Origin of the sequence: Calothrix anomala FACHB-343 (genome assembly GCF_014696435.1) — a bacterium.
Lineage (GTDB): Bacteria > Cyanobacteriota > Cyanobacteriia > Cyanobacteriales > Nostocaceae > Aulosira > Aulosira anomala_A.
Genome location: NZ_JACJQG010000044.1, coordinates 1 through 57,671, shown reverse-complemented (window position 1 = coordinate 57,671; position 57,671 = coordinate 1). Strand labels below are relative to the sequence as shown.

37 protein-coding genes (1 of these 37 running past the window's edge) are annotated in these 57,671 nt (G+C 40.6%); 13 read left to right on the top strand and 24 right to left on the bottom strand.

Going from position 1 to position 57,671, the window contains the following annotated elements; genetic code table 11:
- Positions 1-22, top strand: partial view of an ABC transporter permease gene (locus tag H6G08_RS23075; RefSeq protein ID WP_190547140.1) — the 3' end only. The gene continues 896 nt to the left of window position 1, outside the view; the window shows 22 of its 918 coding nt (coding positions 897-918); its start codon lies off the left edge, out of view; the stop codon is at positions 20-22.
- A 203-nt stretch (positions 23-225) separates the two neighbouring features.
- Here the strand turns inward: H6G08_RS23075 and H6G08_RS23070 are convergent, their stop codons facing one another.
- The 7 genes from H6G08_RS23070 to H6G08_RS23040 all read right to left on the bottom strand — a co-directional run bounded on the left by H6G08_RS23070 (position 226) and on the right by H6G08_RS23040 (position 13,186).
- Entirely contained in the window at positions 226-3,828 is a 3,603-nt protein-coding gene (locus H6G08_RS23070) for a hybrid sensor histidine kinase/response regulator (protein ID WP_190547138.1), read from the bottom strand.
- Between the two features lie 321 nt (positions 3,829-4,149).
- Complete coding sequence (locus tag H6G08_RS23065) at positions 4,150-8,052, bottom strand: GAF domain-containing protein (RefSeq protein WP_190547137.1); 3,903 nt, start codon at positions 8,050-8,052, stop codon at positions 4,150-4,152.
- A 103-nt stretch (positions 8,053-8,155) separates the two neighbouring features.
- On the bottom strand, positions 8,156-8,629 hold the full coding sequence (locus tag H6G08_RS23060) for a chemotaxis protein CheW (RefSeq protein ID WP_190547135.1): 474 nt from the start codon (positions 8,627-8,629) through the stop codon (positions 8,156-8,158).
- A gap of 97 nt (positions 8,630-8,726) precedes the next feature.
- Entirely contained in the window at positions 8,727-9,098 is a 372-nt protein-coding gene (locus H6G08_RS23055; RefSeq protein WP_190547133.1) for a response regulator transcription factor, read from the bottom strand.
- 324 nt (positions 9,099-9,422) lie between these two features.
- Entirely contained in the window at positions 9,423-10,619 is a 1,197-nt protein-coding gene (locus H6G08_RS23050) for a response regulator (RefSeq protein ID WP_190547131.1), read from the bottom strand.
- Positions 10,620-11,527: 908 nt separating this feature from the next.
- Positions 11,528-12,454: an N-acetylmuramic acid 6-phosphate etherase gene (gene murQ / locus H6G08_RS23045; RefSeq protein ID WP_190547177.1), complete on the bottom strand. Its 927-nt coding sequence runs from the start codon at positions 12,452-12,454 to the stop codon at positions 11,528-11,530.
- A gap of 321 nt (positions 12,455-12,775) precedes the next feature.
- On the bottom strand, positions 12,776-13,186 hold the full coding sequence (locus H6G08_RS23040) for a DUF3110 domain-containing protein (protein WP_190547129.1): 411 nt from the start codon (positions 13,184-13,186) through the stop codon (positions 12,776-12,778).
- 467 nt (positions 13,187-13,653) lie between these two features.
- Between H6G08_RS23040 and H6G08_RS23035 the strand changes: the two genes are divergently transcribed.
- Entirely contained in the window at positions 13,654-19,134 is a 5,481-nt protein-coding gene (locus H6G08_RS23035) for a translocation/assembly module TamB domain-containing protein (protein ID WP_190547127.1), read from the top strand.
- A gap of 166 nt (positions 19,135-19,300) precedes the next feature.
- Here the strand turns inward: H6G08_RS23035 and H6G08_RS37655 are convergent, their stop codons facing one another.
- From H6G08_RS37655 to H6G08_RS23010, 5 genes are all read right to left on the bottom strand, one after another.
- Positions 19,301-22,369 (bottom strand): bifunctional diguanylate cyclase/phosphodiesterase, encoded by a 3,069-nt coding sequence (locus H6G08_RS37655; RefSeq protein ID WP_190547125.1) that lies wholly within the window; start codon positions 22,367-22,369, stop codon positions 19,301-19,303.
- Positions 22,370-22,880: 511 nt separating this feature from the next.
- A complete protein-coding gene (locus H6G08_RS23025; RefSeq protein ID WP_190547122.1) occupies positions 22,881-23,531 on the bottom strand; it encodes a response regulator in 651 nt (216 codons plus the stop codon).
- A gap of 28 nt (positions 23,532-23,559) precedes the next feature.
- Positions 23,560-23,877, bottom strand: coding sequence for a histidine kinase dimerization/phosphoacceptor domain-containing protein (locus H6G08_RS23020; RefSeq protein WP_190547121.1), 318 nt, complete (start codon positions 23,875-23,877; stop codon positions 23,560-23,562).
- Positions 23,878-24,305: 428 nt separating this feature from the next.
- Positions 24,306-25,172, bottom strand: coding sequence for a sensor histidine kinase (locus H6G08_RS23015; RefSeq protein ID WP_190547119.1), 867 nt, complete (start codon positions 25,170-25,172; stop codon positions 24,306-24,308).
- A gap of 205 nt (positions 25,173-25,377) precedes the next feature.
- A complete protein-coding gene (locus tag H6G08_RS23010) occupies positions 25,378-28,014 on the bottom strand; it encodes a CHAT domain-containing protein (protein WP_242046242.1) in 2,637 nt (878 codons plus the stop codon).
- Between the two features lie 137 nt (positions 28,015-28,151).
- Here H6G08_RS23010 and H6G08_RS23005 point away from each other — a divergent pair, with 137 nt between their 5' ends.
- Both H6G08_RS23005 and H6G08_RS36990 read left to right on the top strand, forming a co-directional pair.
- A complete protein-coding gene (locus H6G08_RS23005; RefSeq protein WP_190547117.1) occupies positions 28,152-28,403 on the top strand; it encodes a type II toxin-antitoxin system ParD family antitoxin in 252 nt (83 codons plus the stop codon).
- Between the two features lie 2 nt (positions 28,404-28,405).
- A complete protein-coding gene (locus tag H6G08_RS36990) occupies positions 28,406-28,585 on the top strand; it encodes a type II toxin-antitoxin system RelE/ParE family toxin (protein ID WP_199322703.1) in 180 nt (59 codons plus the stop codon).
- A gap of 185 nt (positions 28,586-28,770) precedes the next feature.
- On the opposite strand, the gene H6G08_RS22995 is transcribed toward H6G08_RS36990, so the two are convergent.
- The 5 genes from H6G08_RS22995 to H6G08_RS22975 form a co-directional block, all read right to left on the bottom strand.
- Positions 28,771-33,324, bottom strand: a complete 4,554-nt coding sequence (locus tag H6G08_RS22995) for a two-partner secretion domain-containing protein (protein ID WP_242046241.1) — start codon at positions 33,322-33,324, stop codon at positions 28,771-28,773.
- 113 nt (positions 33,325-33,437) lie between these two features.
- The gene (locus H6G08_RS22990) at positions 33,438-34,163 is read right to left on the bottom strand and encodes a DUF928 domain-containing protein (protein WP_190547115.1); all 726 of its coding nucleotides are present in this window, start codon (positions 34,161-34,163) and stop codon (positions 33,438-33,440) included.
- A complete protein-coding gene (locus H6G08_RS22985) occupies positions 34,156-36,570 on the bottom strand; it encodes a CHASE2 domain-containing protein (protein ID WP_190547113.1) in 2,415 nt (804 codons plus the stop codon). The genes H6G08_RS22990 and H6G08_RS22985 overlap by 8 nt, the downstream gene beginning before the upstream one ends.
- 125 nt (positions 36,571-36,695) lie before the next feature.
- Positions 36,696-37,997: a DUF1822 family protein gene (locus H6G08_RS22980; protein WP_190547111.1), complete on the bottom strand. Its 1,302-nt coding sequence runs from the start codon at positions 37,995-37,997 to the stop codon at positions 36,696-36,698.
- A 114-nt stretch (positions 37,998-38,111) separates the two neighbouring features.
- A complete protein-coding gene (locus H6G08_RS22975; RefSeq protein WP_190547109.1) occupies positions 38,112-39,527 on the bottom strand; it encodes a hypothetical protein in 1,416 nt (471 codons plus the stop codon).
- Between the two features lie 512 nt (positions 39,528-40,039).
- Here H6G08_RS22975 and H6G08_RS22970 point away from each other — a divergent pair.
- Together H6G08_RS22970 and H6G08_RS22965 are read left to right on the top strand one after the other, a co-directional pair.
- Positions 40,040-41,743: a peptidoglycan-binding domain-containing protein gene (locus H6G08_RS22970; protein ID WP_190547107.1), complete on the top strand. Its 1,704-nt coding sequence runs from the start codon at positions 40,040-40,042 to the stop codon at positions 41,741-41,743.
- A gap of 2 nt (positions 41,744-41,745) precedes the next feature.
- A complete protein-coding gene (locus tag H6G08_RS22965; protein WP_190547105.1) occupies positions 41,746-42,414 on the top strand; it encodes a hypothetical protein in 669 nt (222 codons plus the stop codon).
- A 1,122-nt stretch (positions 42,415-43,536) separates the two neighbouring features.
- Here H6G08_RS22965 and H6G08_RS22960 read toward each other — a convergent pair.
- Positions 43,537-44,190: a hypothetical protein gene (locus H6G08_RS22960; RefSeq protein WP_190547103.1), complete on the bottom strand. Its 654-nt coding sequence runs from the start codon at positions 44,188-44,190 to the stop codon at positions 43,537-43,539.
- Positions 44,191-44,830: 640 nt separating this feature from the next.
- Between H6G08_RS22960 and H6G08_RS22955 the strand changes: the two genes are divergently transcribed.
- The 4 genes from H6G08_RS22955 to H6G08_RS22940 all read left to right on the top strand — a co-directional run bounded on the left by H6G08_RS22955 (position 44,831) and on the right by H6G08_RS22940 (position 48,823).
- Positions 44,831-46,285, top strand: a complete 1,455-nt coding sequence (locus tag H6G08_RS22955; RefSeq protein ID WP_190547101.1) for an APC family permease — start codon at positions 44,831-44,833, stop codon at positions 46,283-46,285.
- A gap of 79 nt (positions 46,286-46,364) precedes the next feature.
- Positions 46,365-47,006, top strand: coding sequence for a cadmium resistance transporter (locus H6G08_RS22950; protein WP_190547099.1), 642 nt, complete (start codon positions 46,365-46,367; stop codon positions 47,004-47,006).
- Between the two features lie 424 nt (positions 47,007-47,430).
- Positions 47,431-48,267, top strand: coding sequence for a sulfite exporter TauE/SafE family protein (locus H6G08_RS22945; RefSeq protein ID WP_190547097.1), 837 nt, complete (start codon positions 47,431-47,433; stop codon positions 48,265-48,267).
- A 1-nt stretch (position 48,268) separates the two neighbouring features.
- On the top strand, positions 48,269-48,823 hold the full coding sequence (locus tag H6G08_RS22940; protein ID WP_190547095.1) for a DUF1634 domain-containing protein: 555 nt from the start codon (positions 48,269-48,271) through the stop codon (positions 48,821-48,823).
- 294 nt (positions 48,824-49,117) lie between these two features.
- Here H6G08_RS22940 and H6G08_RS22935 read toward each other — a convergent pair whose 3' ends face one another.
- From H6G08_RS22935 to folK, 4 genes are all read right to left on the bottom strand, one after another.
- Positions 49,118-49,375 carry a hypothetical protein gene (locus H6G08_RS22935; RefSeq protein ID WP_190547093.1) on the bottom strand — a complete coding sequence of 86 codons (258 nt, stop codon included), beginning with the start codon at positions 49,373-49,375 and terminating at the stop codon, positions 49,118-49,120.
- Between the two features lie 240 nt (positions 49,376-49,615).
- Complete coding sequence (locus H6G08_RS22930) at positions 49,616-50,458, bottom strand: ADP-ribosylglycohydrolase family protein (RefSeq protein ID WP_190547091.1); 843 nt, start codon at positions 50,456-50,458, stop codon at positions 49,616-49,618.
- A 9-nt stretch (positions 50,459-50,467) separates the two neighbouring features.
- Positions 50,468-51,016 carry an NUDIX hydrolase gene (locus H6G08_RS22925; RefSeq protein ID WP_190547089.1) on the bottom strand — a complete coding sequence of 183 codons (549 nt, stop codon included), beginning with the start codon at positions 51,014-51,016 and terminating at the stop codon, positions 50,468-50,470.
- A gap of 82 nt (positions 51,017-51,098) precedes the next feature.
- Positions 51,099-51,611, bottom strand: coding sequence for a 2-amino-4-hydroxy-6-hydroxymethyldihydropteridine diphosphokinase (gene folK, locus H6G08_RS22920; protein ID WP_190547088.1), 513 nt, complete (start codon positions 51,609-51,611; stop codon positions 51,099-51,101).
- 248 nt (positions 51,612-51,859) lie between these two features.
- On the opposite strand from folK, the gene H6G08_RS22915 reads away from it, so the two are divergent.
- Both H6G08_RS22915 and psb35 read left to right on the top strand, forming a co-directional pair.
- Complete coding sequence (locus H6G08_RS22915; protein WP_190547086.1) at positions 51,860-54,355, top strand: transglycosylase domain-containing protein; 2,496 nt, start codon at positions 51,860-51,862, stop codon at positions 54,353-54,355.
- 260 nt (positions 54,356-54,615) lie between these two features.
- Positions 54,616-54,840 (top strand): photosystem II assembly protein Psb35, encoded by a 225-nt coding sequence (gene psb35, locus H6G08_RS22910; protein WP_190547084.1) that lies wholly within the window; start codon positions 54,616-54,618, stop codon positions 54,838-54,840.
- 93 nt (positions 54,841-54,933) lie between these two features.
- On the opposite strand, the gene H6G08_RS22905 is transcribed toward psb35, so the two are convergent.
- Entirely contained in the window at positions 54,934-55,356 is a 423-nt protein-coding gene (locus H6G08_RS22905) for a tellurite resistance TerB family protein (protein ID WP_190547082.1), read from the bottom strand.
- 57 nt (positions 55,357-55,413) lie between these two features.
- Complete coding sequence (locus H6G08_RS22900) at positions 55,414-56,766, bottom strand: 16S rRNA (cytosine(967)-C(5))-methyltransferase (protein ID WP_190547080.1); 1,353 nt, start codon at positions 56,764-56,766, stop codon at positions 55,414-55,416.
- Between the two features lie 105 nt (positions 56,767-56,871).
- On the opposite strand from H6G08_RS22900, the gene H6G08_RS22895 reads away from it, so the two are divergent.
- Entirely contained in the window at positions 56,872-57,513 is a 642-nt protein-coding gene (locus tag H6G08_RS22895) for a type I restriction endonuclease subunit R (protein WP_190547078.1), read from the top strand.
- The last annotated feature ends 158 nt before the right edge of the window (positions 57,514-57,671 follow it).

The following is a 57,671-nucleotide window of genomic DNA, read 5'->3' as shown; positions in this document are numbered from 1 at the left end:
TGAAGGCGCACCTCAACGTTAATTTAAAGCAGATTGCCAGTTGGTGAGGTAGAAACGATCGTTGATTGTAGGGGCACTGGCACTGCCATGCCCCCAAGCGCGTACTCATTTACGTAAAATAGGGCGGGTATTGATTACCCACCCTACAGTTCATCATTAAAGAGGGAACAGTTTTCCCTGTTCCCTGTTCCCTATTCCCTATTCCCTTTCTCGATGATTTATAGATTAATGAATCATCACCAAATTAGTAGATTCCTGACTTTCTTCTTGAACCAAATCCCCAATTGTCGTGACTAATTTATCTTCTAAATATGGCTTAGTTAAATAAGCTGTTGCGCCTAAAGATTCAGCCAGTTGGCGATGTTTGTCCGCACTCCGAGAAGTCAGGATTACTACAGGCTTATCTGCCAAATTTGAGCTTTTACGTACATGAGATAACAGTTCAAAACCGTTCATCCTGGGCATTTCTAAGTCAGAAACTACTACTTTAATTTCTGGATAAGCCTGCAATTTTTCTAGGGCTTCTACACCATTTTGTGCTTGTAATACTTGATAGCCATGCTTCTGTAATGTTAGCGACAAAGTTTGACGCAAACTCAGAGCATCATCTACAACTAACAGCACTTTAGATGAATTTTGATTTGCGGATGAAGAGTGACTTTGCTGGCTGGAAGTTTTATTTGTAGAATTAGCCGGAGCCAGTAGTGGTGTAGAGTTAGATATTACGCCTGAAGCATTTAAAGCTGGTTGATTTGTGGCATAATCTGCTGATATTACAGATGTTTCAAGTGTGGCTTGCATCTCCTCATAATATAGCAACAGCATAGGATCGATAACTAAGATGAGATTACCACTAGCTAAATTACTACAACCATAAATATATCTTGGAGGAGCGATCGCACTTCCTAAAGGCCTAATTACTAATTCTTGTTCGCCAATAATTTGATCGACTTCTAAACCAAAAATTTCTTGATTGCGCCGTAGTAATAACACAGGATTTTTCATAATTCCTGTTTCATGGGCAGAGAGTTGATTATTATAACTAATGCAATTGAAAGATGAACCGTTATAATCCATTAACTCAGAAATATGGCGAAGGCTGACTATCCGTTCATCTTCATCAATTTGATAGTATAATACTTTCTTGCCCTTAAATTGTTTAATTTGCTGTTCTGAGGGCACTAATATTTTTTCCAAATTATCCAATAACAAGGCGTAAACAAAACCACCTGCTTGGACTAGCATTAATTTGTCAGTAGTCATAGAAAAAGGAATCTTGAGTATAAATGTTGTACCTTGATTAGGCAAGGATTTTACAGATAAAGAACCATTGAGCGCTTGGATTTGCGAACGGACAATATCTAAGCCCATACCGCGTCCAGAAATTTCACTGACTTTATCGGTAGTGGTAAATCCTGGGGAAAACATTAACTCTAAAAGTTTCGCTTCTGTGGCTTGATAATTATTACCTCTAACTGATTCTTCTGCTGAAATCAGATTTTGTTCAATGGCTTTTTTGCGAATTTTTTCTAAATTCAAACCTTGTCCATCATCGCGCACTTCAATAATAGTTTGGCTACCTTGGTTATAAGCACGAATTTCAATTACAGCTTGTTCTGGCTTCCCTAGCGATTGACGAACTTGCGGCGTTTCAATTCCATGATCGAAAGCATTCCGGACTAAATGTAGCAGAGGTTCATAGACTTTTTCGGCGATCGCTTTATCTACCAGTACATCAGTACCGAAAAGTTGCAATTCCACAAGTTTGGCATGAACGCTCGCCATTTTTTTCAGCATCGGCGGAAAACGATTGAGGATGTTTCCTAAAGGAGTCATCCTAGCTGCGACTAAATTATCAATAATATTCAGGGTTAATCGCTGTTTTTTATCACTTAGCTGAATCGCTTGTGTTAAGGATAAATCTAGGGATTCAATGATTTCTTGGATTTGCAAACTTTCAGCTACAGCTTCATGTAACTTTGTTTGAAATTCTGTATATCCATCCATTTCTAAAGAGTCAAATTTTACAGATGCAAAATTTTGGTTCTGCTGTAAAGCATGACTCTGGGTTTGCAGGGGTAAATCATTTAACTGATTTAAAATCGTTTGTTGTTTATTGAGTCTGTCGTTTAATTGCTCAATGATGCCTTTAAGTTGTTCATCATATAACATGCGCTGTTTTTGCTTAATCAGTAGTTCACCTGCTAGGTAGTTCAGACGGTGTAATCCTTCTGTTTCTACACGCACAAATGAAGCAGTCCGAGCATTTTTTCCCGAAGAAGATGATAACTGTTCTGTAATTTGCTCGTTGTTTTGAATAGCTGATTCAGCAATTGCGATATTAGGTGTACTAGCAATATCTGTTAACGTCGGCTCGCTAATAGTTAATGATTCTGTATTTTCTGCGATCGCTTGAGGTTCTGCAATCTGATGGATATGATCATCGTTAGTTTCTCCTCCCCAAATTGACTCTAATAGATAATTAGCATCATCTAAAACATGTTCTTGGAAAACTAATAATTGTTGTAATTGAGGATGCTCTGTCCAATTTTTTTCTGCTTCTGTAATTGGCGGAAAGTTTTTATATTCTTGAGCTAGTTCTTTAATTTTTTGTTGCAGTACTTGAACGACAAAGACATCTTGATTAGTCGGCTCATTTGTATAATAAAATTTGACAACAGCTACAATGATTGTCAAAATGACGCCTTGGCGATATAAACGCAAGCTTGGGCTATCTGCTGCTACTTGGACAAATTCTAAAAATTCCTTAAACCAAGTTTCAATATAACTAACAGTATCTTCACCGTTAGCTGCTACCATGAGCGCCAAATTGAGGTTTTCTTTGTTAATTTGACGATGGTGATTAAACCAGCCAAGAATAAACCGAACTATCTTGAGATAAAACTCCGCTTTAGCCGGATTAAGTACCTGTGGTTGGCTATCACTAGATGTAGTTAAAAATTTATATAATGCCTGAAGTTCATTGTCTAAAACCAGAGGAATCTCAGAATCTTTTGGTTCTGGGGATAATTCATCTGTAACTATTTGTGTGAAACGCAGCAATTCTGGTGAAGGTTCGCCGCCAGAAGTGCGATCGCCTGCGAATACAGAAGCTTGAGCTTGTTGCAAATTACTCAGAGCAACTTCCGCAATTTCATGTACTTGATTAGGTTGAGCTTGAATGGCTGCAAGAATTGTGTGCGCGATCGCTCCAAAGCCAGGTAAATTTAAAGACTCACTTAAACCAATAAAGACTTCCGCTTCGGAAGTTAATAACTCAGCCAATTGAGTTGGCTCTATTATATTCTTCAGTCCATCAGCAATACTTTCTATTCTTTGCTGTACTCCAACTTCAAAAATAGATTGGACAATATCAAAACCCAATTCTTCCGAAGTTGGGATATAAGCTTCACCACCAAAAGCATCACCCAGTTTTTCTTGCACCTGAGCAAAAACCGCAGCCGCTCTTTGCAGGATCTCTTCACCATTCACCGTACTACCTGTTAGTTCTGCGGTGAGTGCTAACCGCAAGCATTCATAAGCTTGTAGTATCAGTGATTGTAGGCGATCGTCAACAACAACACTAGGGTTATGTAAAGCATTAAATACATCTTCTAAAGAATGAGCAATAGAGCTAATTATCTCTAGCCCAACATTAGCGGCTCCACCTTTAATTGTATGGGTAGAGCGCATTAAATTATGCACTTTAGCTGTACTAAAATCCTCTGACAAACTAAACAATTCTTCTTCAATAGTTTGCAGTAATTCTGGAGCTTCAGCTAAAAAATAGATGTAACCCTGTTCGCGAATATCATTATCTGAAGTCATATTTTTTAGTTATTAGTCATTAGTCATTTGTCATTGGTCATTGGTCATTTGTTAGTAGGGGCGGGTTTATTTAGATTGTTATTTATTGGTGAGGATATCTGTTAACCCGCCCATACAGGTTTAATTGGTCAGTAGGGGCGGGTTTATTGAGATCGTTATTTATCCGTGAGGATATTTGTGAACCCGCCCCTACAGGTTGAATTGATTATTATTCATGTTTTAAAGGGAATAGGGAATCAGGAATTATGAGAAGTAATACTGAGTATTATCATCCTCATTCCCTCATCCCTTTATTAGCAACTATTACTAGTTATCTGGGTATTAATTCACTTTGAACTTACTCGCCGTTGCTAATAGTTCTTTTGCCATTGCTGATAGCTTTTGGAACACAACAGCAATTTCATTAGATTCATCGACAGTTTGGTGAGAAATTTGCGCCACATCTTTCATGCTCGTAGTTACCTTCACAGACTGATCCATTTGTTTTTGGGTAGCTGCGGTAATGCGCTCAATTAACTGACTAATTTCTGCAGTGGCGCTGACAATGGCGTTCAAATTTTGTCGCGCATCATTGACTAGATTTGTCCCTTCCACTACCTGTTGGATACCTATGTCCATAGCTACTGCTACTTCTCCAGTATCTGCTTGAATTTCTTGGACTAATTTTTCAATTTCGATAGTTGCGGCGGCTGACTGGCGAGATAAAGATCTCACTTCATCTGCTACCACAGCAAAACCTTTACCATATTCACCAGCACGAGTGGCTTCAATCGCTGCGTTCAGCGCCAGGACGTTTGTTTGAGTGGCAAAATTACTAATTAAGTTCACCACTTTAGAGATTTTTTGCGAAGATTCACTCAGGCGTTTAATCTTCTTACTGGTTTGGGCTACAGTTTCACGGATTCCTTGGATAGCATGTACTGTTAAGTTCATGGCGCTATCCCCAGACTCAACGGTTTGGTTGGCTTGTTTAACTGCTAGTTGCACCAATTCAGCGTTAGATACCACAGCTTTAGTAGAGTCAACCATTTGTTGAATATCATTTAAAGCTATAGCCATTTCTTGGGTTTGTTTACTGGCTAAGTTGGTGAGTCCAGCTAATGAAGCTTCGCTAGTATCGGAAGTGTGAGCAACTTGTTGAGCGGCTGTTTGTACTTGGATGACGATTTGTCGCAACGCTTGCAGAGTATTATTGTAAGCATCCGCGATTGTACCGAGTTCATCTTCTGTAATCGGTGCCCTTACTGTCAAGTTACCATTAAGTGCGGGTCTGAGGGCTGTTAGCAGTTGAATAGAACGCTGTTGTAATAATTCTTTAGCGGCTTTTTCTCTGGCGGCGACTTCGGCTAATTGTGTTGACTGGGTTTGGGCTTGTTGCAAATAATCAGTTTGTTTGAGTGCTAACCCTAACTGATCGGTAATACGCTTTAACAAGCTAATTTCCGAGTCTTCCCATACACGAGGCCCGGAGTTTTGATAAACTGCCAGCAATCCCCAAAGTTTGTCGCCAAAGAATATTGGTAATGTGGCGTAAGCGCGGACATTATATTTCTCTAGGGTTTCAATATGGCAGGGAGAATGTCCGGAGGTGTAAATATCACTAGTGTAAAAAATGTCACCTTTTTGATATTTACCAATGTAAGCACATTCTTGAACTCTGGTATCTTTCCAGACAGTTTTTTTATCGGGGCCTACTAAAGTCACCCAACCACGATCTACAGACTCAGCGATAAATTCGCCACTCCAATCGGGCTTGAAGCGATAGATTACCGTGCGATCGCATTTGAGTAATTGTCGTAGATCTAGAGTTGAGGTTTCAAAGATTTCCCTCATATCTAAAGATTGACGAATACGATCTACTATCCTTGAAAAAGCTTTTTCTTGCTCGGTTATCCGGGCTAGTGTTTCTGATTTAACTTTTACTTGGTCGAAGTATTCTATTTGTGATTTAGTTATACTTAATTGCAAGCCAACTTGGGTTAAAAAGTTAATTTCCCAGCTGTGCCATTCCCGAGGCGCTGACTGTTGATAAGCTGCTAATAAACCCCAGAGTTTGTCTCTAAAGAAGATGGGAACGATGATGAAGGCTTTAATGTCTAGCTCTTCATACATCTCCACGTGACAAGCACTAAACCCAGCTTTGGATACATCATTAACTACTGAGTGTTCGCCTTTCTGATATCTACCACCCTGGGTTTCTTGCAAACAGGTATCGTACCAAGTTAATTTCATTTCTGGGGTGACAAACTTAGTCAAACCAAAAACTACAGATTCAGCAATAAACTCACCACCCCAGTGCGAATTGAATTCATAGACAACCACGCGATCGCATTGTAGAGCTTGACGCACTTCTTGAGTTGTGATTCTCAAGATATTTTCTGCATCTAAGGATTGGTAAATGCGGTTGGCTATTTTAGTTACGGTTTTTTCCTTTTCAACTATTTGCGTGAGTTGCTGATTTTGTACTTGCGCTTGGACTAGAGAATCGGCTTTAGAAATAGCATAGCCAATTTGCCAGCCAAGTTCTCGCAAAAAATTTCCTTCCCAAGGCTGCCATTCCCGAACTGCTGAATGTTGATATGCTGCTAATAAGCCCCAGAGTTTTTCTCTAACAAAGATGGGAACGATGATGAAGCCTTTAATTTCTAACTGGTGATACATTTCCAGATGACAAGGAGCAAACAGACTCTGGGAAATATCGTTCTGGACTAAAATGCTCACTTGCTCGACATCATTAATGATCGAGTTTTCGCCTGCAGCATATCTCCCGCCTTTGGTTTCTTGCAAATAGGTATCGTGCCAAGCTAATTTCATTTCTGGACTAACAAACCTATTTAAACCAGAAATTACAGATTCAGCAATAAATTCACCGCCCCAGTCAGCATTAAATTGATAAATAGCGACGCGATCGCATTGTAGAGCTTGGCGAACTTCTTGAGTAGTGATTCTAAACAGGCTGTCGGTATCTTCTTTAGCTGAGAAATTACGAATGCGGGTAGCTATTTTCGATACAGTTTTTTCTTGTTCTAGTATTTGCGCTAGTTGCTTATTTTTGATTGCTGCCTGCTGCAAATTATCTGCATGGGAGATAGCAACACCAAATTGTGCGCCAATATCTTTGAGAAAGTTAATTTCCCAAGGTTGCCACTCACGGGTTCCTGAATGTTGATAAGCTGCTAGTAAACCCCATAATTTTTGCCCGGATAATACAGGCACGACAATATAAGCTTTGATGCCAAACTGGTCTAAAATATCAACGTGGCATTGAGAATGACCTGCCCGATTGACATCATTAATAGCTAAAGTTTCACCTTTGGCATAACGTCCTCCTTGGGTGTCTTGTAGATGTGTATCTTCCCAGACAGTTTTGACATTAGCGTCTACTAATTTTCCCCAAGTATTACCCACTGATTCGGCAATAAATTCTCCACTCCAATCAGGAAGGAAGCGGTATAAAGAGACGCGATCGCAGCGAATAAATTGCCTAACTTCCTGAGTTGTAATTTGAAATACTTTATCAATAGATGAAAGGTGAAGAATTCTATCGATAACTTTGGTAATTGTTTTCTGGGCTATGAGTTCTTGTTGGTTTTGTGTTTGGGAAACAACGTTCTGTATTCTGTAGGCTATTTCTGTAGTAATTTGAGATATTAAAGTAATTTCTAATTCTTGCCACTGTCTAGGAGCAGCACAATTATTGACTACCAACAAGCCCCAAATTTGTTCTTCAACGATAATCGGTAAACTTAAACTAGCTTTAACTTGAAACTTGTCTAGTAATTGTTGTTGATAAGGTGTGACTTTTATTTCCGTAATATCGTTAATAACTAAGGGTTCTAAATAATCTTGGCTGCTATAGGCACCAAAGGTGAGAATTGGCAGATTTTCTTCAATAGTAGGTGTCCAGCCTAGAGCAATAGATTCTGCTAAAACAGTACCACTATCAGCATTTTTAAATTGATAAATTAAGACGCGATCGCTAGAAACTTTTTCTCTAATTTGTACCACAGCTAATTTCAGCAGTGCTTCCATATCTGGGGCTTGACGTAGCGCTGTATTAATACTTTGCAACTGCTGTCGCCAGTTTCTAAATTCTTCTTCTATAGCATTTAATGTAGATAATCCATCTGTGACAATATTGGCTACATTAGCACTGCCATTTTCATTTTCTATATTGCCAATTACTTGCGTGGCTTTCGGAGACTTATTATAGGAAATGGTCATTTTACACCCCTGATAAATTGTTTGGTTAAAGGAAAAGTTGAGGTTGATATCTTAGAAAGATGGTAAATACCGCAAATAGCTGTTTTTGCTAGCGGTTGCATCTTTAATTATTGTGTCCCCACATCGGAGATTGGAGAATTGACAGTGCATTTAAATTAAACACCATTGCTTCTTCAGCATTGATAAAATACCCTTCTACAAACGGAGAAATCGCTGAATAAAATATTTCCGCAGTTGGAGATTTCATTTTTGTAGTATCTAGGGACTCAATATCTGTGAGATGGCGTACCAATAATCCTAAATATTTACCATCATGTTCTAGGATAATTGCCATCATCTTTGCCGCTATATTATTACCTTGTAATAATGGAGGATAACCTAGCATTTCTTCTAAATCAACTAACCACAGCATTTCGCCACGCCAATTGTAAATACCTAAGACACAATTTGGCATCTGTGGTACACCACAAATTTCTGTTAATGAAATTTGTAATACTTCTGCAATGTGCTGTAAATTAATTACTGCTAAGTCATTGCTGCCTAAATTAAAGCTTAAAAATTTATGCTTAGTCTCCAAAGTATTTATCCTTTATCAATTAATTGTTTCGCTAGTTACTCTCTTTAGTTGCATATTGAAATACCAAATTTTAACTATATTTATCCACCTATAAATACTAGTTTGAATGTTTCGCTATTTGTTGTAAAGTTACTGCCAATTCATCTTTATCAATTGGTTTGGAAATATAAGCTTCCGCACCTAGCATATTTCCCCAAATTTTATCTACATCGCTATTCTTTGTGGAACAAAAAACTACAGGAATTTTACTAGTAGTCGGATCGCTCTTTAATTCTCGACAAATTTCATAGCCACTTTTACCTGGTAAAATTACATCCAAAAAAATCAAATCTGGCCTAGAATTGACGATTTTATCCTGAGCTTCTTCACTACTTTTAGCGCAGATTACAGAGTATCCAGCCTGTTGCAAGTATCTGGTAAGAATTTCTAGATCGGTCAAACCATCTTCAACAACTAAAACAGTAGTCATAATAATTTCCCAGTAAATTTAAGCAAAGTTTACTATTATCATCCTGATGGATCGATTGTGTTTTAACATCAGGAAAAGCACTTAGAAAAGTGTCTTTTTGAAAATTTAATACATTTTTAAGAAAGTTTGACTTAGGTAAGACTGATGTCAGAACTTTCTGCAACTCTGATTCTGATGTATCTTCTGTGGTTCTATTGCCTGTATTTTCTACCTAGTTCCTGGGAGACAATAGTTGAGTGAAACTATGAAATTAATCGAGGAATCTATGAGTTTAATTTTATGTAAGATGCTGAATTACATAGTTAAGCAGTGAAGTTTAAAATATCATTTCTCCACTGCAGAAGCACTCAATTTAACTGATGAGTTTGGTGTCTGTAAATATTTCCGGATCATACTCATAACTTTATCACTGGCTACTGGTTTAGTGAGAAAATCTGTAGAACCAGCTACTTTAGCACGAACTCTATCTAAAAGGCTATCATTACCTGTTAAAATAATCACAGGCGTCTGAACAAAACTAGAAATTCTGCGTACTTGAGTACAAATTTCATAACCGCTAGCAACAGGCATAATCAAATCTAAAAAGATTAAATCTGGCTGATTTTGAATGAGAATTGGTAAGGCTTGAACTGCATCTTGAATTTTGATAAATCTCAAGCCATTGGAAGTAATAATTTCCTCCATGATTTTACAAACTTGGGGGCTATCATCTATACAAGCTATCAAGGGGATAGAGGCAGATTTTGATTTTGCTACTGTGTGATTTTGAGTGGTATCAAGAACTGCTAAAGGTAAATCGGGAACTTCTACTAATTCAATAATGCCTTTGAGGATATATGGTAGTAATGAACGCCCAACAGGTAGGACATTTTGCTTCATTTTTATGGCTAAATCTCGCAGGGTATAATTGCCATTAATGAAATTCACAAAATTATTGTAGACAGATGGATTGACTAACTGCTTGAGTTGTTCTGGTTTGCGCAGAATTGGTGCTAGATCGGGATATATATTCGCCAACCCTGCATCTGACCAAAGTCTCCAAGATTCTTGCATTTGTGTTAAAAAAATATCTGCACTTGTAAAGCTCATTGGCATTTCTAAAATTACTTGTTGGCTGCGATGACAAGTGACAGAAGTAAAATGTGCTTCTTGCGCGAGATCGAAAAATAATTCTGCTATTGTGTTCTCTACAACTGTATTGATTTGCTCGCGTTGAATTTTTTGCTTTTTATATAAGATTTCTAGGAGTCGGTAATCCCAGTAATCAAGCTCTAATTCTTTAGCACTTAATCGAATCTTATCTACATCAATTTGTGGACAATTTTGTGCCATTTGTCTGCGCCAACGGCGAAAGGGGTGAATTCCTCCTGTTGCCCAAACTATTCTGCCAAGTCGATAATAAAAATTCCATTGATTGCCTTTGGAACTTTTAATATTTAAGTTGCCACTGTATTGTAATTGAGTACAAGTTTTAAACTCATTGAGTAAATTATTTGATAACATCAGTTCTTCCTGAGTCATACATTATGTTGTTACTAACAAGTTTGCCCTTGGCAAAGCTATCCTCATTCTTTAGTAGCGTAGCCAGCAAAAATTCTACCTTGCCCATATATTTGGCAAAATTGTCCGGGTGTTTGCTATTTCTTCTGTATAACTTAGATATAAAGATGCTAAGTCAAATCTGATTATCACAAATAGCAAATAATGGCAAAAGTAGTATCTCTGTCAGAGTAATCTAGAAAATAATTACTCTGCTGTTAACTCTACCTTTACCAACAAAAACTAATCATTTGGAAATTAGTACTGCTTGGCGAGAAAGTCAAAGGTCAATAGTCAATAGTCAATAGTCAATAGTCAATAGTCAATAGTCAATAGTCAATAGACTTATGTTCTAGGCTTTTGCGCTATTGGGCATGGTATGTTTATTGACGCCAACCTGTACTACATATTCCAAAAGGCTAGTGTATGTAGTTGTGATTAGACGATTTTATTCATTTTTTGTTTGATAACGATCAGGATTTATACTGATTTATCTCGAAAAAAAATATTGTAATCAAAAAAATATGATTCAGTTCTTCACGGTTGCTTGAGTATTTGCGGTGAAAATACTTTTTGTCTAAGATTTTAACTAGCTTTGTATAAAATCAAACTTTGAATAAATAGAGTGGCGCAATTAAAGATAGCTGGTAAAGGCTGTCATTGGTCATTTGTCATTGGTCATTTGTCATTTGTCATTTGTCATTTGTCATTTGTTATTGGTCATTTGTCATTTGTCATTGGTAAGAGTTTCAAGTCTATTTACGTTTCGTAATATAGTTTGGGTTATTTATACCCACTTACTTATTCTGTTCAAGTCGTTGACTGTTGAGGGTTCACAGTCAACAGTCAACGGTCAACAGTCAACAGCGAACAATCGCTGCGGAAACGGTTTAAGAGGAATGCTGATTGTTGTAGCTAGCAATAGCGGCTTTCAAATTACCTTGATGTTCTGATAAAAGTTGGTTACCGGGTTGTTTTTCTAAGCCAGTCCAGTGCATTAATAGGGCTAATTTCACCCAATTACCGCTACGATCGAGTAATATACCAGCATCTTCTCGGCTTAAGTCTGTGAGGTCTTGCAAAATCCGCAAAGCGCGATCGCGTAATTTTTGATTAGTTACAGCTACATCTACCATGCGATTGCCGTAAACTTTACCTAGTTTAACCATTACGCCGGTAGAAAGAATATTTAAAGCTAGCTTTGTAGCTGTCCCGGCTTTTAGGCGCGTAGAACCAGCGAGGATTTCCGGCCCTGTTAATAGGCGAATATCAATGTCGGCATCAAATTTTACTTGTTCTTCTGGTACGCAAGCTATAAAAATTGTGATGGCTCCCCGTTGGCGGGCGGCATTCAGCGCTCCGTGGACAAAAGGCGTAGTGCCGCCAGCAGTAATGCCGACTACCACATCTAACTGCGTAATGTGCCGTTGAGCGATCGCGGCTTCTCCATCTTCCGATCGGTCTTCTAAATCTTCGGAACTGCGGACTAATGCGCCAGCACCACCAGCGATAATCCCCTGTACCAATTCTGGTGGTGTGCAAAAAGTCGGGGGACATTCCGCCGCATCTAATACTCCTAATCTCCCACTTGTCCCTGCACCCACATAAAATAAGCGTCCCCCTTGGCGCAAACGTTCGGCTGTACAATCAATGGCCTCAGCTAGCTGCGTTTTCGCTCCAGCTACTGCAGCAACTGCGTTATGGTCTTCGCTATTAAACAACTCTACCAACTCTAGAGAACTTATCTGATCTAAATTCAGACTATTAGAGTTCACTTGCTCGGTGAGAAGATAGCCGCGTTCCTGCAAATTTGTCATTGATTTTTGTCCTTTGTTAGTTGTCATTGGTCATTTGTCATTTGTCATTTGTCAGAGACGCGATGAATCGCGTCTGTACAAGTGTCATTGGTAAGGAGTTCAAGTTTATTTACGTTTCGTAATATAGTTTGGTGCAATTACTGGCTTACTTAGTTGTTAGCTGTTATTGAACAATCTCCTAATGGTACTAAACTGCAATCTAAAACGTAACATTGAAACCTTCTCCAGGGCGGGGAAACCCCGCCCCTACGACAATCTTAATTACGTATTAGAACGCGGATTGGTATAACTAATGACTAATGACTAATGACTAATGACCAATTACAATAGCCCTTCTAATTTGCGCCGAATCTTTTCTAATTCGCTATCAGAAAAATCTGGTTCTGCGTCGTCTGTTGTATTAGAACGGGAAGGTTCGCTAATTTCTGGCTCGCCATCTGGTTTCCAGTCGGTTTCTTCGACATTTAACTCTGGGGGAGTCACTAGTTCGTTACTGTTGGCGGTGAGTATTTCCCATTCATAATTGGCGCTGGCACAAAATTCTTTGATTTCTTCGGCCTCGATCGCTTCTACAGAAGGTACTGGGAAATCTTGAGCTTCTAACATTAAAGCATAGCGGGTGGCATCGTCTTCGGACTCAAACATGAGAATTTTATTGCGATCGCCTAGCCGCACGGTGTGAATTCCCTCATTTTCAGTTCCAGCATTGAAAATCAATACAAAAACGCGCATGGGTGTGATCGTCTATTTTTAATGGTGGTTCTCTGGTCTATCTTAATTAAAGTTCTAGGTTGTACCTATCGACTAGCCTTTGATTGATTTTCTTTCACAGTAAATATTTCTGGAACCTGGCCGAGATACTGGCGTCTTGAATAATTGTCTGTTGGGCATTCTCACTGGGGTAGAAGTTGTTGCTATTGGGCTAGCCTCAACCAGTCAAGGGTGCCATCTCTAGTTTGCATATTCAACTACGCGCACAGAAACAGTGCTAGTAAAGCAATTTTTGATCGCACAGTTTGCGTAGTTTACTTGATTACGGTATTCCTGACAATGCCAATATTATTGAATAGAACAAGTTCCTTGGCTCTGGCTTCAAGCCTGAGGTTGAGTTGACGTATTCTAAGAATGGCAGAGCAATCTATTACTAATTGATGCCGACAGTAAGTCAGCTAAAGTCGCCAAATCAAGAGTGAAAGCCAATGACTAAACGTCCCGATTCAGTTAATCACTCCAATTCCGCCAATCGTCAGCGTTTCTGGTTGCTGGTGTTGACTCGTGGTGGTATTGCTTTAGGCGGACTATTGCTGCTATTAATCGGCGGGGGTATTTGGCGATTACAGAGTTTTATCCAAAAAGAGTTAGCACCCTTAGCCGAAAAAAATCTCACAACCACCATCAACCGCCCAGTCAAACTTGGGGGTGTGAAAGAATTTTCGTTGATGGGAGTCAAGTTTGGCGCTTCAGAGATTCCCGCTACCGCCACCGATCCCGATAAAGTGACAGTGGAGGCGGTAGAAGTCGGTTTTGACCCGCTAAAGTTAATTTTTAGCCGCAATCTTAAGCTAGATGTCACTCTCGTCAATCCAGATGTTTATATTGAAAAGGATGAGCAAGGACGCTGGTTAACTACTCGCATTACTCTTGGTGCTAAAGGCGGGCCGATTAAAACGGATTTGGAGAAAGTGCGGTTACGCAATGGCAAACTAGTTTTACTAGACTTGTCCCGCAAAGCACAGCAACAATCGCCCACGCCTCAGCCTGCTACCGTACCTGTGGGATTTTCTCACCTGAATGGGACTGCCCAATTGTTAGATAATAACCAGGTGATGTGGTTTGATATTGCAGGTCAAGGAAATAATGGCGGTAATTTAACGCTGAAGGGCGAAACACGTTTAAAGACACAAGCTGCTAATTTACAGATTCGCACACAAGATTTACTGGCTGCTGATATTACACAAATTATTCAGCTACCCCTGACTTTACAAGCAGGGCGAGTTAATGGCGATTTGCAAGTGCAACTGATACCACAGCAGCAGACTTTATTGTATGGTAGCGCTTTGTTGCAAGGGGTAGCACTGCAAGTACCTCGTCTCCCACAATTGTTGAATAATACCCAAGGAAATCTCAGCTTTAAAGGCACGGAAATTAAGTTAGAGAAAATAGCGACTAATTACGGCAAAATTCCCGTAGTAGCTACAGGTATTATTGACAGACAAACTGGCTATAAGGTAACTGGACAAATCAATCGGGTAGATGTGAATACCGCCTTGGAGACTCTCAAGGTGAAACTACCTTTACCGGCTGCGGGAGAAGTGAAAGCTGACATTGAGCTTGGCGGCGCACCAAATAAACCCATTCTTTCAGGTACAGTAGCAACTTTAAAGCCTGCGCGAGTTGATAAGGTTGATTTTCAGAATGTTAGCAGTAAGTTTGAGTTTTCTACGAGCAATTCCCTGATTAGTCTCAAAGATATTCAAGGTACGCCGACGGTTGGCGGTAAGGTGACGGGTGCAGGGAAGATTCAACTGGGGAAACAGCCGCAACTGGATTTTAATTTTACGGCGGAGAATGTACCTGGGGATGCGATCGCTCAAGTTTATAATTCTCAACCAGCATTTACAATCGGTAATGTTTCTGGTACAGGGCAGTTAACTGGTATTGCTGGTAAGGTTCAAACTGTCGTCCAATGGCAAGCACCTAGCGCCACCTACCCGGCAACTGGTACAGTTACCATTGCCCCAGATAGAACTGTCTTCTTCCGTGATGTGATTGCTAATTATAGTGGCGGTAAGGTACAGGCTGCGGGCAGTTACGCTAATCAACGTTGGCAAGCTGTCGCCCAAGCTTCGGGTGTTCAGGTAGAAAGGTTGGTAGATAAAGAGAAACTGCAAAACGTTTCCTTAACTGGGGCAGAATTTAACGGGCGCTTACTGTTAGCTGGGACAACCGCACCATTTAAAGTCGCTTCGATCCGCACTGAAGGCGCAAACGTGCAAATTGGTGGCGGTACAGTTGCAGTATCAAATATTCAACTCCAAGACCAAAATTTTGCCGCCCAATTAGTCGCCAATAATGTGCGGTTGGGACGGATATTCAAGAATATTCCCGCCGCTTTTACCGGGCCTGTAGCTGGTACTTTCCAAATCGCAGGTAACCGCGATAATTTTAGCCTACAAACCCTGCGCGGTACTGGGGAAGGTAGCTTGGCTGTGGCTGGTGGAACAGTCACGGCGAAAAATATTCAATTGGCTGATGGCGTGTATTTAGCGCAAGTCAAAGCTAATGATTTGGCTGTGCAACAATTGGCACCGAATATTAAGCAATTTCCAGGACGATTAAATGGTGATTTTGACGTTGCTGGGTCGGTTAATTCCTTTAAACCAGAGTCGATTGTCGCCACTGGTCAGGCACGGGTCAAGGTAGCCGATGGCACAATTACCGCCTCGAATATTCAACTAGCTAACGGTAGCTATCAAGCTGTAGTGGCGGCGACTGGTGTAAAGTTACAGCAGTTAAATCAACAGTTGCGGGGTCAGTTTGGCGGGAATTTGCAAGTTTCGGGGACTGTACAATCGGCTAAATTAGCTGATATTCGGGCGGCGGGACAGGTACAATTTTCCCAAGGTATAGGGGCGATCGCGCAACCGTTAACTGCGGCGATCGCTTGGGATGGTCAAAGGCTGAATATTGAACGGGCTACGGGCGCAAATTTAAATGCTAGTGGTTATATCTTAGCCAATGCCCAAGGCGCAGGCATACCCCAAATTACAGATTTAAAACTGAATGTGCAAGCGCAAAATTATGACTTGCAACAGTTACCAATTAAACTACCCAATGCTGTGAATTTGGCGGGTAAAGCCGATTTTAACGGACAAATCGCAGGAAACTTACCTCTGCCAAATATCCAAGGACAACTGAAACTGCGGAATTTGACGGTGCAGAAGTTTGCCTTTGAGCCTGTGTTAAGTGGTAATATTCAGTCGGTGCAAGGGCAAGGGACTAATTTAGATGTTGCTGGCACAAGCGATCGCATTACTGTTAACCTCAATGCGAATAATCGCCCCAATTCTTTCCTCGTCAAGTGGAAAGAAGCATCGGCTGTTGGTCAAGCTCAAGGTGAGAATTTAGCTTTAAGATTAGATAACTTCCCATTGCAAGTATTAAATTTAACCTTGCCTGAGAAAACTAGACTGGGAAATACTGCTTTAGCTGGGGCATTAACCGGGAATTTACTGATTAATCAAGATAAATTAGCAGCTAGTGGGAATGTGGCGATCGCAAATCCCGCGATCGGGCGGATTAAAGGGGAACTGTTAACGGCTCAATTCGGCTATGCTAATGGCACGGCTAACATTACAGAGAGTGCATTTGTTAAAGGTAAAAGCCGCTACGCCTTTACAGGTAATATCAATACAACTACAAAAACGCCGCAAATCTTCGGTAAACTCAACATCAATGAGGGTAATGTCCAAGATATTCTTGCAGCAATTCAGGTATATGAATTACAAGATTTGCGTGGTGGTTTGCAAGAACCAACCTATGGTAAAGCCGCAGATTTGGTGACAGTACCCCAAGGATTACCCAATGAGCCATTATTAACGCAAATCGAGCGTTTATATCAAGTTGATGCTTTATTAGCAGAGCAACAAGAACGACGAATTGAGGCTAATCCTATACCAGATTTAGCCGATATCCAAGGCACTTTTAACGGGGAAGTTGCTTTTAATAATAATAATGGCATTGCCGCACAATTTAACTTAGCTGGTCAAAATTGGACTTGGGGTAAAGAGAAAGAAAAAGACGAACCAGGGCGTTTTTATAGTGCAGATCAGTTAGTTGCTAAAGGTAGTTTTGAAAATGGGATTTTGACATTTTTACCTTTAAGAATTGCGTCTAAAGATAGACTAATTGCTTTTAAAGGTACTGTTGGTGGTAATGACCAATCTGGTAATTTACAAATCAGGAATTTCCCAATTCAAGTATTAAATAACTTTGTCAAACTGCCAATTGGGTTAACAGGGAATCTCAACACTTCTGTAGCTGTTGCAGGTAGCTTTACCAATCCCAAAGCTAGAGGAGAAATACAAATTCTAGAAGGCACAATTAATCAGAAGAAAGTAGAATCAGCTACAGCTAGTTTTAGTTATGATAATGGACGATTAAATTTTGGTAGTAATGTTATGGTTTCTGGCCCGGAACCAGTAAGTATTACTGGTAGCCTACCTTATAAACTACCTTTTGCTTCTGTTACTCCTGAAAACGATAAAATTAACTTAGATATTAAAGTTAAAAACGAAGGTTTGGCGCTGTTAAACTTATTTACTAACCAAATTGCCTTTGAAAATGGCGAAGGAAATATAGATATACAAATAGGCGGTAGAGGATATTTCCCTAAACCAGAAGAATTAGTTATTAATGGAGTAGCGACACTGAATAAGGCTACATTTTCGGCTCAAGCTTTACCAGAAAAGCTGACAGAAGTTACCGGAAGCGCCAAGTTTGATTTTGACAAAATTATAGTTGAAAGCTTGCAAGGAAAATTTAGTCAAGGACAGGTAACAGCATTCGGAGAAATTCCGATTTCTAAAAATCAAGAAGTTTTCATTAAACAGCCTCTGGAAGTTAACCTAAATAAATTAGCTTTAAATCTCAAAGGACTTTACCAAGGTAATGCAAATGGTAATGTTACCATTACTGGTTCAGCACTGAGTCCTATCCTGGGCGGTAAAGTTGAATTATTTAATGGTCAGGTATTACTAGCAGAGTCAGCTAATACAAATAAATCTGGAAATAGCGATGCTAATATTTCATATATCAAAAATGAAAAACAAAATAAAGATGATGCTAGGAACTTAACTACAAGGTTTAATAATTTAATATTGGAACTGGGTAACAATGTACAAATTAGTCGTCCGCCAATTTTGAATTTTCAAGCTAAGGGTACACTTACTGTTAATGGTTCCTTAAATCAACCAATTCCAGATGGTACAATTAAGCTAGAGAACGGAGGCGTAAATTTATTTACTACTCAATTTAATCTGGCTCGTGGTTATAAACACAAAGCAACTTTTAGCAAAGAGCAACCCCGCGACCCAAATTTAGATCTTAAGCTATATGCTAAAGTATTGGATGGTAATTTAACTGGTGATATTAGTAAGCTGAATACTACAGGTTTATCAACCTTAGAAACTATCCGCGTTGAAGCGACAGTGAAAGGGCCTGCTAGTAAATTAAATGAAAGTTTGCAATTAACTAGTACTCCTGCACGTGGTGAAACGGAACTTGTAGCACTTTTAGGCGGTGGTTTTGTTGATACTCAAGGGCGTGGTGACAGTACTTTGGGGTTGATTAATATCGCAGGTTCTGCTGTATTTAACAATTTTCAAGGCACATTTAACCAAATTGGTAATGCTTTTGGCTTAAGTGAACTCCGCCTATTTCCTACTATTATTTCTGATAATCCTGAAGCCGGAAGGAGTAATTCAACTTTAGAATTAGCACTAGAAGCTGGGGTTGATATTTCTTCTAAGTTTTCGATTTCTAGCATTAAAATTTTAACAGCTAATGACCCGTTGCAGTGGGGGATTAATTACCGGATTAATGATACATTTCGCCTGCGTGGTTCAACTAATTTAACTGATGATAGTCGGGTTGTAGTTGAATACGATCGGCGATTTTAATGAGTAAACTAAGCAGGAATTTAGAGTAGGTAATTTCCTGGAAATCAACCCAAATATACTGTTAAATGTAAATACACTGAAAATCCTTTTTAATGACTAATGACTAATGACTAATGACAGCCATCGCTAGTTATTTTTAATTGCAATGCCCTAGTGAATAAATTTGCTAACACCATTGAGGATTTCTAGCAATTAATGCTGCTGCCTCTGAACTGTGTAATGGCTGAGAGAAAAAGTAGCCTTGAACCGATTGACAGTGTAAATTCCTTAAAATTGCCAGTTGCTCTTTTGTCTCCACACCTTCGGCGATCGCACTCATCCCGAGTTTATCTGCCAGCGCCACAATAATCTCAATAATGTCCAAATTTCGCTTATTAGTAGTCATGGGATCAACAAAGGATCGGTCAATTTTGAGAACGCTAATCGGAAAGCTATAAAGACGACCTAAGGAAGAGTATCCAGTACCAAAATCATCAATTAAAATTTCAATTCCTAATTCTCTGAGTTTTAAAAGAATAGCAACTGCTTCATCAGCATTTTCAACAATTACGCTTTCGGTAATTTCTAGAGCTAAATTCTGAGGATTCAAACCAGTTGTCTGCAAAATGTGGCGAATCTGCGCCATCAAATTTGGCTGGGAAAATTGCTTGGCTGAGAGATTAACGCTGATTTTTTCTAGTGAATTATGAGGGTAAGTCATCTGCCAAACTTGCATTTGCCGACATGCTTCATAAAGCGCCCAGTAGCCCATCTCGATAATGAGTCCAGTTTCTTCCGCTAAAGGGATAAAATCGGCAGGATTCACTAAACCGCGTTCTGGATGTTGCCAACGCATGAGTGCTTCAAAACCTAAAATTCTGCCGCTAATTAAAGAAACAATGGGTTGATAATAAAGTTGAAATTCTTGATGTTCAATTGCTCGGCGCAAATCAGCTTCTAACTGTAATCTTGCCAGCGCTGATGCATACATATCTGGATTAAATAGGGCATAGCGCGATTTACCCAAACTTTTGGCTTGGTACATGGCTGTGTCTGCATCTCTAAGCAGTTGTTCTGGTCGCTCATAGTTGAGTGTGGAACTTAAAGCAATGCCGATACTGGCACTGGTAAATACTTGTTGACTATCAACTTTTAAAGGCTTTCTCAGTTTTTGTTGAATTCGCTCGGCAACGTTAATGGCATCGGCAATATCTTGAATTCCTTCTAAGAGAATGGTAAATTCGTCTCCTCCCAAACGTGCAGCTATATCTGTAGAGCGAATGCAGCCTTGCAAAATTTGGGCAATAGTAATCAGAAATTGATCTCCTTTTAAATGTCCCAAACTATCATTAATTACCTTAAACCGATCTAAATCGAGAAATAAAACAGCAAATAAATAATCTGGCTGTCGTTTTGCTTGTTGCAGGGAGTGTTTTAAATGTTCTATGAACAAAGCTCGGTTGGGTAAACCTGTCAACCCATCATAGAAAGCATTTTGTCGCAATTGTAATTCTGCTTGCTTACGTTGGGTAATATCGCGATTGACTTCGAGAATGCCTTTAATTTGTCCTTGGTTATCTCTGATTAAAACCTGACGGCTATCAACGATAATTTGCGTTCCATCGCGCCTAGTTTGGGTTAGTTCTCCTTCCCAATGTCCATCTTGCAGCAGAATTGTTTGGAAGCGATCGCCTGTGAGGGGACATATAGTTTGTAAGAGAAAATGGGCTATCTTGCCAATTGCTTCTGCACTTGTCCAGCCATAGAGTTCTTCTGCACTGCTATTCCAATAAGTGATGGCATTGTTAGCATCGCAGACAAAAATTGCTTCATATACTAAGTCTAATAATTGGGCTTGTTCTCGCAATGCATCTTCGTTTTGCTTGCGATTGGTAATATCAGAGCGAATGGCGATATATTGATATGGTTTATTTGTGGCATCTAGAAAAGGTACGATAGTTGTTGCAACCCAGTAAAATGAACCATTCTTAGCTTTATTCCTAATCTCTCCTTGCCAAACCTGTCCGCTAGAAATGGTTGCCCACATTTGCTGAAAAAATGTCTTGGGATGATAGCCAGAATTAATCAGTCGATGGCTTTGTCCAATTAATTCTTCTGGGGAATAGCCAGAAAGCTCGCAAAATTTATTGTTAACTTTGGTGATGATACCTTTCGCATCTGCGATCGCCACAATAGAGGATTGATCTAGAGCAAACTTAATATCTGCGAGTTCTCTGAGGGATTGTTGCAAAGCTGCTTCTGTAAGCATTCGCTCGGCAATTTCTTGTTCTAGAATTTGGTTTGCTTGCGATAATTCTGCTGTACGTTCCTCTACCCTCACTTCTAATTCAGCATAAGCAGTTCTCAAGGCTGCTTCTGCTTGTAGGCGCTTAATATCTAAGCGATATAAACCTTTTGCACAATACCAAATTAATCCTGTAAAGGCGGCTACATTGCCCATGACATGAAAGCTTAAGCCAAAAGCATGATCGAACCACCCTAATTTTTCCCCAAACACTCGCATCCAGCCTAAGCTTAAGGGGATAGCTAGTGCTGCAGGAAGTAAGACTCTAGCAGTCAATCCTCCCGCACTATTGCTAATTACCAAACTCATCAAACTTCCATAAGGAGCCGCAAATAATATACCTAGGGAAAGGAAGATAAACGCTGTAGCACTGTGAACAGCAGTGTAAGTAAATGATGAAAGCCCAAATATTGGTTTAACTCCATAAATATAACCAATAACAACCTGTATATTAGTCAGAGCGGTAATTAGGGCAAAGATTTCTACTTGTCGATAACGAATGCTGCGTTCAGCTATTAGCCATAAAGCCAAACCTATAAAGCAAAAGTTTACAGCAATCATTGCTGACATTCGCCCTGGGCTATAGGTGTGGAGTGCGCCTGGTGCTTCAGTAAACAACAAGCGATCGATGCCTAAATCCCAGCCAAATAAGTATTGACTGAGGGTGATTAATCCTAAAAGTGCGATCGCGATCGCCAAACTTTTAGCTAGGCGACGATTTAATTCTTGTTTTGACTGCAGAAGATTTAACGCCAAACCAGATAATACAAAACCTAATGCAGTATTCGGTTTCATTGCCACCCACTGTGGCACGATGCTTTTGAAAATTTGAATATCAAAATTCCAACCTATTAGTACAGCACAACCTACTAAGGTTACACATATACTTATAACCTTAGATGTGTGATTTAGCGCATTAATTAAATGCCGATCTAAAGGAGCAGGAATCATAAATATTAATGTTTTTCTAGAGAAGATAGAAATATTTGGATTCTATCTTCAAATATCTCCAGCTATATCATCTGATTTTTTACATAATGTAGAAAATAGCAAAAGAGGTATCCAGAACTCTATCTTAAGAGGGATGCACTCATCAAAAACATTTCAAATATGATGTTGCTTGCTACATACAACACACCAATAACCGATGAATCTATCCCAGGTTATAGACTATATCTCATACTAATTTTGCTGTACTTTTCACTGGGAATAATAGTTATTTAATCATCACAGCTTTCAAATCTATTTGAAGCAGTGCTTCGTCTCATTAGTTGTGAGAATTTGATGGTGGTTAGACCCCCCACTTCTATCAAAAGTCGGAGATCTAGGGAACTTGTTTGTTTGATTTAATATTAAATAAAATTAAACAATGACCAGATTAGATATTATTAAGCGCTAACACATCCATACAAACTTATTTTGATTGAACAATATTTAGCTATAATCGCTATGGCACATCACTTCAACTACTGGGCAAGCAAACAGAATTTGCATAAATGGCTAATTGCGCTCTATTTTTGAGATTGAGGCGATTAAAAATACTGTTAATATGGGTTTTGACTGTGCTTTCTGAGATAAATAATTGCTGGGCGATTTCTTGATTTTTTGCTCCCATTGCTACTAAACGCGCAACATCTAATTCTCTTGGTGTTAATCCAGTTAATGCAGGGGAAACAGATTCGCTTTGAGTTTTTGGTGTGGATTGATGATTCACAACTCGTTCTAATAAGCCTGGTGCGAGTTGTGCATATCCGCGATTAATACTGCGAATGGCGTTAACTAATTCTTCGGAAGGCATATCTTTTAAAAGGTAACCTTTTGCACCAGCGCGAATGGCTTCACTCACATCGCGATCGTCATCATAGGTACTTAAAACTAATACTTTGATCTGAGGAAATTTTTCACAAATAGTCTTGGTGGCGGTAGCACCATTCATTATCGGCATACGCAGATCCATTAACACAATATCTGGTTGTAATTGTTCAACTTGCGTAATAGCTTCTTCTCCATTTTCCGCCATACCAACAATTTCTAGGTCTGATTCTAGATTTAACATTGCTTTTAGTCCTTGGCGAACTAAACTTTGGTCATCTACAAGTAATAAACGAATCATAGGATTTTAGATTTTATATTTTGAATTGTCAGGTTTTGGAGGAAAAACTATTTGTAGTAAATGGCGTAATTTTCTCAGGATATATGTATAATATATCTGAGTTTTGGTGTGCAATATGCAATTTACTACTTTGCATACATTCTGAATCCATTTGTCTGAGAATTTGGCGTAATTCTTGCATTAATTCGCCACTTAATTGATAGGCTTGAGACACTGATTGTTGTGATTGTGTAGGGTTAATTTGCGATAATTTTTGTGCTGCTTGTAGTTGAATATTTAAAGCCATGATGGACTGTCCTAATGTTTTATACAAATCAATTAATTCATGATTTTTTGCTTGCATCATTAGCAATTGTTGATGCTTAAATTTCGATATATATAAAATCTGCAATTGCCAAACTAGTATGCAGCCTCCTATTATCAACAACAGAACAGTAATCATGGTGTTGGCGACTTGATGAAATAAATATTACATCCATAATTAAACCCTGATTTTTTGCATTTGACTATCTATAACGCTAAAATACCAACTTTAGTTGTGAGCAATTTTAAATTATCAATCGAAAGTTGTAGGTAGTTTGGTCAATCTTTAGAGACGCGATTAATCGCGTCTGTACAATTGTTGGTTTTCATTTGTCAGTAGGGGCGGGTTTATTTAGATCATTATTAATCAGTGAAGATATCTGTGAACCCGCCCCTACAGGTTTAATAGGTAATTTATCATTTGTTAGTTGTAATGATGGTATTTCTGTTAGTCGATTAAATGCGTTCAACTTAATATACATATTCTGATGATTCTAAGCTGTGCCATTCATCTAAATTCAGGGGTTGCCATTCGCCAATTTTTACTGATTGGTTTTGGGTAATAGTGATGGATTGGGGCGGAATGGAAATTTCAGAGATAATGGATATATTTGATATTTCAGGAATTTTTGGTATTTCCGCTATATTAGATGTTTGCATGGGAATGAAAATATTAATGCAACAACCTGCTTGGGGTTGGGATTCTAAGTGAAAATGACCTTGTAATACAGCAATTCTCTCTTGCATTCCCTGCAATCCATAACCACCGGAGATGTTTTCGGGTTCAAATCCGCGTCCGTTATCTTGAATTGTTAAATGCAGTCCGGTTGATGTTGTGCAGAGATGGATTTGTACGGCTGTGGCTTGGGCATATTTACGAATGTTGTTAAGCGCTTCTTGAATAATGCGGTAAAGCTGGGCGGTTAAGTGGGGTAATAAGCGAATGGGCAGATTAATTTCCAATTCTGGTAAAATACCAGTGGTTTGATGAAAATCACGTACTAAAGACTCTATTAAGCCATCTAAAGACTGGTTAGCTAGAGGATCGTTACGTAAGGCTTTGACTGATTGACGGACTTCTTGAGTTGCGATCGCAACTAACCGATGTGCTTCATTAATAAACTCTTGGGCTTGATTGGGATCGGGTTTACATAGTTTACTAGCTGTTTGTAATTGAAAATTTAACGCCGTTAGTGCATGTCCTAGTGAATCATGTAACTCTCGTGCAATGCGGTTGCGTTCTTGTGTGGCGGAAAGGTTAGCAAATTCCAATACGCACTGCCACAACTGCTGATGCATGTGATTGAGTTGTTCTGGTGTATATAGTTCTTCTACCAAGGTAATCTCTCCATAACTTCCAGCTGACTCTCTATAGTTCTGGGTGGGGGGGACTTATGCAATTGGGCATTGGGCATGGGGCATTGGGCATGGGGCATGGGGCATTGGGCATTGGGCATTGATTAAATATCTCTTTTGCTTCCTTCCCTTGTCCCCCCTTGTCTCCCTTGTCTTCCTTGTCCCCCTTGTCCCCCCTATCCCCTTCCTAAGTCCAATTCCCTAACAATACGTAAGGTGCCCAGTAATATGGGGTTTGATATTCTGGGTTCTTGAGGATGCTAAGTTGGGCGCGGCGTAGGGCTTCTGCTTTGGTGATACCTGTTTGATTGGCTTTGACTAGTTGCTCGTAAAATTGACTCATGAGTGTTGCGGTGGCTTCATCGTCAACACGCCACAGGGTTGCTACTGTACTCTTTGCACCGGAACGCACAGCTACGCCTGCTAATCCTAAGGCGGAACGATTATCGCCGGTGGCGGTTTCGCAAGCACTCAAAACCAGGAGTTCTAGGGAGTTGTCTTGTGAGACTTCGACGGTTTTTAAAACTCCACTGAGTTCGTTAACTTTGATTTTGCCGTCCCAGGTGAGAATAAATGTGTCATCTGCTTGGGAACTAAATTGTCCGTGGGTGGCTAGGTGGACTATGGGGAAGGGAATGGCGGAAATTTGATTTTGAATGGCAGAATTTGTAAATGTTTGGTTAAACAGAACTTGAGAGGGTAGTTCTGATTGAATTTTGTCTACTTCTTGCTGAACGTTGGGTAGGGCGGTAAATCCGGAACGTGCTTCACTTAAACCGCCTACTAAGACTCCTAAACGTTGTTGTTTGAGCGATCGCGGTGCTAATAATTGTAATCCGGGTGTGAGGGCAATACTATATTTTTCTACCAGGAATTGTTGACCATCATGTAACGCTGCCATTGGAATGTTGCGCAAGACGCCATCTAAAACAAATACCAATGTCTCTACCTGACTCGCAGCTAAATCGTCTGCTTCTGGGCGCAGTAATAAATCGTACATTCGCTGCAGTAGGGGAAGGGTAAAATCAAGCTCGGTTGGTTGGTTTAGACTTCTGCGTAGACGGGATGCTAGACGCTCTATGTCTTTACGGCTAATGGTTGTTTTATAGTAGCGAAAATTACGCTCATTTTTTGTTTCGGCTTTATTTTGGAAGTTTGGTAAGCTGGCAATAATCGCTAGTTGGTCTTCGAGAATAATTGGATAGATAACTGCGGCTTTGGGATCGACTTTGTCTATTTGTTCCGGGTTACCATTGAGACAAGCTTCGCGGAAGAAGTTATCGAGTTCGACTAATTGCAACCCTTCAATGACATCTCGCGCGGCTTTTAAATTATCTTTTTCATTGGATTCGACTAACAAGCCGACGAGTTGACGGTGAATTGGTTCAACTGCTTCGCGGAAGGAAAATTGCACATCGGGATTGGCGGCGGCTAAGTCTGCACGCAATGATTTAATTGTACCTACGGCTTCTGTGTAAGCGGCAATCGCACTTTTGGTTTTCCCTTGGGCTTTTAATACTCTACCTAATTGCCATTGCCAACGATAAGCAATATCGCCAGCGTTGATTTGTTGCCCTAATTGTACGGCTTGTTGAGTTAATTTCTCTGCATCTTGCCAACGCTGTGCTTGTTCGTAAACGTTACCTAGAGTACCCAGTGCATCAGCTTGTATGCGTATATCGCCTAAATCTTGGGCTTGTTGTACCGCTACTGCTAATAGTTTGGCGATTTCTGTTTCAGAAATTTGGCTGGCTGGTTGCTTTTGCATTTGTATCATTGTTTGCGCCAAATTTACCCGTGATGCGATCGCACTTTTGCTAGGTGGTAAGGCTGCAATATTTTGTTGTAGCTGTGGTAATAAAGCCTTAGCTGCATCTATTTGATTAGTCTCCACCAGTAAGCTAAGTTGATTAACTTGCGCTTGTACTTTTAAATTGAGGGGTGCAGAGATAGCAGCTTGTTGATAAAATGCGATCGCCACTTGGGGATTAACCGGAGTTTTGCTAACTTTAGTCAAGCTGATTTGAGTACGGGCAAGATTACCGAGACTGAGTTGGGTTAATGCGATCGCCTCAGGTAATTGTAATTGATTCGCGATCGCCAAACTGCGCTCTAAAATAAAAGTTGCTGGCGGAAAATTCCCCACCACCCGCAAAGATTCACCCAAAGTTCTTAACGCCGTAGCTGTTTCTGGTGTCGCTGTAATTTTTTCTAATAAAGGTTTGAGTTGTTCAGGATTTATATTTGCAACCTGGGGTAACTTTAACGCCGTTTCCAATAGAGAAATTGCTTTTTTATACAAACCTAAATTTTGTAAAGCCAGCGCTTGGTTAGTTTGGGCAGTCAGTACCCGATTTGGTTTATTTAATTGATTATATATAGATGTCGCTGCTTCCCAAGATTTCAAAGCAGCTTCAGCTTGACCCCGTGCCAATTGTAACCCGCCTTGAATATCCAGAGCTTGAGCTAAAGCCAAAGATTTATCTGATTTCCCTTCTTTAATGGTATTTAATAGCGCAACACTTTCAGTAATAGCACGGTGCGCATCATCCCATTTTCCCAACTGTTGATAACACAAAGATAAATTACTTAAACTCAACGCTTGCTGAATCGGTTTATTCGCAGCTTTATAAGCCTGCGCTGCTTGTTGAAATAACTGCGCCGCCTCTTTCCACTCACCCTTAGCGTAGGAATTACGCGCTTGCTGTTCCACAGATAAACCAGGAACTTGAGCGATGTGTGTTACTTGCGCTAACCCCGGCGATGTTATAGATAATAAAAGAGCGATCGCCATCAACACCACAAACCTTTTAACTCTCTTCATACTCCCCTCTGCGACTCTGCGCCTCTGCGCCTCTGCGTGAGATAAAAAAATCTTGTTCACTGAACTACCGGACACATAACAGACAAAAAAATTAGTTTTGATAAGATTGACATTGTAGTTATATTTCCAGTTGACATATGAACGTTAACTTAAAACCAGAATACGAAAAATTCATTCAAGAGCAAATTGCTAATGGACAATTTAATAGTGTAGATGAAGTCATGAATGAAGCCATTAAATTGTTAGAACTACGAGTTAATCGACTAGAACAAGTCCGCCAGAAAATAGCATTAGGCACAGAACAAATTGCTAACGGACAAGTAACAGATGGTGAAATAGTGTTTGCGAGATTGCAAGAAAAGATTCGCGCTATGACTGAGGAATCTTGAGCATGGGTAATTATTCATTTTCTGATGAAGCAATTCAAGATTTAGAAGAAATTTGTGAATATATTGGACGCAACAACCCGAAAGCATCCAGCAAGCTTTTTGATCGAATTTGCCAAAAATGTAAATTAGTTGCTGATTTCCCCAATATGGGAAAAGTTATGCGAGGCTTGCACCTAATTTAAGAGGTATTGTTTTTCAAGACTACTTGATATTTTATTACCCTAGAGAAGATGGAATTGATGTTGTTCATGTAGTTAGTGGTTATCAAGATTTAGAATCATTATTTGCTGATTCAGATGATGAATGAAGGGGCACGGCATCTACAGACTTTTGGTAAAATAGATATATTATCGGTGCCGTGCCCCTACTAAGATGCTGGACACATAGCAGAACTACTAGTAGCAGCAGGTGTTGCTGTTGGCGCTTGCGCAACCAGAATAATATTACCGTCAGCAGTTTTCACCAAACCTTGCGCCTCCACAATTGGTGCAGAATTCACCGCGTCTTCCTTTAGCTGTGTTTCCGCGTCAGTTTGACTATTAACAAGTTCCCCATCCAAAGTAGCTAAAGGACTGAGGTTATTTGTACCTGTGAGTGGTTCTAAAGTATTAGGCGGTAAACTCCCGCGTCCAGTGACGACAAAGGAACCTAAAGGTTTAGCATAGCGGCCTCTAGGGCAAATTTGCGCAAATTTTGTACTAGCATCAACCAATCCTGCTGGTAGTTCGATGAGTTTTTGTGGCGGTTGGACTTGTGGTTGAGTGATAGTGATTTGTCCCTGTACGCCTAAGTCAGAACTTGCGGTGATATCGCTTTGATTTGTCTGTTTGGGACGCGCTTCGATACCAAAAATAGCTTGAGTGTTAATGTTGACATTACCACCTTTACCATTGAAAGCATTAGCTGTGATGTCGCTGTCTTCGTTGGGTACGGCGATAATGAAAGGTGAATTGATGGTAATATTACCGCCATCTCCGCCTGCTTGAGCTAACCCTGCGGTGGTAGAAATTTGACTATCACGACGCAGTAATAAGAACTCTGCTAACTGCAAGGCAATATTACCACCTTGGCCGTTAGTGGTTTGGGCATCAATTACAGCGCCATTGTTGAGAGTGAGAGCCTGACTCTGAAGAAAAATATTACCTCCATTACCAATGCCTGTGAGAGCTACGTTGCTGAAAGCACCACTAGAAAATCCATCATTATTACTACCGTCAAAGTTGACTGTATCACGAGCATTAATATTGATATCACCAGCATTTCCCTGCCCAAGTGTGGTAGCAATTAGCCGTCCGCCGTTGGTTAAAGATAAGGAGCCAGTCGTTACTTTCAGGTTGCCGCCATCGCCGATACCCGTCGTCTCTACACTGCTGAAAGCAAAGCCATTATCAAAGTTGACAGTATCACGGGCATCAATTGTAATATTCCCTGCATTCCCCTGTCCACTAGTTGAGGCTCTAAGTACAGCACTGTCTCGTAATGAGAAATCACTAGAATCGATGGTAATATTACCCCCATTACCAACTGTCCCTATATTCACGCTGCTATAAATCGCACTGCGAAAGTCATTTTTCTTTCCAGCAATATCAACAGTGCCAGTAACTTTAACATTGACGTTCCCCGCATCCCCCCGTCCGGCTGGCTGGTTTCCAGATGCACCACTAGTAATAGTTTGCAGTTGAGCGCCATTAAACAGTGACAGGGTTGCAGCATTGATGTCGATATTACCACCCTTACCTACACCTCCTGCTTCCACTGTGCTCAAGATGCCAGCTTCTACAAGGGAGACCGCATTTTTTGCATTTACTGTTACATTCCCTGCATTCCCCCGTCCTAAAGTTGAGGCTGTAAGTACAGCGCCGTCTCGTAATGAGAAATCCCCAGAATCGACGGTAATATTACCTCCATTACCTACTGTTCCTGTACCCACGCTGCTACGAATCCCGCTGGCAACATTTTTCTTTCCAGCAATATCAACAGCACCAGTCACTTTCACATTGACATTGCCTGCATCTCCCCGTCCAGCTAGCTGGTTTCCAGATGCACCACGAGTAATGGTTTGTAGTTGAGCGCCATCAAATATTGACAGGGTTGCAGCATTGATGTCGATATTACCACCTTGACCTACACCCCCTGCTTCCACCGTGCTCCCGATGATAGCATCTACAAGGGAGACGGCATCTTTTACAGCCACTGTCACATTCCCTGCATTCCCCTGTCCACTAATTGAGGTTGTAAGCCGAGCGCCGTCTCGTAATGAGAAATCGCCAGAATTGATGGTAATATTACCTCCATTACCTACTGTCCCTGTCTCTACCGAGGTGCCAATCGCACTGCGAAAGCCGTTTTTGTTTCCAGCAATATCAACAGCACCAGTAACTTTTATATTGACATTGCCTGCATCTCCCTGTCCGGCTGGCTGGTTTCTAGATGCACCACGGGTAATGGTTTGCAATTGAGCACCATCAAATATTGACAGAGTTGCAGCGTTGATGTCGATATTACCACCCTGACCAACACTTCCTGCTGCCACCGTGCTGAAGATAGCAGCATCTACAAGAGAAACAGCATCTTTTGCATTCACTGTTACATTCCCTGCATTTCCTTGTCCATAAGTTGTGGTTTGCAGTTGAGCACCATCAAATAGTGACAGGGTTGCAGCGTTGATGTTGATATTACCACCCTGACCGATACCCCCTGCTTCCACTGTGCTGAAGATGTCAGCATCCACAAGGGAGACAGCATCTTTTGCACTCACTGTTACATTCCCTGCATTCCCTTGTCCATAAGTTGAGGCTGCAAGTTGAGCGCCGTCTCGTAATAAGAAATCACCAGAATCGATGGTAATATTACCCCCATTACCTACTGTTCCTGTACCCACAATGCTAGCAATCGCACTGGCAAAGCCATTTTTGTTTCTTCCTGCAATATCAACAGCGCCAGTCACTTTCACATTGACATTGCCTGCATTCCCTTGTCCATCATTTGAGGCCGCAAGTCGAGCGCCGTCTCGTAATGACAAGGAACCAGAATCGATGGTAATATTACCCGCATTACCTACTGTTCCTGTCTCCATCACGGTGCCAATTTTACTAGAAAAACCATTTTTTTCGCCAGCAATATCAACAGCACCAGTCACTTTCACATTGACATTGCCTGCATCTCCCCGTCCGGCTGGCCGGTTTCCTAATGCAGCACGAGTTATGGTTTGCAGTTCAGTGCCGTCTTGTAATGACAGGGTTGCAGCGTTGATGTCAATATTACCACCTTTACCTACACCGCCTGCTTCCACTGTGCTCAAGATAGCAGCATTCACAAGGGAGACAGCATCTTTTGCACTCACTGTTACATTCCCTGCATTTCCTTGTCCATAAGTTGAGGCTGCAAGTTGAGCGCCGTCTCGTAATGACAAGGAACCAGAATCGATGGTAATATTACCCCCATTACCTACTGTCCCTATATTCACGCCGCTGCGAATCCCACTGGCAACATCGTTTTTCTGTCCAGCAATATCAACAGTGCCAGTCGCTTTCACATTGACATTGCCTGCATCCCCGCGTCCGGCTGGCTGGTTTCCAGATGCACCACGAGTATTGGTTAGCAGTTGAGCGCTATCTAATAGTGATAGAGTTGCAGTGTTGATGTTGATATTACCACCCTGACCAACACCCCCTGCTGCCACCGTGCTTATGATAGCAGCATCTACAAGGGAGACAGCATCTTTTGCATTCACTGTCACATTTCCTGCATTCCCTTGCCCAAAAGTTGAGGATCGAAGGAAAGCACCATGTTGTAATGACAAGGAACCAGAATCGATAGTAATATTACCTGCATTGCCTTGTGAACCTAAACGCACAAGATTACGAACTTGACTCTGAGTACCTGCAACTTTGATTTCTCCAGTGGCATTGAGGTTAATATCACCTGCAACAGTCTCAGGTGTTCCTAAACCTTGCCCAATACCACCAGAAAGAATACTTCCTCCTAATATCTCTAAATCTCTGGCATTGACTGCAATATTACCGCCACCAAATCCTTCTACAAATACCGCCGATCGATTGTTAAGGGATACATCTGCACGATTTACATTCTCCGGAAATCCCAAGCTCAAATTATCCCCATCAAACAGCAGATTTACATTTCCAACTTCCGCCAATCCTCCTAACTCAACTCGCCCATCAAAAGCATTTAATTGCCCACCATCCATGCTGACATTACCACCAACTAGCAGCAAACTATTTCCATCTGCAACTCTTAACCCAAGTGCCTCAAAACCCTCTAGGTTTTGTCCTGCTGGTGCAATTGAATTATTTTGGATCGTTGCATTTTGATTAATTTGATTAAACAGCAACGCACTGGGATTAATAGTTAACAAAGGTGCTGCTTGCGGATTTGTGGCGCTAAAAATTCCTTGATTACCAAATTGTATAGCATTGGCGGTAGTTCCTACAAAAGAACCGCGCACATCTAACCGCGCATTTTGCCCAAATAAAATGCCATTGGGATTAATTAAAAATAAATTGGCATTACCATTAACTCCTAATGTGCCGAGAATATTTGAGGCTTGTCCGCCTGTTACTCGCGTGAGAATATTTTGCACTCCCGCAGGATTACCAAAATAAACTCTTTGCCCATTATTAATATTAAACTGGGTAAAACTATGAAAAAGATTGCTACCACGTTGAGCGCCGCCGTCAATTTGGTCGGCATTTGCATTATTAATTAAAACATTGGGTGTAAGGCGAGAACTTTCTGCGCCTAAGGTGTTGTCAGGAGTGATTTGGGCTTGGGCGGGGGAAATAAGGCTCACTTCGACTTCTCTCAGTGAGCGCATTTCGACTTCGCTCAGTAAGCAGATTGTCAGTGTAGTTGAAGTGAGACAGAAGGAAAGAATGCTGGCGATCGCATGATTAATTTTCATATCTGCTGAGTCTAAAAACTGGCTTTTAAAAAATTGATAAATTTGTAGTAAGCACTTCAGTGCTTAATAATCAAGGACTATAGGACTTACTACAAAATTTATGAAGAAATGCTTTATTGAATTTGAGATTTTGTGGCTGATGGTGTCTTGGATGTACAAATATTGGCAATGAATTCTTCGCGTTGCTTCACGAAGGATTGAGAGGGTTTATCTACTTGATGAATTGCTTGTAAAGCATCAGACCAAAGGTAAAATTTTCCTTGTTCTCTTTGATGTTTAATTTCGTAATTGAGAAAGTAATCGGCTTTTTCAAGGGCAATATCTTCTGATGAAGCTTTGTTAGCTTTAAGTTGTTGTTCTAATTTTTGTAAATCGGTTTGAATTTTTTGGCGATCGCTTTTTTCCATGACTTGAAACCAATTCCACGGAGAATTATTTGATACTGATAGTTGCCATTGATAAGATTTGCCTGGTTCTAGGGGTTTTTCTGCGTCGTAAACCGCTTGTTTATCGCTAACTTTGACGGTTTTTTCCCAGATGACTGCTTCGGTTTCGCGATCGCGTACCACTAGTTTCGCTTCTCCATCTGTGCCGAAATTCTGCCACAGAAATAAGGGGCGATCGCTCCAAGTAATATATGTCTCTACTAACCCAGGTGCAATTGGACACATAAAACCTCTTGATGCTAGCCGTCTTTTTGGGCGGCGTTGCCAAAGTGAGTTAATTCCACTGGTAGCTTGGGCAATGATGTCTCCAGTTTGGGGAATCTGCTGGGCACTAGTCATGTCGCCAGATGCGATCGCTAGGGGAATAAGTGCCAAGCTAAATAATTTACGCATGATTGTTTCTCCTTGTAGCTGGTAAAACGTATGCTAAAAACACTGCTGAGGGTAAAAACCAGGGAAGTAAAATCGCGCCGGAAATATATAGTTGCAATCCGCCAATACCGTAGAGAGTGACTGCACCTATGGAACCTGCCATAATTTGTCTGCGTCGGCTGAGGCTTAAACGCGACTGATTTTTAATGATAAATACCGTGATTTTACCGAGAATAATCGCAATCCCAATCATCCAAATATCCGGGATGGGAATCACTAAGCGTTTGGTGAGGAAATGGTGAACCATATATGCTAATGTTTCACCACCAGTTAGCCAAGTTTGCTTGTACTGCGTCCAATAACTGATGGCTCGGGGTGCTAGTGCGCGATCTGGTTGCCCTGCGGCGATTCCTAAGCGTTCGTCACTACCGACTGCAATTAATACTACCTGTTTGGACATTAAAGGAAATTTGTTAATATCCGGCTGTTCGATTAATTGCCACGCAGGTATGGTTTGATACACCTGTTTTGGCGGAATTGAATAATCTAAGATGGGTTGTAAACCAAAAGGCGATCGCCATTGGGATAATGCAGATAAGTTACCGGGTTTGTTATGCTTTTGAATAATATCGAGAACTTCCGCCCGTAAATTTTGCTGTCGGTTGGTGTTTGGTTGGGGAAATCCTTCAATTTCGTCTTTGGCTAAATATACCAGCGACAGCAAATAAGCAAAGGGGCAAGTTTTACGACAATCTTGTTGTGCATCTGGCATTTCCACAAAGTTGGGGTAAGCATCGATATATCCTTGCAATGTCCAATCCCACTTATTAATGTCAAATGCTTCATTTGTGCCGACTTCTCGGTTTTCTTCCAAAACAGCCGCAAACATTAACCACATATTTGCATCGACTGCTTGACGTACTGTTTCTCTTAAATCTTTATCTCCCGACAAATTTTGTTGTGGTGTATCAAAAATAAAGTCTAAACCGACAACTGAGGCTTTTAATTTGCGCGTACTATCAACCAACTTACTAATATAACTGCGGTTCATGGGTAAAAGTTGGTTACTCGGCATTTGCGCACGGTAAAGAGATTCGGTATCGATTTGCACTAGGGCGACTGGGGGAGCTTGTTCGGTGGGGATTTGGGCTGTAACGTTGCGGTAAACTGACTGAGTAAATAATCTTGCATCCAAGAGCAGTTCTTGAACGGGAACGAGAAAACCTAAACTGAGACTTAAAGCTAATGCGATCGCCTCTAAGCGATTGGGTATACTTTGACGCAGGCGTTGTTGCCAGTGAAAAGCCGGGATGCGGTAGAGTTCCGCCCCCGGATGGCAAAATAAGGAAGGTACTAAATAGGATGAAGGGTAGGTGTGGCTTTTATCCATCCTGAGAAATTGTCTAGCCTCTGTCAAAGATTCGTACACATCCATGTGTTTCGCTAATCCTTGCAGAAACCGCACCATAAACCCTTGGGCGACGCTATTATGAATAGGTTCGCGCATCACCACCACTTGTCCAAAACCCAAGTCAATCAAGGCATCAGCAATACTTAAACCACTACAGGAATTAAATATTGCCACTTGCAATCCGCGTTTTTTCGCAGCGCTGAGATGGGGAGCAATTTCTTTAATGGAGATGGAGACATCAGGAGCAATCCCTAATTCGCCGCCTGTCAGATCTGTTTCATTACTATGTCCTGCAAAAAATAATACATCCCAACCGCGATCGTCGGCGATCGCTTCGGTAATTTCCTGAATAACTTGAGCAGCTGTATATTGTGGTTGCCAACCAACAAATTCTACATCCGCAATCCGCATGAGTGATTTTAAAGCCTCTTTTTCGGCTTTAAAATTCAATCCAGTATCATCACCTAAAATTGCTAAAATTCGCGGTCTACCTTGACGTTTTTCTTGAGATTCTGTAGAAATATTTAAAGGTGTGCGAATAATTTGAATTGCTTCATTTGTAGCAAATTCATTACCTAATTCCCACGCTTCCCAAGGGAAACGATCTAATTCTAAAGGGGCGCAGGTAAGGAATATTTGAATAGCTATATTAGTATCGGGATTATCCTTACTAAATTGCTGACTTGTTTGGGCAATTTGGGCGCGAATTTCATATAATTCTGCACTGCGTAACCAGCGATGAAATTCATACATAAATTTAGATTCGGCTTTCACTATTTCTGCGTGCAAATCAACAGTGAGTTTAGCCACTCCACCATCAACAGTACGCCCGCGCATATTGTCCGAACGATAAAAGTTTAAATATGCTCGTCGCCAATCTTGATATCGCTGAGTTAATACTGGGGGATAATTAATTTGTGTATTTAATTTTTGTCCCTTTCCCCAAGTGAGTTCAAATAAACAAATTTGGTCAATTTTTTGAACTTTTAGATTAAAAATATAGTTGCTATTATTCATAGTTAATTATTTATAGCTGTTGACTGTTAACTGTTGACTGTTGACAGAATTGAAAGCCTTTTATAGAGATTTATCTTAGCTTGATGTCCTAATCTATCTGGCTAAGGCTATACTATAATTAAATACTAGCCTCTAGCTCCTACCCCTAAGCCAAAAGGCGGAATTTCAAATACATGATCATCAGCAGTGACTATTACCGCAAATTGTTCGTTTAAATTGCCAATTACTTGAGCATAGAGAATACCTTGAATGGGATCTGTAAGAGATTGCTGGAATAATTGTTGTGTTTCATCGCTTACTTCTAAAGTTAATGTGTTGGGCATTGCTGCTTGTGGTTTAGAACCTAAAACAATTAATAATGTCCATTCAGGATTATCTGGTGTTTCTGTTAATTCCCAGGTAATTGCATACATTCTGACGCTACTTTGTGGATTATCTAAATCGCGGTAAGCACCTCGTGCTGATGCGGGAATATATACTCCTTGCTGTTCTAAACTAGCGCGAATAGGGTCAAAACTTTCTTGTATATAACGCAATGAACGCATTTCGGAAAATGCAGGTAATGGCATTAATAGCCAACCTAATTCTTGAGTTACTGTATCTATTTGATTATTCAGCCATGCACCAACATTAATGATGGGTTGTAAGAGTGAAGGTTTAGCTGCTTGATAAACCCAGTTAATTAAATCGGGATTGCTAAATAAAGTAATACTTTCATTAACTGTAAGTAAATCCCAGAGATATTGTTTTTTTAGTTGAGGTTTTAATCTAATTAACTTTTGTTTTAAAGCCACAACTTTGTTAGTTTCTACGGGAACACTTACAGGTAGCTGAATTGCATCGGGATTGAGACAGCGAAGATTTAATAATAAGGCGTTAGGATGGGAATTAAAGCAACTTTGAGGTAAAGTATATGTCCAATCTCGCTCTATTTGTAATCTAGCTGTTTGTTGATAACTACGGTATTGTTCGTAGTTCATAAATCCAGATATCGCAACTTGTTGTTCTTCTTCCTGAACTTGCATTAATACATAAAAATGCGCCGTAAAATCGGGAATTTCCAAAACTGCATGAGGAATGCTATGTTGGTCATTAAAAATGCTGGCAGTGATGACACAAATTTTAAAAGCACCTACTTGGATGTTACAAGCGGCGGCTAATAAATTCGCGGTTTCTGGTTGCCAAATTGAAGCAGCATCGCTATGTATTTCTAAATCAGGTGCGCGTTCTTTTAACCATTGGGTAAAGCCTAAAGTTCCTAATGCACAAAGGTAAACTTCCCAGCGTTGTTGTGAGAGATGAATTGATTGGCTTAATCTGATGGCTTGATTTAAATGTTCTGGTAATAATTCCGTTTGGGTTTCATTTAGCGGATACCAATCTAAGTCATCGTTAAAATCTAAATCTGGTGTAGGATTGTTAATCATAGTTTGTCAGTTGTCAGTTGTCAGTTGTGATTGGGCATTGGGCATTGGGCATTGGGCATGGGGCATTGGAAAAATAGAATTCTTAATTTTGAATTTTGAATTTTGAATTTTGAATTATTTGTCTGCCCTTTTGGCTTCTAAATAACGGCACAATCTCCGGGCTAATAATCCACATAAGGGTTGATTTCGCTGGGGATTTCTGGTTTCTGATTCGGCTTCTTCAATAATGGTGGTGATTTGTTCGTCTAAAATTACTTCTAATTGGTTTTCTAAATTTTCTAGGCGTTGAGCATCTGTAAATTGTTGAGCTATTTCTAAAACGCGATCGCGTAAAATTATTAACAGTTTTTGGCGTATATCTGCCCGCAAATCATTTAACTTTAATAACCTTGTCACTTCATATTGTTTTTTCATTCCCAATTCGGGAGCAATTTGGCTCATCGGTTTACCTTGGCAATGAAAAAGATGTAATCCGGTGACAAATGATTGGCTAATTTCTTGATTTGCACTGCGCTTGCGTTGGAGTTGAGTTATGAAACTTTCCACAACTTGAGAAATTGCTGTATCTAAAGCTTCAAGAAATTGCTGTTGATATAAGTTAATAAATTCAAATTTTTCTGTTTCGTCATCTTGGGTAATTTGCGAGCGCTCTACAATTGGTTGAATGTCTGGTTGATCGTAGGCTACTGCGGAAATATGCCCGCCTTGCGCTACAATGCGGTATTGTCTGAGCTTTTGCGCGATTGCTTGCAGTTGTTTTAATACTGCTTCCTGGCTAAGTCTGCGGTTAGTTCGGTTTTGTAAATTTTGCGCAATCTCGCTTAACTGTTCCGATGTGGGAATTTGACAGCGAACATTTACCCCAGACAATTTTTGTTGTAAGCGTTCTTCACGGTAAACTGCGTGATAACTAATCAACAATTGACAGATTTGCTCTATCTCCCCTGGCGTTAAATGATACATTTCCGCCAGAATTCGTTGTAATTGCTTGGGATTTGTATTATTTAACAGCGCCCAATCGCTAATTAACAACACGCCATGCTGGAGTAAAAATCGCTTCAGTTCTAGATTTTGTTTAACATAGCGATTTACCCATGAATTCAGCGTTCCTTTTGTCGGATCGAATGTTTTTAACAGCTTGGTTGCTAGAGATTCATAAGTTGATTTGCGGACTTTTGGTTTTGCAGATGTAGTTAAAATAACCTCGTCATCTAAAACAAAAGGTAACAAATCCTCTGCTCTAAAACCGTGACGACTGCCAAAGCGCAACGCTAAATCAAGACAAACTTGGTAGACTTGGTAGGAGATATAGCAGCGCAAACAAATTTCTGCGAGGTGAGTTGCTTCAGTATCGCTGGTATGTGACTGTTGTAATTGTTGCCACAAGTGACGAGCGATCGCAGCATCAGAAAGCTCAACCCCATCTGTTAATTGTGTTTGCAAATAACTTTTAGCTGCAACTATCATTTCCACCCGGCGCTTACTCGTAGACTCTAGCTTGACAAATTCCCAGAATTTTGCTGCTACCACGGTATTTTTACTTAATTCAGCTAATCATTTTTTATTCTTTCACCTCCTTTAGGGAAATGCAATTTGTTGGGTATGGGGCATGGGGCATTGGGCATGGGGCATGGGATGTTTGACGACAATTCTTTATATTTATGGTGAGGGGGAACTTATGCAAAATCAATTTAGTTATGTCAATTTTTTTTGGAGTGCGATCGCTTGTAGGGGCGGGGTAACCCCGCCCCTACGAGTTGCGGGTTTGGTAAGTTAATGATTGGGATATTTTTTGATTTGGAAATCCTTGATTGAAACAAAAGCTAATTCGTGACAGCAAAGCCTTAGGTTGTAAATTTCAGCAGTCGATCCCATCGCATTCTCACCCAATGCCCAATGCCCAATGCCCAATGCCCCACTCTGTAAATTTAGACAAAGGTCGGTAGCGATCGCGTCAGCAAAAATTATAAAATTTAATCTGAGAGAATGCCGAAAATCTCAGTATAAACCACGACTTTAGCCATCGATGGAGGAACGGTAAGATGGGTGATGTCGATCGAAAAGTCGCTAGGCGGCGGATGTTTGCTGCTCAGAAAGCAAATACATCGAGTTCTGCTAATCCATCTCTTGTTTCGCCACATACTCCCACTTTGGCAAACCCGGTGCGTGGCTTCGGTTCGCTGACAAATAACGCGATCCAAACAGCAATTGCAGATTCAACTCACCAACAAGCGCAGTCGTCTGGGGAAGAATCTTTATTATCACCAACTATTAAACCAAGCACTTTTGCTCGCGACTTTAGTCGCATACCTTTGCATCGTCCCCAGGGCGAAGCCACAAATGGGGTAGTAACTCCACTGATGAGTAATGTTGCTACAATTCAGCGAGCAACGGATAATGATGCTACCAAAAAAGTTAACAAAGATTACTCCGCCCGCTTTGAAGGCGATCGCAAATTAGAAAAAATTTCCGACGGCACGGAAACTATTAATAAAGGTAGTAATAATATTCAAGTTGTCAAAATGCAGCAAGCATTAATTGACATGGGCTATAAACTGCCAAAATATGGTGTAGATGGCATCTTTGGCAAAGAAACTCAAACCGCCCTCAAAGAATTTCAGCATGATGCTACAATTCCCGAAACCGGTGTATTCGATCAAGCAACGATCGCGGCGATGAATGCTAAATTCGATACCCGTCAACCTTATATAGATAATGCTGTCTTCGATCCAGCAGATCCAAAAAAAGGCATTCGCAACTTAAATAACCGCGATCGCAAAGCTGTGAATGATGCGCTGAAACCCGCCCAAGGTGTTGGCGGTAAATCAGCAACTTTTCAAGAAGAAGTGGGTGGGAAAAAATATGGCGATGAAATTCGCGATCGCCTAACCAAGGTGATTAAATTTTTACATAAAGACTTGTTTGAAGATAAAGAACCTCTCAGAGCCGATCCTAAGAAAAACTTCCATGATTGGAATGTGTTAGAAAGCACAGCAGAAGCATCAAAAGACGTTACCGATAATCTTTACAGTTCCTATGCTACCGGGCCAAAAATGACACAGGCGGCAGGTAACTTTGTCGATCAGTGGGAAGATGAAGTTGCTCGTAATAGTGCTTTATCACCAGCAGAGAAAAAACAAAAAGCTACAGACAAAGTTAACTATCTTATTGTCTCCAACTGTTCCAAGATCAACGCCGATCACTCAGCCGTACCCTCAGATACCAAAGAAACAGCGATTCTCAAGCCGATAGTCGAAAGCTTTGTTGATAGCCCAGCCAAAGTCCAGACAATGTTAGATTTAGATATCGGCTGGGAAGGCGCGCAACTCGAAGGCGTAGTTTATCTCCAGCGCTATAAACAAGCCACAGATGAAAAGAATCGGGCGCAGTTGTGGGAATTATTCCATACATGCATTCACGAATATATTCATTCCCTAGCGCACGATGATTATCAAAAATATGCACAGAAATTTAAAAACAAAGGCGATGATGTCCGCTACAACACCTTAATCGAAGGCTTTTGTGATTTCTTTACAGAAAATGTGCGCAAAACAGTGAAAATTACAAATCCTCTGCGGCAGAAAGTCGAAGGGCCTTATTATGATGCTAAAGCCCCTGCACCCACAATCAATCCTGGCGTTTATCCATCCATTGCCCAAGCCGAACAGGTAGTATCAATTGTAGGGATTCGCAATGCCCAAGCTGCTTATTTCCAAGGCCAAGTTAAATTAATAGGAGACAAATAACCTTGCGCTATCGTGGATATTGGATCTGGATAGCTTGGTTAATATTGGTATATACCATTAATTTTGCTTGTAGCAGCGCAATCAAAGAAACTCAACGCCAGGAAATATTAAATCCCGCGATCGCCAATACACAGATTGCACAAACCAAAGGAAAAATAATTATGGCAAACAACTGTGAAAGCATTCGCCAGAGTATTGAAACCAGAAATTTCCTCGGCTGGCGTGGGTTACCAGCAGAATGCACAGCCCAAGATTTATTTACCAATATTCCCACAGATTTAAGCGATCGCCCAGTTAGACCATTAGGTAGCGATTTTAACCAAGCAATATTTGTTTTATTAGAATTACCAGGTTACTATCGCCCAATGGCTAGCTTTCGCCACAATCAATTAATTATGTTTGATGCCATGAATCCCGATTTAGCTGGCGGTTTTGCACCCCTACACCAAGACTTAGGCGAACCAGCCACCCGCCTTGATTGGCATTATGGTACTCTCAGCATTCCTACTGGTGAATGGGTATATCCTGAACGGGGGATTACAGTATTTCTCAACACCACTGCTGATAAAGCCTTGCATATAGCTGTGTATCAACCCACAACTTTATCAGAATACGAGCGTAATTTGCGACCGCACTTACAGAAGCAAGTTAGACCATTGCGCGTACCATAGAGCGATCGCTCTATTGTAAAATCTCACCCAGCGATTTGGGTATGACATCCCAATCATTACAGCAGTTTTTACCTATTTAAACCACATTTGTCGTAGTAGGGAACATCGACAATCTTTTGGTACATACAATAATTTTACTGGTGCCGTGCCCCTACAGTGTGGTCTATTTACAGGAAGATGCTGTAACTTACCAAACCCGCAATTCTTAGGGTTGGGGTCATCCCGCCCCGACAATTTGGGATAATTTATTTTTTGGCGTTCCCTCAGAAAAAATGCGATTGTCAAAAACAATCAAGCCTAGCTACACAGCAATTTATTGTCAAACATCGCAATTTTTGCGCCAGCAATCTACCCTTTTACCTGCGGAAAACACCAAAATGAGTACGCAATATACCTAAATGATTAAGCAGTATACTTTTTCATCTGCGGAAAACACCAAAATGAGTGCGCGATTTACCGAAACGAGTAAGCGAAAAGGCTTAATGAGTAGGTGAAATAGTATTTCACTTGCGGAAAACACAATAATGAGAACTCATTAAGGCTTAACGAGAAGGTGAAATGGCTTTTTGCTTACTGAAAACAGAAAAATGAGTACTTGATTTCGATAAATGAGAAAGCGATCGCCTTTTTTGTTTACTAAAAATTTAAAAATGAGTCCTGAATATGTGTAAATGATAAAGCTGGCGTATTTTCAGCGAAAAACTGAGGCTATTTTGCAATTTCCGCGTTTCGATGCCAAATACAGCGTATTTCGCGTTAATTATGGATGCGCTTCGGGGCATGGCAATGCCCATCTGTGTCAACTTAACGCAAAACCCTTATCCTAACTGGCTCCCATGCTCTGCGTGGGAGCGATGATCTGTGGGCTGCCGCCTCAATTTATCAGAAGACGAGGCGGAGCCTCGCAATACGCATTTCCAGCCGGAGGCTGGAAACGAGATAGAGAAAGCTTTTGAGCTTAAGTTGACACCAATGGGCATTGCCATGCCCCTACAATCGTATTGTCAGGCAATGCCATGATATTGTTAAACGAGACGATGTCTACAGTTAATGTAACCTCGCTACAAACTAATCCCCCTTGTCCTCCTTGTCCCCTTTCCCTTCCCTTCCCACCAAACAAATTTAAGCCTTGTTAGTAGGTGCATTAGTGACCCTAGCATCTACAATTGCTTGAGATACATTGGGAATAAACCAGTTCACATCACCAGACTTGAAAATTTTTGTCCCAGCTTGATTAAATTCCAGCACCCCAGTATCGGGATTTGCTCTCAAAACTAAGTTAGCGCCAATGGGAATCTTAATTGCAACACCACCAGCGACTTCTTGAGTTTGTCCATCTTGACTTAAAGCCGTCACCTTCACATCATTCGGTAGATAAATTCCCTTGCAATTCCATCGATCTTCAGTTGTTTGTCCATTAGCTAAAAAATATAATGCAGCCCCTTGGGAGTATTCATCATCATCAAGTCCTGGCTCTGGGCCGTATACAGCAATAGTTTTACCTGTTTTATTGGTGCATTGTCCCCAATCTACTCCCGATTCAAACACATATTTCTCTAAAGTTAACTCATCAATGGCTTTGTCAATTTGTTCTGGTGTATAACCCTCTAATTGAGATTGTGTCTTTTTGACAGTTTGCAACCGCTCAATTTCTTTCGTCAGCGCTACATAATCAGGATTTTTCGTAAATTTTGGGCGATCGGCAAATGAAGGCGGCGCAATAACTAAATTTACTAGTAACAGCGCTAGCATCAAAAAATATTTGCAGGTTTTCATCTTATATGTCCTACTTTTTACCAATTGCTGTTGAGGTATATCTCAATAAATTGTCATCTTTGTAACAAAAAAACAATTTTAGTTATTCTGAAAATTTTTTCTACAATACCTCAGATTTTTTCAGAATATCGATTAATTTTAACCTACCATTTCAACTCTTACTTGACAACATTAGCCTTTTAATAGAGTTTTATACTTCTGATATTTAAGTAGCAACAATGCCCATTTCCAGCTAAATTCCCACATTTACTTGATCCCAATATCGTCGCCAATCAATTGACCCACAATCCTACGATCTTATAGGGTATTAGTTTTATCTTAAAACTTGATGTATCAATTAATGATTTATTTCTAAAAAAATAATTTACATAATCTCGATAAACTTATCGTAAATAATCATTATTTAACCAAAATTTAAAAATTATTTTTTACTGATACTTGATTGCAGAAAATACATGGGGTAGTATGACCACTATCGTCAGAAATACAACCAAAGATAGAGGTTGTTGAGTTGAGATATACAGCAAAAATTTATGCTTAAACTTTGGGGTTACTTGATAGGGATATTTTGATTTAGGCAATATTAAAAACACCCCTAATCCCCCCGAAATATGTACTATTCTCTCGCCAAAGCAGCAATATGAAACAGGAAATCTCATCCCATCGCAGTGTTCATGGCTTAAAACCAGATTGTCTTTCTTTCACAGAAGTTTTAGCGCAATCTTTTGCTGTCATTGCACCTACAACTATACCTGCATCTAACATTGGTTTGATAGTTGCACTTTCAGGTAATGGCACTTGGTTAAGCTTTTTAATTGGGCTAATTGGGCTATTATTTGTCAGCATTAATATCAATCAATTTGCTAGCCGTTCTGCTTCTCCTGGTTCCCTCTATTCCTACATCACAAAAGGTTTAGGCCCGACTGCTGGTGTAATTTGTGGTTGGAGTCTAGTCTTAGCCTATTTATTGACTGGAATGTCAGTACTCTGCGGTTTTGCTAACTTTAGTGGGATGTTAATCGGCCATTTAGGTATCCATCCCTCTAGTATTACCCTCTTAGCAATCGGTGCCGGCATTTCCTGGTATGCAGCTTATAAAGATATTCAAATTTCCGCAGTAGCAATGCTATTGATAGAGGCTCTATCAATTTTATTAATTGCTATTTTATGCATCATCATCTGGGCGCACAAAGGCTTTGCGCTAGATATGTCTCAATTGACTTTAACTGGTACAACTCCAGGTAGCGTAGCCACAGGATTAGTCTTAGTGATGTTTGCTTTTTCTGGCTTTGAAAGTGCAACATCCTTGGGTGATGAAGCAAAAAACCCCTTACGAACCATTCCCAAAGCTGTCAAAGGTAGCGTCATACTTGCAGGACTTTTCTATATTGCAACTACCTATATAGAGGTACTGGGATTTAGAGATACGGGAGTTGCAATTACCACGACGGAAGAACCTCTAGGCTTTTTATCGCAACAACTAGGAGTGGGTTTTTTAGGAGAATTAGTAGCTTTAGGTGCATTACTTAGCTTCTTTGCTTGCATTCTGGGGAGTATTAACCCAGCAGCGAGAATCTTCTTTTTAATGGCGCGTCATGGTTTGTTCCATTCCTCTTTAGGTACAGCACATTCATCCAACAAAACACCCCATGTAGCAGTAACTATGTGTTCTTTACTCACCTTTCTAGTACCTGCTGTCATGTCTGTGTTTCAAATCAAATTATTTGAGAGTATGGGTTATTTGGGTGCTATTTGTAGCTATGGATTTTTAACAGTGTATATTCTCATCTCCATTGCTGCGCCAGTTTACCTGTACCACATTCGCCAATTGCGCCTGAGAGATATAGTCTTTTCTATTTTGGGAGTAGGATTCATGATGATTCCTGTATTAGGAAGCGTGGGAATTCCCGGTAGTACACTTTTCCCGGTTCCCGAAGCGCCTTATGATATCTTTCCCTATATCTTCTTGCTGTATCTAGTTGTTACCTGTGGATGGTTCAACATTAAAAGGTTGCGTTCTCCCAACTTAATTGTGGGTATGCGTCAAGAAATCGAAAAAATTCACGCCAGATTTAACGATAGAAAAGTCCCTTAAAAACATCTCTTCAGACTTGCTTTAATTCTATAGCTTCCATCCCCAATCCAAAATCCAAAATCTAAAATCCAAAATTGATATGAGTGGTTTAGTCACAGCAATTAACACCGGCATCGCTGCTTTCAGTGCTACCAATATTGATGATATGCTGATGCTGACATTGTTTTTCTCCCAAGCAAATGCGACGTTCCGACGGTGGCATATTATTGCTGGCCAATATCTCGGTTTTACAGCCCTAATTGTCGCTAGCCTTCCCGGTTTCTTTGGCGGTTTGATTATTCCCCGCCCTTGGATTGGTCTGTTTGGAATAGTGCCAATAGTGATGGGAATTCGTGCTTTAATTAAACAATCAGAAGATGATGATGAAGATGAAGAGACAGAAATTCAACAATCGCGCCACTCACTTTTAACCAAATTTCTGAATATCCAAACTTACAGTGTAGCGGCGGTGACTTTTGCTAATGGGACAGATAATATCAGCATTTATGTTCCTTTATTTGCCAGTAGTAACCCAGAAAGCTTACTAGTCATTTTAACGGTATTTTTTCTGCTGGTTGGATGCTTGTGCTATACCGCGTATAAACTAACTCATAATAAAGCGATCGCAGATCTTCTTGCCAGCTATGGTCATAATATTATGCCTTTTGTACTGATGGGATTAGGCGCTTTTATTTTGTTAGAAAGTGGCTCTCTAAATCTGGTAAATATACTGACTAATTAAATGCGATCGCTTGTTTTTAGCTGATGCTCAAAATTTATCGGCTGTTGCTGGAAGTATCTGAAAACTAAAATGTTATCTCCGCATAATATTTATCTGGCATCAGCCTGCCAGAAATCCATAGTTCAATTATCATTTATATAAACCAATGCTGAAATTACGTCTAATGTGAATTTAACAAAGCTTCGTTCATCTAAGAGTTTTTAGATGTGCGAAATTAAGATTTTCAAATAACTATATTACGAAAAGTAAAGTTTACTAAAATCTTCTTTCTCTCTGTTATTTGCCTTGTATTAATGAGAAATATTCATACCCAGTTAATTATGGACAAGACTTGGCAGATTTAATTCACATGCAACGTAAATTCACCACTATACAAAAACATCTCATCGTCCATTGATATATATCGAAGCAAGAGGTATGAAATTTGAATATCCTGGAATTTTCCTTATTAGTTTGGATAGGTTCATTTACCGCCGGATTCCTTGGTGCATTAACTGGTTTAGGTGGGGGTGTTGTCATAGTTCCCTTACTAACTTCAGTCTTTGGTGTTGATATTCGCTATGCTGTTGGGGCTTCACTAGTATCTGTAATCGCAACTTCCTTAGGTGCGGCGTCTACTTATATTAAAAAAGGCTACGCAAATTTACGCTTAGGCATGTTTTTAGAAGTTGCGACAACAATAGGCGCTATAGTTGGGGCGTTAATTGCTACTTTTGTGTCTGTCAAAGCATTAACTATTGTATTAGCGATCGTCCTAATTTATTCAGCATATCTTTCCCAACGACCAAGGCTTGAAAGAATTGAAAACGAACCAACCGATCCTTTAGCTAATTATCTACAACTCAATAGTACTTATCCCACCTCAGAAGGGTTGATGTCTTACCAAGTTCATTCCCTTCCCGCAGGATTTAGCGTCATGGTAGTAGCAGGAGTACTTTCTGGCTTGTTGGGTATTGGTTCGGGGGGGTTTAAGGTATTAGCAATGGATCAAGCCATGCGTTTACCTTTTAAAGTTTCTACTACCACTAGCAACTTTATGATTGGTGTCACAGCAGCTGCTTCAGCTGGAGTTTACCTTGCCAGAGGTTACATCGATCCAGGATTATCAATGCCGGTAATGTTAGGAGTATTACCTGGTGCTTTTTTGGGTGCTAGAGTGCTGTTAGGTACTAAAACGCAAACTTTGCGTCTAGTATTTAGTCTAGTACTAGTCATCATGGCTGTGAAGATGGTTTACAACAATGTTATAGGAGGACTGTAAAATGTATAAATTTGATGGTAATTTTCAGTCACTCTCATCTCCACAGCCCGATACTGAAGTATTAGCTATAGCTTTACAGCATACGGATTTAAATTCTGATATGAAAGAATTGCCAAATCCTCAAGCCAATATATTAGTTAAGTTACCTAATTTGAGTGAAGAGAAAAAAAAGAATTCTACAAGGACATTTGGTGAACTATCACTAGAAACCATCTTGAGCAACTTGCTCAGATATGGCGTTTTGCTGGCGAGTACTGTGGTATTTATTGGGGGAATTCTCTACTTAATTCGGCATGGTTCTGAACCTGTCAACTATAAATTTTTTCAAGGAGAGCCTGCTGAGTTGTGTTCGCCATTAGGTGTGATTAATGCAGTTTTAGCAGGTAGTCGGCGCGGTATTATTCAGCTAGGGTTGCTGTTATTAATAGCTATTCCTGTTTTGCGTGTAATAATTTCTTTATTTACTTTTATCTGGCGAAGAGAATTTGCTTATGTAATTATCACGTTGATAGTATTAGCTAGTTTAACTTATAGCCTAGTGGGAGCTTATTACTAACAAAAATTTTAGTCATTTGTCATTGGTCATTTGTCATTAGTAAGGGGTTTCATCTGTATTCTAAAAAGAAAAAAGAAGGCGAAAAATTGTAGGGGTATGGCAGTGCCATACCCTCTAGAATGCAATCAGGTTCAGTTAAGCATAATTGTAGGGTGGGTAGGTTGGGTTGAACGAAGTGAAACCCAACATTTCCGGGGGTTTGTTGGGTTTCTCAAATTCTCATTCTGTCTGGTTTCTTAATTTTGAATTTTGAATTTTGAATTTTGAATTGCTCTTATTTGCTTAAGAGCCTAATCAATCAAATGCAAATCCGCCCAGGTTTTGCAGTTGATTGGGGAGATATTGAATCAATAAATTTAGGCTTTCTAAAGAAGGGGTTCCCAAACCTAGCGCAATTGCTAAACTGAATAAACCTATAAATAAGGCTAAAGTTCTGCCAAAACAACCGGGATTAATTTCGGCAAAACCTAGTTTAGTTTGTCCTAGTACAGCAATAAAGATAAAAATAATTCCTAAAATAAAAAATACGTTATTTGTCGGTAAGCTGGTCATTTTATTGTCAACATTAATGCAACATTGGTAATTGTGATTATAGCAATTATCAATAAGAGTTCAATCGTTGTGAATGGAGAGTTAAAATTTAAACGCAAAGTATCGCTAAGGTAAGCGCGGAGGTACGCGGAGAATGAGCTATGAGTTAATGAGATGTTGTATTAAGATGTTTGATTTTAGGTGAGGAATGTCTACTTGGTTATGTGGGTTTTAAGAGTTAGAGCGCAATAGATATCGGCTCTATATTTTACCTACTAAACTCATCAATTGCTTATCTAATTCGATGAGATAATCTCTACCGTAGGTTCCATTTTCTAACCCTGTAACTAGATGTTCAGGGATATCTTGGGCAATTTCTTGACTACAAGAACCAGCTGCGAGGGCGATGGTGGCAACTGTATCGACATCGCCGGTAAAGGCGATACAATCTTGCAATAGTTCGCTCATGCTATCGTTGCGAATGACTGCGGTAATGGCTGCTCTGACGCTCATCCAGCCTTTAGATTTAACTTTACCTTCCCAAGGTTTTGACCATTCGCCAGATAGTACATAGCTTTCAATAAACTGTCCTAATTTGCGTTTCGGCCCGAGTTTATAAATGAAATAATGCGTCATTAAGGCGGCGGCAACGGCGGCGTTAATGCCATCTGGTGTATTGTGGGTAATAGCGGCTTGAATGGTTGCGGCTTCGATGACTTTTTCGGGTGTGGAGAAAATCCCAATTGGCCCTGCACGCATTGCAGCACCGCTTTTGTCACTATCTGGGCGAATTTTGGCTAAAAACTCGCTGCCATCTTGAATTTCGAGAAGAAAATGGTAGAATCCACTAGCGTAACCTTCTCGGCGATCGCGTTTAAAGCAAGTCACAAAACTCTGTGCTAATACTTCTGGTGTCCACTGTGCTGCTGATACTATGACTTCAGCGATCGCAATACTCATTTGGGTATCATCTGTATAGCTACCCGGTATGAGTCGATGACGCGGATGTGATACGTATCGACTCAAATCGTTATAGACGCTCACTTCATTAGCGTATTCAAAGCCTGCACCGTAGGCATCGCCAATTGCTAATTCGATGAGCATATCAACACTTTAGGTTAAGAAAGGACGAGCTAACAAAAAGCTAGAAATCGTTTTCGCATCTACTGGTTCGCCATCGATAAAGGCTTTCTCCAGTTCTTCGGGGGTGTAATAAAGAATTTCGATATCTTCATCTTCTTCTTTTGCTGGCGGTGTCTCTAACTTTTCTAAATCTCGCGCCAGAAAAGCATAGAGGATTTCGTCAGAATATCCAGGAGCGAGGAAAAACTCTCCTAATTTATCCCACTTTTGGGCACGATAACCGGTTTCTTCTTGAAGTTCTCGCTGTACTGCTTCTAGGGGATCTTCATTGAGTTCTAGAGTACCGGCGGGAAATTCGATGATTCTGCCTTGAATTGCAAAGCGGTACTGACGCAGCAGTATCAGCTTACCATCGGCTGTCACAGGCACAGCTAGCGCACCACCGGGGTGACGAATACATTCCCATTCGCCCTCGGCTTTGTTAGGTAAGCGCAAGCGATTAACTTCAAAGTTAAACTTGCGTCCTTTATAGAACAAACGTTGTCTTAGCAGCTGTGGTAATTCTCTACCTAGTGGCATAGTATGATTGAGTGTCTTTAGATACACAGGCCAACTCTCAGGCTTGTTAGGTCTAGGTTTCCTGCGTTTATGGGGTGTAATTTTAACTGCCCATCAATAAATGTACATCAGAACAGTTAACCTCTTTAACCAAATCTTTAATAACACATCCGGATACTGGTTCTACCCAATTGGGGGCGATTTCTGCCAAGGGAACCAGAACAAACGCCCGCTCCCGCATTCGCGGATGGGGGATTTGCAGGGTGGGTGTATCAATAATTAAGTCATCATATAACAGCAAATCTAAATCTAGGGTACGGGGGCCCCACCGCTCTTGACGTACACGCCCAAATTTTTGTTCGATTGCTAATAATGTTTCTAATAACAGATGCGGGAGCATGAATATTTTGATTAGGGCGCAGCCGTTTAAGTAATCTGGTTGTGGCGGGCCGATGGCTGCGGTTTGATACCAGTGGGATTTTGCTTGGAGAAAAATACCTGGAGTGTTGGCTAAAGTCGCGATCGCTGCTTCTAAAATTTCTTGTGAATCGCCAATATTACTACCAAGAGCGATCGCTGCGATCGCATCTGTAGCGAGCTTGTCTGTTGCGGACATGCTACTCGTCTTTTTGCTTATACCTAGCGGCATATTTTTTAGTTGCTAATCACAGTATTTTAGCTGTGAAAATTCATAAATTTTTGTATTAATATTTACGGGATCAAATCTAAAGAATTCCAAAAAAACATTGTATTTTACTAAATTCACTTGTTTATTTATGGGATATTATACTAACACAAAGGCGATACACTAACCCCAACCATACTGGTGGTTAGATAGCAACTACATTTGAGCGAGAAACTAACGTGAGGAAACTTACCTCCTGGTTCAAGCAAGGAACAACTGATTTAAGTGCATCTGACAAGGAGCAACCACAATTGTCATCTGGTAATCATCTCGAACATGAAGAATCTGTCCCAGAAGAATCTATAAATGAGAATTTACCACCAACAAAGCTGGACAAAGGAAAGCAAGTACTTAGCCAGATGCAAAAAGTCTCATCTGGAGTAATTGCTAAACTATCCACCAAAGAAAAACCCTTTTATCGTCGCCTGTGGTTTTGGGGAAGCTTAAGTATCGGTGGTGGGATCGTTGCATTTAATTATGGAATTGCTAGCATAGACCGGACTCTACCAGATAAATCAGAGTTAAATGCTGTTGTCCGCGAACAAACTTTGACGATTAAAGCCGCAGACGGTAGTATCTTACAACAGCAAGGGGAAGCTGCTAGAGACCAGATCAAACTAGAGCAAATACCAGATAAGTTAAAACAAGCTTTCATTGCTTCCGAAGATCGGCGATTTCAGCAACATAATGGCGTCGATCCCCAAGGTATAGTTAGAGCTGTTTGGAATAATTTGCGATCGCAAAATGTGGTAGAAGGCGGTAGCACCATTACCCAACAACTAGCCCGGATTTTATTTATCAAACAAGAAAAAACTATCTGGCGCAAACTCAAAGAAGTGCGGTTAGCGCAAAAAATGGAGCAAGAATTAACCAAAGACCAAATTCTTGAGCGTTATTTGAATTTGGTGTATTTGGGATCTGGGGCTTATGGTGTAGCTGATGCTGCATGGGTTTACTTTAGTAAATCCGTAGATCAACTGACATTACCAGAAATGGCGACCATTGCCGGTTTAGCGCCAGCCCCTAGCCTGTATTCCCCAGACAGAAATCCCCAAGCCGCCAAAGCTCGGCGGAATTTGGTGTTGCAAAGAATGCAGGAGGATGGTATAATCACTACCTCTGAAAGGGAAGCTGCCAGCCAAGAAGCCCTTACCCTCAACAGCAGTTTACCGAAGCGACTGCAAGTAGAATTTCCCTACTTTACTACCTTTATTCAACAAGAATTGCCCAAGTATGTTTCTGCTGATGTGTTAGCTGGTGGGGGTTTGGTAGTAGAAACCACTTTAAACCCAACTTGGCAGAAATTTGCAGAGGAAGCCGTAGCCAAAACACTGAGAAATCAGGGACGCTGGGAAAACTTTAAACAAGCTGCAATGGTAGCCATCGATCCCCGGAATGGGGAAATTCAGGCGATGGTTGGGGGTAAAGACTTTGGTAAAAACCAGTTTAACCGGGTGACACAAGCCCAACGGCAACCAGGCTCGACTTTTAAAAGCTTTGTTTATGCAACAGCGATCGCATCTGGTAAAAGTCCCTATCAAAGCTACCTCGATGCACCCCTTGTAGTCGATGGCTACGAACCGAAAAACTACAGCGAAAAATTTCGCGGCTGGATGACAATGCGCGATGCGCTCACAAGTTCCATTAACATCATTGCCGTCAAAGCCTTAATTGATGTGGGATTTGAGCCAACAATTAAGCTTGCCCAAGAAATGGGCATTAAATCTCAACTTAAGCCCACATATTCCCTAGCTTTAGGCTCAAATGAAGTAAATTTGCTAGAAATAACTAGCGCCTACGGTAGTTTTGCCACCCAAGGCTTACACACAGAAGTACATGGTATTCGCCGTATCCTCAACCGCCAAGGTGAAGTAATTTGGTCAGCAAATTTCGCCTCCAAGCGGGCACTTGATGCTGATAGTGCCGCAATTATGACTTGGATGTTGCGCAACGTTGTCGAAGCTGGTACGGGTGCTGCAGCCCAATTAAATAATAGACAAGTCGCAGGTAAGACTGGTACCTCCGACGAAGCCCGCGATTTATGGTTTATTGGTTACATTCCCCAACTGGTAACTGGAGTTTGGTTAGGGAATGATGACAATCGCCCTACCTGGGGTAGTAGCGGTAGTGCGGCTTACACCTGGCACGAATTTATGGAAGAAGCTGTCAAAGATATGCCAGTAGAAAAGTTTCCGGCGCGTCCTAAACTCGAAGGTCGTAAAGCTACCATTAAAGCTAAACCCATAAAACCAGGACGAATTGTCAATAAAGCCATATCCTCAGATGACGATGAGGACAATAATAACGAAGAACGTTCATCAAGAAGGCGGCGCAGATATTCTCAAGAAGACCAACAACAAGAAGAAACGCCCAGACGCCGCAGACGTTATTACCAACAGCAAGATAATGACACATCTTCATCTTCATCTCGGAGACGGCGACGCTATCGCAGCGAAGAATCCAGCAATAACAATAACAGCGATTCTTCTGAATCTCGCTCCAGACGGCGCAGGCGCGTAGAATCATCTGAGCCTTCCACACCTCGCAGATCTAGGCGATCGTCTTCATCATCCAGTGGTAGTTCATCAGGTGGTAGTTCATCAGGTAGTTCGAGAAATTCATCCCCATCACAACCTTCTTGGCGGGAAAGACTTAGACCATCTTCATCGCAGTAATTGTTGACGGTTGAGGGTTGAGGGTTGACTGTTGATACTAAACTGCAATCATTCAAACCAACACAAGGGCGGGGAAACCCCGCCCCTACGGGAATCTTAATTACGTATCAAACCGTAGATTGGTATGATTAATGACCAATGACTATTGACTATTGACTATTGACTATTGACCATGTGATTCAAACTCATGGGGGATGTTAGGTGTTACGCTCATTTTATAGTCTGTTAAGTAGCGTTACCTAAGCTAGGAGAATATACTCATGCTTTTATTTATGCAGACAGCAGCACAGGCGGTAAACGGGCCCCATTTTCCGTTTGCTTTTACCTTTGTTTATGTATTTGGTTTTATTGCTGCTGTTACCATCGGTTCTATCGCTTGGTATAACTCTAAGCGTCCCCCCGGTTGGGAAAGCAAAGAACGTCCTGACTTTGTTCCCAAAGTTCAAAAAGAAGAAACTCCGGGTCTGGGTGAACCGAAGTCATAAGCAGTGAAAAAGCTGAATTAAATTAGCAAATTTTAAACTCTTCCACAGGCGCGATAAACCGCGTCTGATTAACTCAACAATCATATATCTCAGTTAGTTTTGCACTTCAACCCAACGCCGATAAAGCTTTTGAATTTGTTTGAGTAAAGTAGTGTGGGCTGCTTGGGTTGACTCGCTAGCTTTGGTAATCTCCTGTAATTTTGTCAGTAGTCGCGCTTCTTCGATCGCTACATCGCCGTCGCTGTAAATTAAACCACTAATCGCTTCAATCAAGCTGACGCAATCTTCAATACTTGGGCGATCGCCTAAATATTCTTGCACCCAGCCATAACACTCTTTTGGCTGTACGGGAACTAATTCGTACAACCAAGGCTTAATTTCCGGATCGGTAGCTAAACCTTTGGCTTGGGCTATTTCCCGCAGGTATTGTCTTTCTTCCGGCTGGATTACACCGTCAATCCAGGCTGCACCAATCAGGATTTTCACTAAGTTTTTCACATTGGAATCAGTAACCATGCTGCATCCTCTGGGAGATTTTAACCTCGATTAAATCGTACAGTCTCGTTACAGTAATCACCCGGAATCATTAGTTTTTCTTAAGCGAGCCAGAAAAAAGCCATCCATATTATGTCGCTGCGGCCAAACTTTGCACCAGCCTTGCGATGTGGAATAGGCAAATATTGGTGAATCTGCACTCGGCGGTTCTATTTTCCAGTCGGGAGACTCAGCTAAAAACTGGGAAATTACCGCTTCGTTTTCTGCTGGGTGTAGGGTACAAGTAGCGTAGACTAAAACTCCGCCAGCCTTGACAAACTTTGCAGTATGTGATAATAATTCTTTTTGCAGTTGAGAAAGTTGCTGGACTGTTTCTGGTGTTTGTCGCCAACGCGCATCAGCATGACGGTGGAGAGTTCCTAAACCAGAACAGGGTGCATCGAGTAAAACCCGATCTGCGGTATGAGTAAATTGTGAGAACTCGCGACTGTCCCCAGTACAAATTTCAATCGATTGCAAATTCAAGCGTCGTGCATTTTCTTGGAGTTTGCGCAATCGGGAAGCAGTGCGATCGCAAGCCCAAACTTTTCCTTTATCCCCCATCAATTCCGCAATGTGAGTAGTTTTCCCCCCAGGTGCAGCACAAGCATCAATTATTACCTCACCTGGTTGGGGGTCAAGTAAATGACTGACTAATTGGGCGCTACTATCTTGAACAACCCACCAACCCTCACGAAAACCGGGTAAATTTTGAATCGCGCCACTGTTACTAATTAAGCGTAAAGCTTGGGGTAAATGAGGCAAGCGCTTGACTAACACATCAGCCGATTTTAACGCTTGTTCGACCACATCAATCGAAGTGCGTAGCGGGTTGATGCGTAAATCAATGGTGGGTGATTGATTCATCCATTCACATAACTGTTCTGCTTCCGCAAAACTCAGTTGTTCTAACCAAACTTGAATTATCCAATCTGGAAAGCTGTGTAAAATGCCTAAACGTTCTGCCGGATTTTCTGGTAATTGTAAGGGGATTTCCCCATTTTCCCCTGTTTGCCTAATATATTGACGCAACATCCCATTGACAAAACCTGTTAATCCTGGAAAGCCGTTTTCCTTCGCTAGTTGAACTGTAGTATTTACAGCCGCAGAAGCGGGAATGCGTTCTTGATAGCACAGTTGGTAAAAGCCAAGATGCAGAATCGTGCGCAAGTCTTTTGGTTGTTGATGGGCTTTCTTTTTGCCAAATTGGTCAATTAAAGCGTCAAGGGTGCGTTGTCGTCTGACGCTACCATAAACTAATTCTGTAACTAAACGGCGATCGCTATCTTGTAACTTAACTTTTTGCAGCACTTTATCGAGAGCAACATCAGCATAAGCCCCTTTGTGAACATCTCGCAGGGCTAAAAATGCTATTTGACGCGGGTTTATCATGGAAATATCTAAACTATTAGATTTTATAATTAAAGAATCTCAATTATCCTTAGATTAAAAATTATTGCTTTTTCAACTTAAATAACTGTCTGAACTCAATAAATTATGGTTAAAACACTTGGAATCACTAAAGCCATTACTAACCTAAATGAGGTACACAATAAATTTAATTTAATTCAGACATCTGGATTAGATTTTTTTACAGAATGGTGTGAAAATCTACCTGAACTCTCTGAAAGCGAAAAAGCCTATTTGAATCGGCTTAAGAGTCGCTATCTCTATTATGCCGCAGATGGTGCCATCACGGAAGGTACTATCAATATTATTATGCTATCTCCCCTACTAGAATTAATAGGTTTATGCGATCCACCTTTCAAAATTAAAAGTGAGGAATTGGTCAAAGTAGAAATTCTCAACGCTGGTGCGGAAGAACTTATCCTAGAAGGGTTTATTGATGCTTTAGTTGTTAAAAATAGATTTTGGGTAGTGTTAATTGAATCAAAACGCTATGGTTTCAGCGTGATGCAGGCTTTACCCCAAACTTTAACTTACATGATGGCAAACCCTAACAGAGAAATACCAATTTTTGGACTTATAACCAATGGAGAAGACTATATATTTGTCAAACTGAATCAGCAGCAAAAATGTTATGCTTTATCAAATAAGTTTACTCTCTCTAACCCTCATCAAAACGAAATGTACGATGTAATGCGAGTAATGAAACAAATTATTAGCTTTTTTGAATAAACAAATATTTTTATTTCCTGAGCTTTATTTGTTCATTCTCTCAGCACAGCTTACAGCAGTTTTCACCTATTTGAACCACATCTGTCGTAGGGGCACGGCAACAGTAAAATTATTGTATGTACCAAAAGATTGTCGGTGCCGTGCCCCTACAGCGTGGT

Bases quoted from the DNA above. Each gene is read 5' to 3' on its own strand.
- H6G08_RS23070 (WP_190547138.1), bottom strand. From the start codon at position 3,828: ATGACTTCAGATAATGATATTCGCGAACAGGGTTACATCTATTTTTTA.
- H6G08_RS23065 (WP_190547137.1), bottom strand. From the start codon at position 8,052: ATGACCATTTCCTATAATAAGTCTCCGAAAGCCACGCAAGTAATTGGC.
- H6G08_RS23055 (WP_190547133.1), bottom strand. From the start codon at position 9,098: ATGACTACTGTTTTAGTTGTTGAAGATGGTTTGACCGATCTAGAAATT.
- H6G08_RS23050 (WP_190547131.1), bottom strand. From the start codon at position 10,619: ATGACTCAGGAAGAACTGATGTTATCAAATAATTTACTCAATGAGTTT.
- murQ (WP_190547177.1), bottom strand. From the start codon at position 12,454: ATGACAAATTTGCAGGAACGCGGCTATCTTCTCACCGAGCAAGTGAAC.
- H6G08_RS23040 (WP_190547129.1), bottom strand. From the start codon at position 13,186: ATGCGCGTTTTTGTATTGATTTTCAATGCTGGAACTGAAAATGAGGGA.
- H6G08_RS23035 (WP_190547127.1), top strand. From the start codon at position 13,654: ATGACTAAACGTCCCGATTCAGTTAATCACTCCAATTCCGCCAATCGT.
- H6G08_RS37655 (WP_190547125.1), bottom strand. From the start codon at position 22,369: ATGATTCCTGCTCCTTTAGATCGGCATTTAATTAATGCGCTAAATCAC.
- H6G08_RS23025 (WP_190547122.1), bottom strand. From the start codon at position 23,531: ATGATTCGTTTATTACTTGTAGATGACCAAAGTTTAGTTCGCCAAGGA.
- H6G08_RS23020 (WP_190547121.1), bottom strand. From the start codon at position 23,877: ATGATGCAAGCAAAAAATCATGAATTAATTGATTTGTATAAAACATTA.
- H6G08_RS23010 (WP_242046242.1), bottom strand. From the start codon at position 28,014: ATGAAGAGAGTTAAAAGGTTTGTGGTGTTGATGGCGATCGCTCTTTTA.
- H6G08_RS23005 (WP_190547117.1), top strand. From the start codon at position 28,152: ATGAACGTTAACTTAAAACCAGAATACGAAAAATTCATTCAAGAGCAA.
- H6G08_RS36990 (WP_199322703.1), top strand. From the start codon at position 28,406: ATGGGTAATTATTCATTTTCTGATGAAGCAATTCAAGATTTAGAAGAA.
- H6G08_RS22995 (WP_242046241.1), bottom strand. From the start codon at position 33,324: ATGAAAATTAATCATGCGATCGCCAGCATTCTTTCCTTCTGTCTCACT.
- H6G08_RS22990 (WP_190547115.1), bottom strand. From the start codon at position 34,163: ATGCGTAAATTATTTAGCTTGGCACTTATTCCCCTAGCGATCGCATCT.
- H6G08_RS22985 (WP_190547113.1), bottom strand. From the start codon at position 36,570: ATGAATAATAGCAACTATATTTTTAATCTAAAAGTTCAAAAAATTGAC.
- H6G08_RS22980 (WP_190547111.1), bottom strand. From the start codon at position 37,997: ATGATTAACAATCCTACACCAGATTTAGATTTTAACGATGACTTAGAT.
- H6G08_RS22970 (WP_190547107.1), top strand. From the start codon at position 40,040: ATGGGTGATGTCGATCGAAAAGTCGCTAGGCGGCGGATGTTTGCTGCT.
- H6G08_RS22960 (WP_190547103.1), bottom strand. From the start codon at position 44,190: ATGAAAACCTGCAAATATTTTTTGATGCTAGCGCTGTTACTAGTAAAT.
- H6G08_RS22955 (WP_190547101.1), top strand. From the start codon at position 44,831: ATGAAACAGGAAATCTCATCCCATCGCAGTGTTCATGGCTTAAAACCA.
- H6G08_RS22950 (WP_190547099.1), top strand. From the start codon at position 46,365: ATGAGTGGTTTAGTCACAGCAATTAACACCGGCATCGCTGCTTTCAGT.
- H6G08_RS22940 (WP_190547095.1), top strand. From the start codon at position 48,269: ATGTATAAATTTGATGGTAATTTTCAGTCACTCTCATCTCCACAGCCC.
- H6G08_RS22935 (WP_190547093.1), bottom strand. From the start codon at position 49,375: ATGACCAGCTTACCGACAAATAACGTATTTTTTATTTTAGGAATTATT.
- H6G08_RS22930 (WP_190547091.1), bottom strand. From the start codon at position 50,458: ATGCTCATCGAATTAGCAATTGGCGATGCCTACGGTGCAGGCTTTGAA.
- H6G08_RS22925 (WP_190547089.1), bottom strand. From the start codon at position 51,016: ATGCCACTAGGTAGAGAATTACCACAGCTGCTAAGACAACGTTTGTTC.
- folK (WP_190547088.1), bottom strand. From the start codon at position 51,611: ATGTCCGCAACAGACAAGCTCGCTACAGATGCGATCGCAGCGATCGCT.
- psb35 (WP_190547084.1), top strand. From the start codon at position 54,616: ATGCTTTTATTTATGCAGACAGCAGCACAGGCGGTAAACGGGCCCCAT.
- H6G08_RS22905 (WP_190547082.1), bottom strand. From the start codon at position 55,356: ATGGTTACTGATTCCAATGTGAAAAACTTAGTGAAAATCCTGATTGGT.
- H6G08_RS22900 (WP_190547080.1), bottom strand. From the start codon at position 56,766: ATGATAAACCCGCGTCAAATAGCATTTTTAGCCCTGCGAGATGTTCAC.
- H6G08_RS22895 (WP_190547078.1), top strand. From the start codon at position 56,872: ATGGTTAAAACACTTGGAATCACTAAAGCCATTACTAACCTAAATGAG.